The following is a 42,164-nucleotide window of genomic DNA, read 5'->3' as shown; positions in this document are numbered from 1 at the left end:
TTTTATGAAAAAATCAATTATTTTATTGATTATTGTATTATCATTTTCACTGATAGGATGTAGTAAAACTGAAGTAACAGATTCTGAAAATGAAATAGAAGTACTAATAGGATATATAGTTATAGAAGATAATAATTTGTATTTTGACCAGGTTGAGATTGTCAAAATAGAAGATAAAAAAAGAATGGAAGAGCTTGATTTAGATGAAAGCGATATGCCAAATGGATATGTGATTATAAATGAAAATCAAGAAAAAATAACTTATGAATTAGCAGATAAAGTAGATTATAAATTTACTGATATAAACCTTAATTTCATAGAAGAGTCAGAAGCAGAAGGGGATAGGATATATATTACAACAAAGAAAGATGAATTTTTTAAACATCTAGGTGAATATAATTTAAATAATATTCCACTTTCTGAACAAACAATACCTTATTTTATTAAAGTTCAAGACGGAAAAGTTATTGGCATTGAAGAAAAATTTAAATATACAATTTAATCGGCGTATTGCATAATATTTTATATTAAATGTTTTACTATGAATAATATTAATGTCTTATTTTTCCAAATAAGCAAATGACTAACTATCAAGTATAACCCTTCGCATCAAAATAATGAGATGAATAAATTTTAAAAATTCTGAAAAACATTAAATGTGACTACACAAGATAAATAACAACCTTAGAGAGAATTAATCAATAAACTAGTTCTCTCTAAATTTATATTTAAAACATAAAAATAGCTTTAAATACCAAACAAAAATTATAATTTTTACCCGACCCTGCATATGGGGAACATGCTATAATAATGACACGAGCAGAAGCTTCTGATAAATCAATAGGTTTGAAGTTTTATCCTAAAATATTATTGAAGCTATAATTACAAATGTTATTTGTCTAATGATATAATAGATCTATAGTTAAATAAATTAAGGGTGTTTATTATGATGACTTCTAGCGTTATTTAAATTAAAACAACAAAAGAAAAAATGATTCCAATATTAAAGAGTTACCCAGTAGATAAGGCAATATTAGTTGGTTCATCTGTAAAAGATAAAGCTATTTATGGCAGTGACATAGATTTATATATTGATACAAAAAAGTACTGAAAAAAATGAATGAAAACATTAAAAAATCCTACGCTAATGCCTTATTATCATTAGCTACTGGAAGATATATATTAAATGGTAGCCCCCTTGCTTTCGGCGAAGGGAAGGTAAAAGGAGGATTAAAAACATGATTAATTACAAGAAACCTAAACTTTGGGTGGCGTTAGTTTCGATTATTTTTTTAATAGTGGTTGCTATTGTCCTGATATCAAATTCTAATAAATCTATAGATAATACATCTCTAAATATAGCTGATTTTTATGGAGAATACACATTTGATGAAGTAGTATATATGCCCAAATCTCCTGCAATAAGTGAAGAACAATATCAAAATGACTTAAAAGCAATAACAGAAACTTTCACAGATGTAAAGTTTTCAATAGAAGAGAGTTATTTCTATGAAACTTCAGGAACGTTTGGAGAAAATCCATCAGAAGGTTTTGAATTTATCACCATAAAGGACTACGGTGATAAATATTATGATGATTTAGCCAGAGAAAATCTTGAGAATTTTGAGGGTTTGAGTTCTATATTTGACTATGATGACATTAAAAAAGAATTAGGTGTCAATGAAATCAAGCATTATACTATGTATGTAGAAGATGGGATTTTGTCAAATCCTATGTTTTATATAACAAAAGATAATATTTTTGTCGCCATGGAAACTATATCCTTTGGAGGAACAGAAGACGATTTAAAGGTATATACTCATTATTTATTGAAACTTAAAGAAAATTAACAATGGCTTCTATTTTGAAATATGATCTTTAAAATTAAATAATTTAATGAAGGAAATTATATAGCTTTAAGTTATATCGAAGATATTTTAGAGTGTTAGTTGGACATAATTCATAAAATGCGTCGTTAAATAGTTTGTAATTTAAAATATCCAGTTTGTCTTAATTCTAAATTAGTAAAGTTCAATACAAACATTACACAAAGAAGTAGGAAAGAAATGAAGGAAGAAAAAGTACCAGTTACTGAGTTGGATTTTCAAAAAAAACTAAATAGAAAGCAAAAAATTGGTACAGTTTCATCCGCTGTAATAGCGCTCTTGTGCATGTATGGGCTTTACATTATGTAATTGGAAATTTAGAGGGGGCATATTTGGAAAATATCGTTTTAGCAACACAAATCTTAGAGATTGGCCATTAATGCAGGTGCAAATTCTTTATTAACTTGAAATGAGGGATTTTATCATTAATTTCCAAGTGATATGGGAAAAAATTATAAAAGAATAACAGGATAGATTTTGTATTAGAAAAATATTTTGTACTGGCTTATAAATAGTAAGAAGGTAAAATAGTGGATAAAAGAAGTGAACAAGATAAAGAGAATAAAGGCAAAATAGAAGAATATAAAAAAATCCAATGATTAATTTTGCAGATTCAATAAATTGTTCGAAGGTAGGTGATTTAAGTAACTTAACAAAAGGAGGTTGCTTAAATAATATTATAACCACAGCTATAATCATTGGGATATTATTTTTTATTACTCGATCTTCCAATTAAGTTGAATTATAATAGCAAAGGTATATAAGGAAGTATTTCAGTAGATTTAATTCATATTTTCTCTCTTATTTGTGCATTAAAAGAGAGGAAATATAATTCCCTTACATTATACTTAATTATAAAGGAGGAAAGAGGATGGAATGGATAGAACGATTAAATAATGCCATAAATTATATTGAGGAGCATTTAGAAGATGAGATTAATTATGAACAGGTTGCAAAAATTGCGTGCTGCTCAACATATCATTTTCAGAGAATGTTTTCTTATATGGCAAATGTACCCCTTGCAGAATATATTCGCCGTAGACGCATGACAATAGCGGCTGTTGATTTACAAAATAATAATGAGAAGGTCATTGATATTGCTTTGAAATATGGGTATAATTCTCCCACCGCATTTAACCGTGCATTTCAGAGGATACATGGAATTACACCATCAGAGGCGAAAATAAAAGGTGCATTAATCAAAGCATTCCCTCCTATTAGCTTCAAAATAACAATTAAGGGAGATGTGGAGATGAATTATAAAATCGAACAGAAGGATAGCTTTAGAATCGTTGGAGTGGCACAATCTTTACACAAGGAAATTGAGAAAAACTTCGAGACTGTTCCTAAGATGTGGCAAAAAGCGGCAGAGAGTGGAACGGTAGAAAAACTGGTTTCTATGATGAACTTGGAACCTATGGGTGTACTTGGAGTAAGTGCATGTAATGAAGAAGAAGAGTGGAAATATTATATTGCTGTGGCAAGCGATAAACCTATGGATAAAGAGTTTGAGGAATATATTGTTCCTAAATCAACTTGGGCAATTTTTTATGGAGAAGGTGCTATGCCCCATTCCATACAAGAACTTGAAAAAAGAATTATAACTGAATGGCTTCCTACATCGGGCTATGAATATGCCAATGCACCTGATATTGAAGTGTATCTATCAGCAGATTCACAAAATGCAAAGTTTGAAGTATGGATTCCTATTGTAAAAAAATATAACCAATAGATATAAATATGAAAAAAATCATTATAAAGATAGAAAAAGGTTGCACTTTATATGTGGAGCTCTTTTCTATCTTTATCTAGAAATATATTTTACAAACACTGTGAATTTAGCTTAAAAAATCCATGGAGGAAGTAACGGGATTGGTTCATGATTTAAAGGAAATGGTAAACAAATTAAAGGGATTAATTGAAAAATGTGAAATCAGCTAACTTATAAAAAATATAAAGTTGAAATGTTCGGATATATAAAAAATATTGATGAAAAAAATACGGTTAAATATTCGTAAAACCTATTGACTTTAAAAAAATCATTTGTTATCATGTAGTTAGTAATTGGTATAAATTTTTTGAAAAAATATAATAATAACTCATATATATCTCGGAATATGGCTGAGGTGTTTCTACCAGGTAACCGTAAATTACCTGACTATGGGTGAAAGTGTATCTAGGGTTCCGAAGGTATTACCTTGACTGGTCCGAGTGGTACAAGTATTACTTAATGTAATACTACACCGAGGGGAGAAAAGCCCGGGCGGGTAGGTTTCACTTATGGTTCCTACTTGCTGGGGCTTTGTGCATTTTTTGAGTCCCTTGGTCCCATAGAAAAATATAGGAGGTATGACAGAATGGATTCATTTTTCAAACTTAAAGAACACAACACTGATGTAAAAACAGAAATTATGGCAGGGATTACCACATTTATGACTATGGCTTATATATTAGTGGTTAATCCATTGATGCTTTCCAGTGAAGGCGTTGGGATGGATTTTGGAGCAGTATTTACTGCTACAGCTTTATCCGCAGTTATAGCTACTTTGGTTATGGCTATTTATGCTAAATTGCCCTTTGCATTGGCACCAGGTATGGGTCTAAATGCATTTTTCGCATTTACTGTGGTTGCAGGTATGGGGTATTCTTGGGAGTTTGCCCTTACAGCGGTATTTTTAGAGGGAATTATATTTATAATACTTACATTTTTGAATGTTAGAGAAGCTATAATAAATTGTATACCAGTGAGCATAAAAAATGCTATCTCTGTAGGAATTGGATTATTTATAGCATTTATAGGATTAGTTAATGCAGGAGTTATACAAACTGGAGATGGAACTATATTGGCATTGGGAAATATTACTGAAGGAAAGGCACTTCTTGCGATTATAGGCCTTGTTATAACAGGTCTTTTAGTGGCTAAAAATATAAAGGGAGCATTGCTTATAGGTATAGTAGTGACTACTCTTATAGGTATTCCTATGGGCATAACAAAAGTACCTGCACAGGTGGCTAGTTTACCACCATCATTGAGTCCCATAATGTTTAAATTTCAATGGGATCAGATATTTTCCATGAAAATGTTGATCATATTATTTACATTTTTATTTGTAGATATGTTTGATACAGTTGGTACCCTTATAGGTGTATCAGCTAAAGCAGGATTATTAAATGAAAAGGGAGAAGTTCCCAATGCTAAGCAGGCCCTTTTTGCCGATTCCATAGGGACTACTGTGGGGGCATGTTTAGGAACAAGTACAGTTACTACTTATGTGGAAAGTGCAGCAGGGGTTGCAGAAGGTGGAAGGACAGGACTTACTGCATTATCCGCAGCAGGAATGTTTGGTATAGCGTTATTCTTTTCTCCATTATTTACTATGGTACCAGAGGCTGCTACTGCACCTGCATTGGTATTGGTGGGACTATTTATGATGTCTCCTATTAAAAATATAGATTTTGATGATTATACTGAGTCAATACCTGCATTTTTGACTATTATAATGATGCCCCTTGCATATAGTATAGCTGAAGGTATTGTTTTTGGGATGATTTCTTATGTATTACTTAAATTATTAACAGGTAAATTTAAAGAGGTATCACCATTGTCAGTTTTCTTGGCGATATTATTTGTAGCTAAATTCTTTATAGAATAAATATAAATCCAACTCAATTATAAAAGTCCGAGATAGATTATTCTATATTCGGGCTTTTATACTCTATCTCTTTTAAAAAAGGATAAATAATATAAAAGGAAGGTGTCTTTTATGTGTGGCAATGTTAGAAGGGCTTTTGTTGAAAAAAGGTTAGGTTATGATGTAGAGGCCGTTCATCTTTATAACGATTTTAAGGAAAATTTAAGTATTGATGGATTGGAATCTGTAAGGGTTATAAATAGGTATGATATGTCCAATATATCTGATAAAGATTATATGGAAGCCGTAAATACTATACTTTCTGAATCTACTATAGATAATGTATATTACGAAAATATAGATATAGATAATTCAGATAAAGTGTTTGCAGTGGAGTATTTGCCAGGACAATATGACCAGAGGGCAGACTGGGCAGCCCAATGTGTTCAGATACTTACCCAGGGTCCAGTACCCAAAGTACATGTGGCTAAGGTTATAGTATTAAAAGGCAATATATCTGAAGGTGAATTTGGAAAGATAAAGTCATATTATATAAATCCAGTGGATTCAAAGGAGGCTTTGCTAGATAAGCCAGATACTTTAGACTTCCAATATGATATACCAGAAGATGTGGATATAGTAGAAGGATTCACAGAGATGGATATGGATAAATTAATGGGATTAATAGATGTCTTTGGATTTGCTATGGATATAGAAGATTTGAAGTTCTGCCAAAGATATTTTAAAGATGAGGAAAATAGGGAGCCTTTTATAACAGAGCTAAAGGTAATAGACACTTATTGGTCAGATCATTGTAGACATACTACCTTTCAAACCAATATAGACAAGATTATATTTGAAGATGGAGAATATAATGAGGTAATAAGAAAAGCATATAATGAATATTTAGAATCTAGAAAATATTTGTACCAAGATAGGAAAAAAGATGTATGTCTCATGGATTTAGCCACCATAGCCATGAAGGAGTTAAGAAAAAAAGGAAAATTGGATGACTTAGAAGTATCTGATGAGATAAATGCAGCTAGTATTATGGTGGATGTGGATGTAAATGGAGAATATCAAAAATGGTTAATCATGTTTAAAAATGAAACACATAATCATCCCACAGAAATAGAACCCTTTGGAGGGGCGGCAACATGTCTAGGAGGTGCCATAAGGGACCCATTATCAGGCAGGTCATATGTATATCAGGCCATGAGAGTTACAGGGAGTGGAGACCCTAGAACACCTATAGAAGAGACATTGTCAGGGAAATTACCTCAACGAAGAATAACTATAGATGCAGCAAAGGGATATAGCTCATATGGTAATCAAATAGGATTGGCTACAGGGCAGGTAGCAGAGATATATCACAATGATTATATAGCTAAGAGGATGGAAATAGGAGCAGTAATAGCGGCTGCACCAAAGGAAAATGTGGTAAGGGAAAAGCCACAAAAGGGAGATATAATACTCCTAGTTGGTGGCAGAACAGGAAGAGACGGATGTGGAGGAGCTACAGGATCATCTAAGGAACATACTGAAGAATCTATATATACATGTGGAGCAGAGGTACAAAAAGGTAATCCTCCAACAGAGAGAAAAATCCAAAGGCTATTTAGAAATTCAAATTTAAGTAGACTAATAAAAAAATGTAATGATTTCGGTGCTGGAGGGGTATCGGTAGCTATAGGTGAATTGGCAGATAGTCTTGAAATAGATCTAGATAAGGTTACTAAGAAGTATGAAGGATTAGATGGAACAGAGCTTGCTATATCTGAATCTCAAGAGAGAATGGCGGTAGTTATAGACAATGATGATCTAGAAGAGTTTACTAAATATTGCAAAGAAGAAAATCTAGAATCCACAGTAGTTGCTAAGGTGACTGATAATAATAGATTGAAGATGAATTGGAGAGGAAATACCATATTGGATATTAGTAGGACATTTTTAGATACAAATGGTATTACTCAACATACTACTGCTGTAGTAACTGAACCTAGTAGAGAAAATTATATGGACAGATTACCTGAGCATATAAATTCAAAAGACAATATAGGCAAACAGTGGATGGATAATCTGAAGCATCTAAATGTGGCATGTCAAAAGGGATTGGTGGAGAGGTTTGATAGTAGTATAGGAGCAGGGTCTGTACTCATGCCCTTTGGTGGAAAATATCAATTGACTCCCACAGATGGTATGGTTGCAAAAGTGCCTATGACCATAGGAGAAACCAATACATGTACAATTATGACATATGGATTTGATCCTAATCTTTCTAAATGGAGCCCATTCCATGGAGGATTATATGCAGTAATTCATTCTATAGCCAAAATTGTAGCATTAGGTGGAGATTATAAGGGTATAAGGCTTACATTACAGGAATATTTTGAAAAGCTGGGCAAAGATCCTAAAAAATGGGGAAAACCATTGAGTGCATTGCTGGGAGCATTTTATGCTCAGAAGAATCTAGAGATACCAGCTATAGGAGGAAAGGATAGTATGTCAGGTACATTTAATGATTTACATGTCCCTCCCACATTGGTGAGTTTTGCTGTGAATGTATCTGATGCTAGAAATATTGTATCGCCAGAGTTCAAGGAATACCATAGTAAGGTGATATTGATTCCTGTATCTGTTGATGACTATGGAATGGTTGACTTTAAAAAATTAACTAAAGGATATGAGAGGATATATAAACTTATAAGTGAAAAAAGAATACTTTCAGCTTACACCGTAGGATTTGGAGGTATGGCAGCCGCATTAAGTAAAATGAGCTTTGGAAATAAAATAGGAATGAAATTTATTGAGAATATAGAAGACGTAGATCTTTTCAATCCTCATTATGGTGCAATAATATTAGAGGTCAAAGGGGAAGATAATCTAAATGAAATGTTACAAGGTGTAGAATACAGAGTATTGGGTGATACCATTGTTGATGCCGTTATAGAAATAAATAGAGAAAAAATAGATTTAAATAGTGCCATAGATAATTGGATTGAACCATTGAATGATATATTCCCCATAGAGGAAGAAAATAAAACTGATGTAGAAGAAGCCAATTTAGTAAGTACACGAAAGAATATTAAAAGTTCTTCAAATATAAAGATAGCAAAACCTAGGGTATTTGTACCAGTGTTTCCAGGAACAAATTGTGAATATGATACAGCTAGAGCATTTGAACGAGCAGGAGGAATACCAGAAACTTTTGTATTCAAAAATCTTTCATCTAAAGATATACAATATTCCATAGAGGAAATGGTTAAAGGTATAAGAAACAGTCAAATAATAGCTATACCTGGTGGATTTAGTGCAGGGGATGAACCTGATGGATCAGGGAAATTTATAGCTACAGTATTTAGGAATCCTAGGATAAGAGAAGAGATTATGGAATTTATAAAAAATAGAGATGGACTTATGTTGGGAATATGTAATGGATTTCAGGCATTGATAAAATTAGGATTGGTACCCTTTGGGGAGATAGTTGATTTAGACAAAGATTGTCCAACATTGACATTTAACAATATAGGGCGACATGTATCTACTATGGTACAAACTAAAATCACATCAAATTTATCTCCATGGTTCAATAATACAAAGGTGGGAGATATCCATACGATTGCGGTATCCCATGGAGAGGGAAGGTTTGTGGCCAATGAAGATATGTTGAAAAAACTTAGAGATAATGGGCAAATAGCTACCCAGTATGTTGAAGGCTCTAACCCCAATGGATCTGTCTATGGAATAGAGGGCATAACTAGCCCTGATGGAAGGATATTGGGTAAAATGGCCCACTCGGAAAGGATTGGAAGAGATATTGCTAAAAATGTACCGGGAAATAAAGACCAAAGGATATTTGAAGCAGGCGTAAGGTATTTTTATTAGTAAATAAAGGGAGGTTAAAAAATGAAGGTTGCTATAGTGATGGGAAGTGATTCAGATTTTCCAGTGGTGGAAAAGGGACTCAAGATATTAAAGGAATTTGGTGTAGATGCAGAGGTTAGGGTTATATCAGCCCATAGAACTCCAGACAAGGCCATGGAATTTGGAAAGAATGTTGAAAAAAGAGGGATAGAAGTAATAATAGCAGCTGCAGGAAAGGCGGCCCATTTGGGAGGAGTATTGGCAGCAGAGACTACACTGCCAGTGATTGGATTACCAATAAAGTCATCTACAATGGATGGATTAGACTCGCTATTGTCCATAGTACAAATGCCAAAGGGGATACCTGTGGCCACAGTAGCAATTAATGGAGCTGAAAACGCAGCACTTCTAGCAATAGAAATGTTGTCGTTAAAATATGATGAATTAAAGACAAAATTAAAGACATATAGAGAAGATATGGCAAAGGAAGTTGAGAAAAAAGATAGAGAGATACAGAAGAGAGTTAGTAGCCTGTAGTTCACAGTCGATAGTTGAAGGAAGCAATCCTACGCATTTTATCTTTTAGCTAAGAGCTAAGAACTAAGAGCTAAGAACTAAGAACTAAGAACTAAGAACTAAGAGCTAAGAACCAAGAACTAAAATAAAGGGAGGAAAAATTCATGGAAAAATTAGATATGTTATATGAAGGTAAGGCGAAAAAGGTATTTAAAACTAATGATGAAAAGAGATATATAGTTGAATATAAAGATGATGCAACGGCATTTAATGGAGAAAAGAAGGGCACAATAGTTGGGAAGGGCATAGTAAACAATAAGATGTCTGGATTATTATTTAAATTGCTAGAAGAAAAGGGCGTTAAAAATCACTTTGAAGAGATCATAAGTGACAAAGAGATGATAGTTAAAGCAGTAAAGATATTGCCATTAGAGGTTATAGTTAGAAATGTAGCAGCTGGTTCCCTTGCTAAGAGATTGGGACTTAAAGAGGGTACAATAATGAAGTCTACAGTATTGGAGTTTTCCTACAAAGATGATGATTTGGGAGATCCAATGATAAACGAATATCATATAAAGGCTATGGAGTTGGCTACTGATGAACAATTGGATATCATAAAGAAGTATGCATTTATGGTAAATGATACCTTGATGGAATTCTTTGGACAAAAAGGAATAAAACTTATAGATTTTAAACTAGAATTTGGTTTATTTGATGGAGAAGTTATATTGGCAGATGAGATATCACCAGATACTTGTAGGTTATGGGATGCAAAAACTAATGAAAAATTAGACAAGGATAGATTTAGAAGGGATATGGGCAATGTAGAAGAGGCATATCTTGAAGTGTTGGGCAGAATCCAATAGTTAGATATTTTATCCTTGGAAAGGGGTGTAAACATTGTTTGAAGAAATGGATAAATTAAAAGAAGAGTGCGGAGTGGTAGGGGTTTATGCTAATAAAGGGAATGTATCAAAGATGGTATATTATGGGCTCTATGCTCTTCAACACAGAGGACAGGAAAGTGCAGGTATTGCCGTAAGCGACCAAGGGAAAATATCCCATCATAAAGGGATGGGGCTTGCTCCAGAGGTATTCGAGGACAAGACATTAGATAGTCTAAGTGGAAATATAGGGATAGGCCATGTGCGATATTCTACATTTGGAGAGAGTCTCATAGAAAATGCCCAACCATTGGTAGTTAGATATAAAAGGGGAAATATAGCGTTGGCCCATAACGGTAGTTTAGTTAATTCTGAAGCATTAAGAGAGATAATGGAAGATGACGGGGTAGTATTTCAGACTACTATAGATACAGAAGTAATAGCCAATTTAATAGCTAGATACCACAATAAAGATATAATTAAATCTATAAAAAATACTATAGAAGTGTTAAAAGGTGCATATTCTTTGGTAATAGTGTCCGAAGACAAGCTTATAGGTGTAAGAGATTCTTTAGGATTAAGACCTCTTTGTTTAGGCAAGTTTGAGGATGGATATGTGTTGGCATCGGAAAGCTGTGCATTGGATACTATTGGTGCAGAGTTTGTAAGAGATGTAGACCCTGGCGAAATAGTAATAATAGACGAAAATGGTATAGAAACCATAAAGAGCGACAAATGGTGTAATAGAAAGATGTGTGTGTTTGAATATATATACTTTGCAAGACCTGATAGCACAATTGATGGAATAAATGTATATCTATCTAGGAGTGAAGCTGGAAAGATGTTAGCTAGAGAGGCACCAGTAGAGGCGGATGTGGTTATAGGTGTACCCGATAGTGGGACCCCTGCTGCTATAGGATATGCAGAAGAATCAGGTATTCCCTTTGGGATAGGACTTATTAAAAACAAGTATATAGGCAGGACATTCATACAGCCTACTCAAGCATTGAGGGAGCAGGGAGTTAAAATCAAATTGAATGTGTTGAAGGAAAATGTAGAAGGAAAAAGGGTAGTAATGGTAGATGATTCCATAGTAAGGGGAACAACTAGTAAAAGGATTGTGGATATGTTGAAAAAGGCAGGTGCTAAAGAAGTTCATGTAAGGGTAAGTTCACCTCCAGTAAAATATCCTTGTTATTTTGGCATAGATACACCCTATAGAGAGAACTTGGTTGCAGCTAATTATACTACAGATGAAATAAGGGATATGATAAATGCAGATACTTTACATTTTCTCACTATCAAAGGATTGTCAGAGGCAACAGGAGAAAAGAAGGGATACTGTAAGGCATGCTTCGATGGAAACTATCCCATGGAAGTACCTAGAGTAGAAGGTAATTAGTCCGTAGTTAGTAGTCAATAGTTAATAGTTAGTAGTTAGTAGTTAGTAGTTAGTAGTTAGTAGGGCATGGTAGAAATTCTGTGAATTTCAATTTCTTTAACTAAGAACTACGGACTACGAACTACGAACTATGGACTAAATAACAGGAGGTGTAATGATGAAGGATAAGGGAATAAGCTATAAAGATGCGGGAGTAGATGTAAAAGCAGGATATGAATCGGTTAAGTTGATGAAAAAGTATGTTAAAGAAACCTTTACTAAAGGAGTAATTTCTGATATAGGCGGTTTTGGAGGTATGTTTGCACTGGAGATGGGAAGCTATGATGAACCCATATTAGTTGCAGGAACTGATGGAGTTGGTACAAAGATTAAGATTGCATTTATGATGGATAAACATGATACTGTGGGACAAGATTGTGTGGCTATGTGTGTAAATGATGTACTGTGTCAAGGGGCTAAACCCCTATTTTTCTTAGATTATATTGCCACAGGAAAGTTGATTCCTGAAAAGGTATCAGAGATAGTGAAGGGTATATCATCAGGATGTAAAAAAGCAGGTGCAGCCCTCATCGGTGGAGAAACTGCTGAAATGCCTGGCATATATAGTGAAGGAGAATATGATTTAGCAGGATTTACAGTGGGAATAGTAGACAAGAAAAATCTAATAAATGGAAGTAATATATCAGAAGGAGATACCCTTATAGGGATACCATCTAGTGGACTCCATAGCAATGGATTCTCTTTAGTGAGAAAAGTATTATTTGATATAAATAATTATGATATAGATGAATATTTTGAAGAATTGGGTACCACATTGGGAGAGGCATTGATTGTGCCTACAAAAATATATATAAATCCTATATATGATGTAATAAAATCATTTAATATAAAGGGAGTAAGTCATATAACTGGGGGAGGTTTTTATGAAAACATACCTCGGATGTTACCAGATGGATATGGAGCAGATATAGATATGAGAGATGTACAAATCCCTAATATATTTGATTTCATAAAAAAGGCAGGAAATATAGATATAGATGAAATGTATTCCACATTTAATATGGGGATAGGTCTAGTTATGGCAGTAGATACCAGAGATGTGGACAATGTTATGGAATTTATCAAGGAAAGGGGCGAAGATGCCCATATTATAGGTAGAGTTATAAAGGATAAGGAAGGAATCGACATATGTCATCAGTAAATATAGGAGTACTAATATCAGGTGGTGGAACTAATCTACAATCTATAATAGATAATGTAGATACAGGCTATATAAATGGTAGCATTAAGGTGGTTATATCCAATAAAGAAAATGCCTATGGTTTAGTAAGGGCAGAAAAGAAAGGCATAGATAGCATATTTATAGATAAGAGTAAATATCAAAGTACAGAAGATATGGATAAGGCCATAATCAAAGAGCTTCAAGATAGAGATGTGGAGTTGGTAATATTAGCAGGGTATATAAATATTCTCAGTGAAGGATTTATAGAGTACTACCAAAACAGAATAATAAATATACACCCTTCCTTAATACCAAGTTTTTGTGGAAAGGGATTCTATGGCATTAGGGTTCATAGGGCAGTGGTAGATTATGGAGTTAAAGTCACAGGAGCTACAGTACATTTTGTAGACAAGGGGACAGATACAGGTGCCATAATACTACAAGATACAGCTTATATCTCTCCAAATGATACGCCAGAAGATGTACAACAAAAGGTCCTTAAGATAGAACATAGATTACTACCAAAGGCAGTGAAATTATATTGTGATGGAAAAATAAAGTTGGATGGAAGAAAGGTTATATTAGAATAAAGGAGTTGTATTAACATGAAAAGAAGGGCATTGGTAAGTGTTTATGATAAAACAGGTATAGTTGAATTTGTGAAGGAACTTGTAGCTATGGATTGGGAAATTGTATCTACAGGTGGTACAGCTAAGAAGCTTAAGGAAGCGGGTATAGAGACTATAGATGTATCAGATATAACAGAATTTCCAGAGTGCTTTGATGGCAGAGTAAAGACTTTGCATCCCAGGATACATGGAGGACTATTGGCATTAAGGGATAATAGTGAGCATATGGACACTATGGGCGATTTGAATATACAGCCTATAGATATGGTTATAAACAATCTGTACCCATTTAAGGAAACACTGTTAAATGAAAATTCTAAACATATGGATATAATAGAGAATATAGACATAGGTGGTCCATCTATGCTTAGAGCTGCAGCTAAAAACTATAAATTTGTTACAGTTGTTATAGATCCCAAAGACTATAATACGGTGATTGAGAAACTTAAAGCAGATGGAGATATAGATGAAAAGACTAAAACATATTTGGCTGCAAAGGTATTTCAGCATACCAGTACATATGATACATTGATTTCATCATACTTTAATGATATAGCAGGTATTGAATTTCCTGATTTTATATCTTTGACATATGAAAAAAGACAGGATTTAAGATATGGAGAAAATCCACATCAAAAAGCTGCATTTTATGAAGATATGATAGAAGTTCATGGGACCCTTTCTGATGCGGTACAATTCCATGGTAAAGAGTTGTCCTTCAATAATATAAATGATACCAATGGAGCATTGGAGATATTGAAGGAATATGATGATATTACGGTAGTAGCTGTAAAACATGCTAATCCCTGTGGGATAGGGAGTGGTAACTCTGTTAAAGAGGCATTTAAAAAGGCATATGAAGGAGATAAGATATCTATATTTGGAGGGATAGTAGCTTCAAATGAGGAAATAGACAAAGAAACTGCTAAAATGATAAATAAGATATTTATAGAGGTAGTAATAGCTCCTTCATATACAGATGAAGCACTTGACATATTAAAAGGTAAAAAGAATATAAGAATACTTAAATTGGACAATATAAAAAGAAAAAAATATGTTACTAGAGATATGAAGAAGGTATTGGGCGGTATATTAGTACAGGATAGAAACGAAGAATTACTTAAGGGTGATTTAAAAGTAGTTACTGATAGAAAGCCTAGTGATAAAGAGCTGGAAGATTTATTGTTCGGATGGAAAGCTGTAAAAAACACTAAATCCAATGGCATAGTATTGGCTAAGGATAAGGGGACAGTGGCAGTAGGTCCAGGACAGGTTAGTAGGATATGGGCATTGGAAAATGCAATAAAACAAGCTGGACAAAATACTAAAGGGGCAGTTATGGCATCGGACGCATTTTTCCCATTTCCCGATTGTGTGGAGGCAGCATTTAAAGCAGGAATTACTGCGATAATTCAGCCTGGAGGCTCCATAAGAGACCAAGAATCTATAGATGCAGCCAATAAATATGGTATAGCCATGGTATTTACAGGCATGAGACATTTTAAACATTAGAAGATAGTTAGTAGTAAGTAGTTCGTAGCCTATGGTAGAAATTTTATAAATTTCTTTATTAAAATAGAAATCCTACGGATTTCAACTACTAACTACTAACTACTAACTACTAACTACTAACTACTAACTACTAACTACTAACTACTAACTAGTTATTACTAACTGCATTTAAGGAAGGGTGATGAAATGAAGGTTTTGGTTGTGGGAAATGGTGCTAGGGAACATGCATTGGTTTGGAAGATAGCTCAAAGTAATAAAGTATCCAAGATATATTGTGCCCCTGGTAACGGTGGAATAAGTAATATAGCCCAATGCGTAAACATAAACCCTGGTGATGTGGATACATTGTTGGGATTTGCACTAAAAGAAGGAATTGACCTTACAGTGGTAGGCCCAGAATTACCTCTAGTAAATGGTATAGTAGATAAATTCAATGAAAAGGGACTTAATATATTTGGTCCCAATAAGAAAGCGTCCATGTTGGAAGGGAGCAAGACATTTTCTAAAAGATTTATGGAAAAATATGATATCCCAACTGCTAGATTTAAATCATATGACAATGCACAGGATGCAATAGGGGATTTGGATAATTTTGATTGCCCATTGGTAATAAAAGCCGATGGACTTGCAGCAGGTAAAGGTGTAGTAATATGTAATACTTATAAAGAAGCAGAAGATACAATTTTACAGATGATAGAAAAAAATAAATTTGGAGATGCAGGAAAAAATATTGTTATAGAGGAATTTTTAGAGGGAATAGAGGTATCTTTATTGTGTTTTGTAGATGGTAAAAATATAGTGCCTATGGAGAGTGCCAGAGATTATAAAAAGGCATTGGATGGAGATAAAGGATTAAACACTGGTGGTATGGGATGCTTTTCTCCTAATCCCATATTAAATGAAGGATTAACCAATAGAATAAACAAAGAGATACTCACTAAAATAATGACAGGATTTAATAGAGAAAATATTGAGTTTAAAGGGGTACTTTTTATAGGATTCATGATTACTGAAAAGGGACCTAAGATATTAGAATTCAATGTAAGGTTTGGTGATCCAGAGACAGAGGTAGTTATCCCTAGGCTTGAATCAGATATAATAGATATCTTTACTAAGGTTATAGATGGAAATATAAATTCCTCAGATATTAAGTGGTCAAATAAAAGGACCCTCTGTGTAATAGCTGCATCGGGAGGATATCCCGAGAGCTATGAAAAGGGCAAATTAGTATCAGGATTAGATAGTTTGGATGACGATATACTTGTATTTCATGGTGGGACAAAGAATATAGATAAAGACATATATACAAATGGAGGAAGGGTTTTAGCAGTAACAGCACTGGGGGAAAATCTATACGAGGCAAGGGAAAAGGCATATAAAAATATAAAAAAAGTAAAATTTCAAGGTATACAATATAGGAATGATATAGGAAAATTAGATTAGTAGTCATTTTACTAAAAAAGAGAGGCTAAAATTTTAGCCTCTCTTTTTTAGTAATTTATTTCATATCTTGGACATTGTTTATAACAGAATTGGTATAGAATCTCATGGTGTCTATGGCATCTACGTCTCTAATCATACTCCATGGAAAGACTAAACCGTTTATTTGATTTTCAAATTCAGCCTTTTTTTTACCTTTATATATGCTAAACTTTTCTTTATCTGCCATAACATTATCCTCCTATTGTTGTGGAAGTATAGTTAATAGCAAGTAATTAGTAGTAAATAATCATATATAAAACTCGATTAAAGACTATTAATTACGAACTAATAATATTCTTCCCCGATTTTGACACAGATATTATGTAAAAATAGTATATATTATTGAGATATATGTTAAAATAATAATATAAGGGAAGCAAAAGGAAGTCAGTAAAATAAGGTTTAAGGGGGCGATTTTTTGACATATGAGTCTAAGATTAAGGATAAGGTTATAGATGAGCTGTTTGAAGCTGTATTGAAATTGGAAAATATGGAAGAATGCTACAGATTTTTTGAGGATATTTGTACCATAAAGGAGATAGAGTCCATCGCCCAAAGATTGCAGGTGGCAAAACTTCTTAGACAGGACAAGACTTATAATTATATAGAAGATGAAACAGGAGTAAGTACGGCAACTATAAGTAGGATTAGTAGATACCTGAATTATGGAGCAAATGGATATAATATAATATTAGAGAGATTAGGGTATAGTGATAAAAAAGCAGATATAGAAGAGGAAAATGATTAGAATAACATGTAAATATATCGAAAATATGGAAAATGGGAGAGGGTAGAATTGTAATTCTATTTTCTCCCTTATTCCATGCCTTTAAAAAGTTTCATAAAATAAAACTTGATATTGTATGATAAAAAATATTCTATATTATTTAATTATAAAATATTGGGTATATATTTAAACGTGTTGAAGAAAAGGAGGAAGAAATATGTTTTTGAATAAAGGTCATTATGAAGAAATGATAGATAAAATAATTAATGGAGAATTAAATGAGGAAAATGTGAAAAAAAATGATAGAGTTGCTAAAAAGCTCATTGATTTAAATCGCCATTTTTCGTTAAATAAAGATGATGTTAAAAAGCTGATGAATTATGCCATAAGTATAGCTGTAGATATAAGTAAATTTGATGTAAATCTTAGGCACCAATCTTCTAGGGTAGTAGATAGTACAAATAATATCAATGAAATATCCCAAGTAATATATAGTACCTTTGAGGAAATAACTGCAAGCATGGATGTGGTAGAAAAAAATAGTGGTGAATTTGTAGATTCAATGAACAATATATCCCATAAAGCTAATGATATCAAAAAAGGAGTTATAGATAATAATGAAACTTTGGAGTATATAGAGCAGGATATAGTTGAGGTTAAATCTATTACAGAAAAAATGAGTAATAATGTAGGAGAGCTTATTGATGTGGCAGATAAGGTAAATAAAGCATTGGAGAGCATTAACGGCATAGCAGAACAGATAAATATGTTGGCATTAAATGCATCTATAGAAGCAGCTAGAGCAGGAGAACATGGAAGGGGATTCAATGTAGTAGCAGAGGAGATAAGAAAACTTTCTATAGATACTAAGGAATTGGTTGGTTCATTGGGAGGCCTTGTAGATAAAATAAATATAGCGTCATCTCATAGTTCAGAAAGTGTAAGCAAATCTGTAGAAGGTATATCTAAAATTAACGAAAGGATTGAACATATAGGAAAAAGCTTTGATGAGACTGAGAATTTTGTAAAAAAAATAGATGATGACATAAATAGTGTCAATGCATTTAGTCAAGAATTAAGTGCATCCATAGAACAGGTTTCAGCAGCGATGGAAGAGACTGTTACTACCACTGAAAAGATGAATAAAGTAGTAGAGAATTTATCGGATGTTTCATTGGAGATAGAGAATATAGCTGAAAACATGGATAAATTAGAGAAAAAGGTATCTAGATCTGCCAAAATAAGTGGAGAGATAGGTAGTACAGAGATGTGTAGGTTTACTAACGATGAGTTTATAAATGCAGTTAAGCCTTCTATACAGGCCCATAGGAAGTGGGTTAATGTACTTAGAGATATGGTCGATTATATGGATGTAAGACCGTTACAGACAGATAGTCATAAATGCTCATTTGGACATTTTTATCATTCAGTGGAACCTAAACATCCAGAAATCATAAAACCATGGAGGGAAATAGATGAATACCATGATACATTACATAATTTGGGTCATGAAGTAATAGAGAATATACAAGCAAATAATAAAAAAGCTGCTCAAGAAAACTTAGAGCAGGCAGTTGAAATTTCTGAAAATATTATATCTATTTTCGAAGATTTAGTAGATACCGCTGGGAAGTTAAAAGAAAGAGGAGAAATGGTATTTTAGATCTTTTTGACTACGGCTATAATTAATGAAGACAATATAATAAGGCTTCCTATTAGCCCTTTAAATAGTATGACCTCATTAAGTATAATATATGCCAATATAAGAGTAAATAGGGGTTCACCCAATAATATGACTCCAGCAGCCTCCGGAGTGGCTGTTTTCATAGCTTTAGTCTGAAGAAACATGGTCATTCCGGTACCAAATACCCCCATTACTATTATTGGAATAATACCTTCCCAAATTAATTTTAAATCTAATCCTTCAAGTATAGCAGCAAAAATAAGACTGACCATTGCCACGAAGCCAAGTTGGATCAAAGACAATTTATGATCATCCATATCTTTACCGAATTTTTCTAATATGAGCATATAAAAAGTATAGGATAGTGCACAGAGTATAGTGATAGAATCTCCCAAATTAAAAGAGCCACCATTAATTTCAGAAATTAGTCGAAGCCCTATAACAGAGAGTATAACCGTTGTAACAGTCCATTTAGAGGGAATTTTTTTATATATTATAGTCTGCATTATGGGTATAAACAATACAGAAAGTGCCGTAAGAAACCCTGATTTTGATGCACTGGTATATTTAAGACCCAATACATTTAATGCATAGGTAGTAAATATCAAAAGTCCCAATATGGTCCCTAGTTTTAAATCTTTTTTCTCTATAGTTTTTACCTTTTTAGGTGCCATAAGAAAAACGATTAGCCCTCCAAAAGCAAATCGTCCAACTAAAAGATGAAATACAGGGATATCACCTATATACATCTTTACTATTATTGTTCCTAAAGCCCATGTAAAAGAGGATAATAACAAATAAAAATAGGCAACTATTAATGTATTATCCTTTGAAATCTCCACAGTTTTATCCATAATATTCACCTTTTTATAATATAATAGTATTAAGATATATAGAAATACATCTTGTGTTACGGACTACATACGCACTGTTATCACAAGATTAATAATTCCTTATATACCCAAGAACTATTATATCATAAAAATCAATATATATATTAATCTTTTATAGCTTTTGAACCGTGACATTCTAACACTGGAAGCACAAACATAAAACCAACTCCAGGATGTTTAAAATAATCTAACTCTACTTTGAATTTTTCGATAACAGCATCTAACTTTTCCTTATCTTTAAATACACTTATTATTGTTTTGTTATAAGGTTTATTGTTTTCTACTAATCTTCTCAATCCTGAAAAAATCGGTATATCTAAGTCATGCTCAATTAATACCTTTCCCATACCTAGACTATCTATTATGGTAGCACCAGCACCTGCCTGATATAGATCTTCCATAAGTGCATCCAGTTTGTATACATCATTTAATATGAGAAATAAGCAGTACATTGTAAAACCTCCTTTAAGATTATATATTAGCTTCTTTGGCGTTCATTATAGCTTTTTTAGTAGCAATAGGTCCAATTATCTCAGTAAATATTGTAGTAGCTAATAATATAGTAATAACTATAGAACCCAATGGTGAACCACTAAATTCTCTACTTACTACAATGGCTAGTCCCACTGCAACACCTACTTGGGACAATAGACCAAATCCTATGTTTTTAGTTACAATATTAGGCGCTTTAGCTAATTTACCTCCCAACATTGCTCCTAGAATTTTTCCTGCTATTCTAAACAATAGATATGCCACTCCTATTATACCTATATGGGGCAATAGTCTTATATCTAATCTTGACCCTGCCAATATAAAAAATGAGGATATAATTGGTGGAGAAAATAATTCCAGTGATGAAAAAGCTCTTCTACTATTGGATGAAACATTGGCTACCATTATACCTAAACTCATAGCTGCCAAAAGAGGAGATAGGTTAAACATTCCACTTAATCCTACTAATAGAAGGATGGTTCCCACGGTAAATGGAAGCATTTCAGATTCTTTTCTAGATATCTTAATTAAATAAACCAATAGAATACCTAGAACAGCACCGCATACTATGGATAGAGCTATTTCCATTATTGGATGTACCAAGACCTTATATATGGTAACTACTTCATGTTTGATAAATACCTTTGCTATAGATGAAGCTATGGAATAAATCATAAGACATATTGCATCATCTATGGCCACAACACCTAAAAGAGTACTGGTTAAAGGCCCTTTAGCGCCATATTCCTTTAATACCATTACAGTAGCTGCGGGAGCAGTAGCAGAAGATACGGCTCCTAATATAAGGGCTGTAGATATATCTTGTTTAAGTACAAGCATTATTCCTGTTACCAAGATAAATGCTCCAAATGCTTCGCAAAATGCTATCAAGAAAATACTCTTTCCTAATTTACGAATTACAGGTAGTTTCAATTCACTACCTATGTTGAAGGCAATAATCCCAAGGGCAAGATCGCTTAAAAAAGACAAATTTTCTATTATGGTACTATCAAGGATATTTAATCCTGATATTCCCATTATAAGACCAGCGATAATATATCCTGCTACAGCAGGAACATTTAACTTATTTAATAATCTACCCAAAATAATACCTAAAATTAATGAAATTCCCAAACTTATAAATGGATTCATAAATAAACACCTCTCTTACAAAAAATTACAATTAAAAATAAGCCCATTGTTTATAATATTCCTTTAAATGTAATTAGTAAAATCTTATTTGAGGGTAATAGAAAGGATATATACCTATTTGAGACGATTATTATAAAATATCAAAATTTGTCGTAAAAACTGAAAAAATTAGAAGAACCAAAAAAACATTATTTAACCCCACGATTTATTGTCGTGGGGTTAAATAATATCTTACAATCAATATATCTTATTAAAATGGTCCGAAGTTAATCATATGAGCTATAAATACCAATATTCCAGCTACTACATATTCTATTAATAATAGTGGTAAAAACCATTTTGCCCATTTACTCCAAGGAACCTTGGCCAATGCAAGCCCAGCCATGAAGAATCCCGATGTAGGAGTAAATATGTTTGATATACCATCACCAAACTGATAAGCAAGAACAGCGGTTTGTCTGGTAACACCTACTAAATCAGAAAGGGGGGCCAATATAGGGATGGAAACTGCTGCTTGTCCACTTCCTGAAGGTACTATAAAGTTCAAGAAACATTGGAATACATACATACCTACGGCTGCAAATGCTGAAGGCAATTGGGATACTACTCCAGAAGTAGTGTATAATATAGTATCCAATATATGTCCCTCAGTAAGTACTACTAGTATGGCACGGGCAAAACCTACAACTAATGCACCACCAGCTAAATTAGCCATACCCTTTATTAATTCTTCAGCAAATCCATTGAAACCAAGTTTTCCCACAAGGGCAACAACTATTGCCATACCTAAAAATAGTGCAGATATCTCTTGTATATACCACCCATATTTAACTACTCCAAATACTAATAGTCCTATTGTGGCTGCAACAGTTAAAAGTACTAATTTATGATTACCTGTAAGGGGAGTTAAGTTATTTAGATCTAATACATCTTCCCTAGTTTTGTCAAACTCATACATTAAACTGCTTTTAGGGTTTTTCTTTACCTTACCAGCATACCAATATACAAAAGAAGTTGCTAAAGTTATCATGATAGCGTATACAACTAGTCTATAACCCATACCAGAAAATAGCGGAAGTTCAGCTATACCTTGTGCAACACCTACAGTAAAGGGATTCATAAATGCACCAGCAAATCCTGCACCAGCTCCAGCCAATACCATTCCAACTCCTGTAAGGGAGTCAAAACCTAGTCCTATTGCTAAGGTTACCATTATGGGAATAAAGGGCAAGGTTTCTTCTGCCATACCGAATATACCCCCACCTAAAGAAAATGCAAACATAATTATTGGAATTAGAGCTTTTTCTCTTCCAGCCATTGACTTAGTGATTTTTCCAAGAACGGCTTCTATAGCCCCTGTAGCTTCAACAACTGCAAAGGAACCACCTACTATAAATATGAAAAATATAATTTCTGCAGTTTCTGCCATGCCCTTTGGAACTGATTTTAGAAAACCAAATAGATTAACAGGGGTTTTCTCCATATACTGAAAAGAATCGGGATCAACAACGGTTCTGCCGCTGGCAGCTTCCATCATACTATATTCTCCAGCGGGAATTAGATAAGTAAGAACAGTACATATTGCAACAATACACAGTAGAATTACATATACATGGGGTACTTTAAATTTTTTCTTTTTGCCATTGGCAACATTAGAATTGTCACTCATATAAAAACCTCCTATAATTTATTATTACAAAAATCTATTGCTATAGTAGCATAGATTAATGTAGCAGGATAAATTTGAGTCTTATCTATAAACTCTTCAGAAGAATGGGCAGACTCCAAATCTCCAGGAGCAAATATTATTGTAGGAATATTTCCATAGCTACTGAGAAGCCCACCATCACTCCATGCGGGGAAAAATGTAAGTTTAGGCTGTTTAATATATATTTTATTTGTCAAGTTTTTAGTTATAGTGACTAATGGATGTTTTGTATCAGTTTCCAGTGCTTCATGTACATATCCTTTTCTCATAACACTTTCATCCATGATTTTCATTTCACATCTAAATTTAGGATCTTTTTTAGCCATTTCATCTATAACATCTTGATATTGTTTTAACACATCTTGATATTTTTCACCGGGAATCCATCTCCTATCAATCTTTAAGATACAATTTCCTGCTACGGTACTTGGTTGAGTGCCACCTTCTATGGTACCATAATTCATAGAAGATGTGCCTATAATGGAATGATTATTTGAATAAATCTCAGGGATAACATTTTCTTTAATATTTTGAATAAAATCAGAGGCCTTAGATATAGCATTTATACCTTCACTTTGTTTTCCACCGTGTACAGTCTTGCCTTTGAAATGGAATTCAATCCACTCTAGACCTCTATGGGCAACACATATATCCATATCTGAAGGTTCCCCTACTATAGCCCCATCTACACTCAAGCCTTCTTCTAGTAATGCTATAGTACCTTCGCTCCCTTCTTCTTCATCAATGACACCAGCAAAGATTAAGTCTCCATCAAGAACTATTTTTGACCTTTTTATCGCAATCATAGAAGCAATCATACAAGATAAAGGACCTTTCATGTCTACAGTTCCTCTACCATATAATTTATTGCCGTCTACTTTTAATGTACATGGATCTTTCATGTCATAAGGAGGAACGGTATCAATATGACCTGTGAGTAATAAAGATTTGCCATTACCTGTACCCTTAAGTTTAGCTATTACATTACATCGTCCTTCAGTTACAGGGATCACATTGGCAGATATACCTTCTTTTTCAAAAATACCTTTAATACATTGTGCTACCTTTGTCTCTTGATTTTCTATACCGGGATAGCTAGGGATTTCTACTAATTTTTTTATGATTTCTACAACCTCACTTTCCGATATAGATGATTTGATTCTTTCTAAATTTTCCATATCTAAAAACTACCTCCTTTGTTCATTGAACGAACCATAAGTGTATATAACGAACTGTGATTATATATTAACACAGTTTTCTGAAAAATGCAAAGGTTTTCACAAAGAAATATTAAAGGATTAAATAAAAAAATAGGTGTGTATACACACCTACTAAGAACTAAGAACTAGATTTTATCCCTCTATCTACCCATATAAATTATGGGATATATTTTGCTATTTGGTCAGCATATGAGCTCAATATTTCTTTGAATTTTTCAATTTTTTCTAGATAATAATCGTCTTTAAAAAAAGATACTGCTAGACAAGTAGTAACTTCGTTATTACAATTAAATATTGGTACTCCAACACCTATTGCATACTTGAAAGTTTCTTCGATACTTGTAACATATCCTTGCCTTTTTATTTTATCGTATTCTGCTAATATTTCTTCGGTTGTAGTCAATGTATTTATACATACTTTTTCAAATTTTTGTTTTTGGAGTAATTTTTTAACTTTATCTTCATCATAATATGCCATAAGACATTTGCCATAGCACCCTCTATTCATAGGATAGAAAATACCTGGTCTATAGTTCATTTTCAAGGGTTGGAAGAATTCGATTTCATATAAAGAGATCACTTTTTCATAGTCTCTTATGGCTAAACCTACAGATTCTTTAGTTTCTTCTGAAATTTTATTCAATATCTCTAGTATCTTGTTTTCGAAATTAAAATTATGTAGGTATACAGATCCTAAATTATATAGTTTAGGTCCAAGTCTATATGTCTTGTTTAAGTCATTTTTTATTACAAAATCATTTTGTATTAATATATCTAAATCTCTATGAACTGTGGTTCTATTTATGCCAAGTATCTTTGAGAGGTCTATAGCTTTATATTCAAAAGGTGGTTCACTTAGCTGATTAAGAATAATTAGGGCCTTTTCGATACTAGATAATTTATTATTGTCCATAATGAAATCTCTCCTTAAAATAAATAATTACTGATTGAATAATATCATTTTTACCATAAATAAACAAGAAGGTATATATGAAGCATAATTTAAGTAGGTAAAAATTAATATGTTATACTATAGTAATGAATAGTATAAAGGCTTTATATATTATTTATAAACATATAAGAAACAATAAAGAATAGGAGTTGGATATTATGAAAAATAAGAATAGAGAGATTTTATTCGAACTTCTTAAGGACATGGAAAATTTTGCTGACATGAAGAATATTAAGTATCCACCTATATATTTATTAGGTGGTTCAGGGTGTATTATTGCAGGATATTTAGATAGAGCTACAACAGATATTGATTTTATAGATATGGATTATGAAGCTACTATTGGCAAATTATTTAGAGTTTTAGATAGATTTGACATGCTAGATACATATTTGACAACAGTACCATTAGATTTTAAAAATAGAGTTATAAAAATAAAGGATTTTAAAAATATCTATGTTCTATCAAAAGAAGATATTATTGTAAGTAAAATAGGTAGGTACTCCGAAAAGGATATAGAGGATATTAGTATCTTAATAAAAAGTTCTGACAAAGAGTTAATAGCAAAACTTATTAATAGTGTAAAAAATAGAGAAGATATGAGTGAAAGGGTCAAGAAAGTTTTTATAAAAAACACACTATTATTTAAGGAGAGATTTTATGTATAAACAATTCTGTAAAAACTTCGAAAATTTTCTAAAAATAAATAAATCCCAGGGGTATCGATATAAAATAGCCAATGAAATCAAGGTACTTACTGATGTTGATACGTATTTAAAATTAAAAGAAAAAAAGCACAATAAATATAAAGAAATCTCTAATTTTATATTTGAAGTTTCTCAATATAAAAATCAATATCCTGATATAGATAAATTTATATGGGAATTATGGGGTTATGGATTTGATATAGAAAAATATGATGGTTTAAACACAAAATTAAATAATAAAATAGATGAAAAAGTAAAATTAATTGATTTATTACTAAGTACACATTATTGGACATAACTACCAACTACGTTCATATCATAGTCATTAAACTGGATCCCTGTTAAGGGATATTTCTTTTTGTTGGGATATTCTTTAATCCCTATTAACTTTAATATATAATAGTAGATAATGAATAAATAGGATTATGGGAGGAAGTAATTGATGAGTTTTTTAGATGGATTAAATGAAATGCAACAGGAGGCTGTTAGGGCCACTGAAGGGCCTTTGCTCATATTGGCAGGTGCTGGTAGTGGAAAGACTAGGGTGTTGACCCATAGGATAGCCTATCTTATAGAGGAAAATAATATATTACCTGAAAATATATTGGCAATAACTTTCACCAATAAGGCGGCTGGTGAGATGAAGGAAAGATTAGGTAATTTAATAGATTACAGAGTAGATGGTATGTGGGTGGGAACATTCCATTCCATATGTGTAAGGATATTGAGAAGAGATATAGAAAAATTAGGATATGGAAAGAATTTTGTCATATTTGATACCGATGATCAAATGACCCTTATTAAGGATTGTTTAAAAGAGAAAGATGTAAACCCAAAACTTTTTGACCCAAGGGCCACTTTAAGATTTATAGGTAGTCAGAAGGATATACTTGTAGATCCTGATACATATATAAAGGATAATTTTACTGATTTCAGGGAAAGGACCAAGGGAGAGCTTTATGAGTTATATCAGAAAAAACTGAAGGAAAATAATGCACTGGATTTTGATGACCTTATAGGTAAAACTATTGAGCTTTTTAAAAACAGTCCAGATGTACTAGATTTTTATCGAAGGAAATTTAGATATGTACTTGTGGATGAGTATCAAGATACCAATAGGGCTCAATACCAGTTGATTAGATTATTGTCCAGTAAATATAAAAATGTATGTGTAGTGGGAGATGCAGACCAATCCATATATGGATGGAGGGGTGCAGATATAAGAAATATATTAGATTTTGAAAGTGATTATTCTAATGCAAAGACTATAAAACTAGAACAGAACTATCGCTCTACTAAAAATATATTAAAGGCAGCTAATTGTGTAATAGAAAACAATTGTGAAAGAAAGGAAAAAAATCTTTGGACATCCAATGATGCAGGACATCCGATAAAGATTTATAATGCCGATAATGAACATGATGAAGGAAATTTTATAGCTAAAACTATAAAGAATATGATAGAGAAAAAAGATATGAGTTATTCGGACTTTGCCATACTATACAGAACCAATGCCCAATCTCGTGTACTAGAGGAGTCCATGCTTAAATTTAATATATCCTATAAGATAGTAGGGGGATTAAAGTTTTATGATAGGAAAGAAATAAAGGATATAGTTGCTTATTTAAGACTAATACAGAATCCATTAGATAATTATAGTTTAAAAAGAATAATAAATGTACCTAAGCGTGGAATAGGTAAAAGGACTGTAGAGAAGATAGAGGCATATAGTACTCAACGGGAAGAAAGTATGTATAGTCTTATATTAGATGCTCAAGATATACCGGGGCTTTCCCATAGGGCTATGACTTTGGTTAGCAATTTTGCCACAATGATAGGTAAGTTTATCGCAATGAAAGAATTAGTAGGCGTAAAGGCGTTGATAGAAGATATAATTAATTCTACTGGATATGTGGAGGAATTAGAAAGGGATGGCTCAGTGGAGGCCAGGACTAGGATTGAAAATATAAAGGAGTTTATATCAGTAGCTATAGATTTTGAAGAGAGAAGTGAAGAGAGTACTCTAGAGGATTTCTTAGCTAATATATCATTGCTTTCAGATGTGGATAAAACCGATGATGATAAACAGGATTCAGTTACTTTGATGACATTGCATAGTGCCAAGGGATTGGAGTTTCCAGTGGTGTTTTTAAGTGGAATGGAAGATGGGATATTTCCCATATCTAGGGCATTGACCAGTGAAGATGATATGGAAGAGGAACGAAGACTATGTTATGTGGGAGTTACTAGAGCGGAAAAGGTATTGTATTTGACTTATACAGATGTAAGGACCATATATGGTAAGACCACATACAATAGCATATCTAGATTTATAAATGAGATGCCTCAATCATTGATTGAAAGTTGTAGAGAAAAACATACCTCTAGTAAAAATGAAAATACAAAAGCAAAGGATTATTCTAAAAATAATAAAAAGAAATATTTCACTGGGTATACCTATGAAAATACAGGAAAAGATAAAAGGAATAGCCCTAAAGTTTTACCAGGATCAAAGGTAATGCATAAAAAATGGGGTATAGGCACTGTGGTACAAGTTAAAGATAAAAATGGAGATTCAGAAGTGTCCATAGCATTTGAGGGACAGGGAGTAAAGAATTTATTGTTGTCTATGGCACCTATAGAACTTTTGGATTAAAGGGGTGAGTATTATTGGATAAACTTTCAAGAATGGAAGAATTAGTAGCTAAATTAAATGAATTAAATTATTACTATTATACATTAGATGATCCTAAGGTTACTGATAGCGAGTATGATAAGTTGTATGATGAGCTTATTGAACTTGAAAATGAAACTAGTGAAATTTTACCCAATTCTCCTACTCAGCGTGTAGGAGGAGAAGTATTATCAAAATTCCAAAAGCATAGACATATAGCTCCATTATGGAGCTTAGGTAAATCCCAAAGTATTGAAGAATTAAAGAATTGGGATACTAGAGTAAAGAAGCTTATATCAGATTATAATAGATTAAATGATGATAAATTACCTAATCCCACATATGTAATGGAATATAAATTTGATGGACTAACAATAAATCTCACATATGATAATGGAAATCTAATTCAAGGGGCTACAAGGGGAAATGGAGAAATAGGAGAGGAGATATTACCCCAAATAAGGACTATAAAGAATATACCTTTGGACATTCCCTTTAAAGGAAAGATAGAGATACAGGGAGAGGGTCTTATGCCTCTATCTGCATTGGAAAAGTATAATGAAGATGCAGAGGAACCCCTTAAAAATGCTAGAAATGCAGCGGCAGGTGCATTAAGAAATCTAAATCCTAAGGTAACAGCAAGTCGTAATTTGATAGGATATTTTTATAATGTAGGTTATATAGAAGGAAAGGTGTTTTCTACTCATTTGGATATGATGGATTTTTTAAAGGAAAACAGGCTTCCTACAAATGATTATATAAAGACATTTAAAGATATGGATACTTTGGTGGAGGAAATTGAAAGAGTTCGGGAATATAGAAATGAACTAGATGTACTTACCGATGGCTTGGTAATAAAGATAAATGATATGAGGACTAGAGAAGTATTGGGTTATACTCAAAAATTCCCTAGATGGGCTATTGCCTATAAGTTTAAGGCAGAGGAAGTAACTACTAAACTTATAGGGGTGATTTGGAATGTTGGAAGGACAGGAAAGGTTACACCCAGCTCCATATTAGAACCTGTGGATATAGGAGGCGTTACAGTACAGAGGGCTACACTAAATAATTGGGATGATATACAGCGAAAAAATGTTGCCATAGGGAAAAAGGTATGGCTTAGAAGGTCAAATGATGTAATACCTGAGATAATGGGCGTAGTGGATGATGATACTGAAGAACATACTGAAATAGAAAAGCCTACCCATTGTCCTGCATGCGGTACTGAATTAATACAAGAAGGAGTCCATATATTCTGTCCAAACTCCATGTCGTGTAAGCCACAATTGGTATCGAGACTAGTCCATTTTGCCAGTAGAGATGCTATGAATATAGAAGGGTTCAGTGAAAAGACTGCAGAGCAATTGTTTGAAGAACTGGAATTGAAGGATATTCCTCAACTATATGAGTTGAAATTTGAAGAATTAATAGAACTAGATAGATTCGGGGAAAAGAAGGCCCAAAATTTACTAAATGCCATAGAGGATAGTAAAGACTGTACATTAAGTGCATTTATATATGCATTGGGAATTCCCAATGTGGGTAAGAAGACGGCCAATGATTTGGCTAATAGATTTAAATCTTTGAATAACTTGAAGAGGGCAAAGTTTGAAGAACTTATTGAAATACAGGATATAGGTAATATAGTGGCGGCTGAAATAGTAGAATTTTTCAGTGATGAAGTGATAATGAATAGTATAGATAAATTATTATCATTGGGAGTTAATCTTCATCATGAAGACGAGGATATAGATGAGGATACCGTATTTAGCGGGAAAACAGTAGTTATTACTGGTACTTTAGAAGGAATAAGTAGAAATGAAGCCAAAGAAGTAGTTATTAAAATGGGTGGAAAGGTAACGGGAAGTGTAAGTAAAAAAACAGATTATGTAATAGTTGGAGAAAATCCTGGCTCAAAGGTGGCCAAGGCTGAAAAGTTAGGTGTAGAAATAATGGATGGAGAAAGGTTTAATGAGATTATAGGCAGTTGATAGTGGTGTTTAGATGTTGTATTATTGTAGGGGAGAGTTAGTTCATATCAGTATACTAAGAACTAAGAGCTAAGAGCTAAGAACTAAGAACTAAAAGAAGGAGGGAAAATTATGTCTATAAGTAGTGATGATGTAAGGCATGTGGCTAAATTGGCAAGATTGGAATTTCATGATAATGAGATAGAGGATTTTACTGAAAAGTTTGATGCTATACTTAAATATGTTGAAAAATTAGAGGAAGTAAATACTGATGAGGTAGAGCCTACATATCATGTACATCCTATAAAGAATGTTATGAGGGAAGATGTGGCAGGAGAATCTTTAGACAGGAAAGATGCACTTAAAAATGCCCCTGAAGATGAGAATGGTTATTTTAAATTACCAAATATATTGGAATAATTTCTAGTGAGGTGAAAAGATTTGGATATATATAGATTGTCTATAAGTGAAATGGGGAATATGTTGAGAAATAAAGAAATATCCTCTGAAGAATTAGTTAGTAAATATCTTGATAGGCTAGAAGAGTTGGAAGATAAAGTGTCGAGTTTTATCACATTGAGGAATAGAGAAGAAATTGTCGAAGAAGCTAGGGAAATAGATAGGAAAATATCAAATGGTGAAGAGTTGCCACCATTAGCAGGTGTACCAGTGGCTATAAAGGACAATATTGCCACAAAGGGCATAAAGACTACTTGTGCATCAAAAATACTTGAAAATTTTGTACCACCATATGATGCTACAATAATAAAAAAATTAAAGGCCCAAGGGGCTATAATTGTTGGTAAGACTAATATGGATGAATTTGCCATGGGTTCATCTACTGAAAATTCTACATTTAAGACTACTAAAAATCCATGGGCTTTAGATAGGGTACCAGGTGGCTCCAGTGGTGGATCGGCAGCGGCAGTTGCAGCGGGCCAAATCCCCTATGCATTGGGTTCATCTACAGGTGGTTCCATAAGACAGCCTGCTTCTTTCTGTGGTATTGTAGGGCTTAAACCTACATATGGATTGATATCTAGATATGGACTAGTGGCATTTGCTTCATCTTTGGATCAAATAGGACCATTGACTAGAAACGTTGAAGATTGTGCCGTGGTACTAGACGCAATAACAGGACATGATGTTAAAGACAGCACATCTGTAGGTAAGGAAAAGGAAGACTATTTATCGTCTATAAAGGGCGATATAAAGGGTATGAAGATAGCATTGCCTAAAGAATATTTTGCACAAGGAATAAATGAAGAAATAAAGGCTAAGGTGTTGGAGGCAGTAAAGGTGTTGGAAGGATTAGGAGCAGAGGTAGAAGAGGTTTCATTGCCATATACTGACTATGGATTGGCAACATATTATATTATTGCCCCTGCAGAGGCCAGTTCAAACCTTGCAAGATTTGATGGAGTAAGGTATGGAAAGAGAGCGGAGGAGTTCCAAAGCATAGAAGAATTATTTATAAAGACTAGAAGTGAAGGTTTTGGAGAGGAAGTAAAAAGAAGAATTATGGTAGGTACTTATTGTTTGAGCTCTGGATATTACGATGCTTATTATAAAAGGGCCCAAAAGGTAAGGACATTAATAAAAAACGATTTTGAAAATGTCTTTAAAAAATATGATGTAATTGTAAGTCCTACATCTCCTATATTACCTTTTAAAGTAGGAGAAAAAGCCGATGATCCTATGTCTATGTACATGTCTGATGTGCTCACTGTATGCATAAACCTTGCAGGAATACCATCAGTATCTATTCCATGCGGCATGGTGAATGGCTTGCCTGTTGGTATGCAGATAATAGGAAATGTTTTTGATGAATCTAAGATATTAAAGGTAGCATATAATTATGAAAAAAATAGTGAATCCATAGGACTACCAGCAATAGGAGGTGAAGATAGTGAGTTATAAGACTATAGTGGGATTGGAGATACATTCAGAGTTAATGACTGAATCAAAGGTATTTTGTGATTGTAAAGTAGAATTTGGAGGAGATTCCAATACTAATTGTTGTCCTATATGCCTAGGACTTCCTGGAACTTTACCTGTATTAAACAAGAGGGTATTAGAATTTGGTATAAGGGCAGGGTTGGCATTTAATTGTAATATTGCAAAGGAGACTAAAATGGATAGGAAAAACTATTTTTATCCAGATTTAGTTAAAGGATATCAGATTTCTCAATATGATATGCCTCTATGTGAAAAGGGATATGTGGAAATAGATACAGAAGAAGGCACTAAAAAGGTTAGACTTATAAGGATACATATAGAAGAGGACACAGGTAAGTCTATACATTCCAATGATGGTGGCTCACTGCTTGATTATAATAGGAGTGGTGTACCACTTATAGAGATTGTTACAGAGCCTGATATAAATTCAGGAGAAGAGGCCCAGGCATTTTTAGAAAATCTAAAATCCATATTGAAATATATAGAGGTGTCTGATTGTAAAATGGAAGAAGGCTCTTTAAGATGTGATGTAAATGTAAATGTAATCGATGAAGATAAAGATATAAAGACTACAGTTACAGAGGTGAAGAATCTTAACTCTTTTAAGGCTGTAGCTAAGGCTATAGACTACGAAACCAATAGGCATATAGCATTACTAAAGGCAGGTAAGGATGCCATAAGAGAGACTAGAAGATGGGACGATATGAAAAATGAGACCATTGTTATGAGGGTAAAAGAAGGGGTTGCAGATTATAGATATTTTCCTGAACCCGATATAGTTGGAATGGAAATAGAGGATAATTGGATAAAAGAAATAAGGGACAATTTGCCAGAATTACCCCATATCAAGAAGGACAGGTTTGTTAGTGAATATGATATACCCGTATATGATGCCAAAGTTCTTACTGCTACTAAGGCATTGGCAGATTTTTATGAGGAGACAGTAAAATATTCTAAAGACCCTAAACAAGTGAGTAATTGGATAATGGGTGACGTATTGAGAAGGGTTAAAGATGAAGACATAGATATAGAGGATTTGAGATTTACTGCTAAAGATTTAGCTGATTTAATAAATCTAATAAATGAAGGAAAGATAAGTAATAATATAGGTAAAAAGGTATTGAGAACAATGTTTGAAGAAGGTAAGGATCCTAATACTGTAGTGAAAGAAAAGGGTCTTATTCAGATAAATGATGAAGATGAATTGAACAAAATAGTAGATGAAGTATTGGATAAAAATCCCCAGTCTATTGAGGACTATAATAATGGAAAAGATAGGGCATTGGGCTTCTTAGTAGGTCAAGTAATGAAAGCTACTAGGGGTAAGGCAAATCCTCAGATGGTAAATAAAATGCTAAGAGAAAAGATGAGTTAGGTTAGTGTTATTAGTTAGTGGCTAGTAGTTAATAGTTAGTAGTTTAATGATGAGAACCGTAGTTTTTTACTATCAACTACGAACTACGAACTACTAACTGTTTTTAATTATCAGATAAAACCTTAAAATAATCAATATTGTCGTAATCTGTATTGTCAATTTTAAATGGTGTTATGGAGACATAGTCATTGTCTAATGCCCATGAATCTGTATTTGTTTCATATTCTTTAATTAATTGACCATAAATTTTATATACATTTTTTATATTGTCATCTGCTAGATTTACTCTGTTTTTATAACGTCTTCTACCTAATCTGGTAATTTTTATACCTTTAATAGAAGAGATAGGCTTATTAGGGATATTTACATTTAAATATATACCTTCAGGTAGTGGATTTTTTTCTACAAAATCGACTATTTTTTTTATGAAAAATATTGCAGTTTCTTGCACAATATTGTCTTGACCATAATCCATAGAAAATGCTATTGCAGGTGTGGAAGAAAAGACTGATTCTATACATGCACCCAATGTGCCAGAAAGTCTAGTATCATCTCCTACATTTGGTTCATCATTTAATCCAGATATGACTAAATCTACATTTTTTACTAATTCATCTAACCCTATGATTACACAATCTGCAGGAGTACCATGTATTTTGTATGAAGACTTTTCACCTACATCCAGAGGATATTTTTCTACTCTAATGTAATTGTAAAATGTCACAGCACCACTTAATCCTGAACACTGAGTGTTTGGGGCTGCAACAAATATATTATGTTTTTTAGACAATTCACTAACTAATATTTTTATTCCCAAATGGTCTATGCCATCATCATTTGTAACTAAAATATTCATTATATCCTTCCTTTTTATATATTTATGTATAGTCCGTAGTCAATGATACAAGTAGAGAGCCCAAATCTTTATTATGATTTGGGTTCTCTGACTACGGACTATGAACTACTAACTACCAACTTGTTCTATCTTTTCTTTTAAAGAAACTGTCTTATCATCTAGATTATATATGGTATCTAAAAAGGATATCTTATAACTTGCAGGACCATTTACTCCCTTTGCAGCTATTTCTCCTGCTATACAATAAGACGTAACTCCATAGACAGCCCCTTTTAATGGATCACTTGATACAGCTAAAAAACAAGCTAAGGTACTACCCAGCATACATCCAGTTCCCACTACATTTCCCATAAATGGATGTCCATTGAATACTTTATATACAAATTTACCATCGGTAATAATATCTTCCTTACCAGATATAACTACAATTGTGTCATAATTTAATGCCAATTTCTTGCTAAGGGGAATGATATCTCTATATTCACCTATAGACTCTACACCTTTCATATTGCCTTCTTCACCTGCAAGGGTAACTATTTCACCTTGGTTACCTTTTATAGCTGATACATGTATCTCATTGAGAATCCGTTTTGCTGTTTTTGTTCTTAGTTTGGTGGCACCAACCCCTACAGGGTCTAGAATTACGGGAATGTTAAGTTGGTTGGCTTTTTTTCCAGCCCTTATCATGGCTTCTACTTGGTCGGGATGTAATATTCCTATATTGAGTAATAGTCCTTGAGACATAGAAACCATTTCTTCTACTTCTTCTTTATAATTTGCCATTACCGGAAGTCCACCCCAATATAATGTGATATTAGCTAAATCATTTGTGGTAACTTCATTGGTTATGTGATGAATTAGAGGTTTTTCTTTTCTGATTTTATAGATAAGATCATTCATTTTTATACTCCTTTGATTTTATGATTATTTCTTTTAAAAGTGCAGTTGACTTTTCTATATCTCTTGAAGAGGCGATGGCACTTATTACTGATATACAATCGGCTCCTGATGTTATAACTTTGCCTGCGTTATCATGATTTATGCCTCCTATTGCTATAATAGGTAGTCTGCCTTTTTCTTTTGCCATACGGAGCATGTTTAATCCTAGATTGGAATTTTCTTTTTTTACATCTTTGGAGTTGGTATCAAAAATAGCACCCACACCTATATAATCTGCACCTTTTTCTTGAGCTTCATATATTTCTTCTAAATTAGAAACAGAAACACCAATTATCTTGTCTTTACCCATAAGCTTTCTAACTACTTCAATGGGTAGATCCTCTTGACCAATATGTATACCATCGGCATCTAAGGCCATGGCCAAGTCTACATCATTGTTAACTATAAAGTCTACTCCTGCATCGTGGGCCAATTTTTTTATTGCTTTTCCAATTTCATATCTTTCACGCATATTTAAATTTTTGTCCCTTAGTTGTATTACATCTACCCCTCCTTTTATGGCTTCTTTTACTACTTCTATAGTGCTTTTAGATGAAAATTTTTCTTCTGTAACCAAATACACATGCCAATTTTTAATCATAAATATTCCCCCTAAATTTATAAATAGATGAAATTAAAGCGTAGTCCAAATGTAGGACTACGCTTCACTTAAAATAATTTTTAAATAAAACTCTTTCCTACGCTGGGATTAACCAGTTCAGGTTTAAAGGGTTGAGAAACACAATTTCTCTCTCAGCTTTAAAAAGCACCCCTAGAGTATATAATCTTATATTGATTTTAAAATATTCTATCATAAAGATATTTTAAAATCAAAAAAACTTCTAAATCATGTAAAAAAATACATGGTATATATTTACAAAGTGAATATTATTACAAAAATTTAAAAAATATGTTCTAACTATATAAACAACTGTGTGCGTATCTAAGAAGGCTACACTTTAGTAAATTAAAGACTTGAGGGAAATGTTACAAATATTTAAAGTTGAGAGAGTTAAAAATTCATTGAGTAAAAAAACATATTGTGCTAGTATTTTAATATAGCTTTTAAAGAGGAGAAGAACCTTCAAAATTGTCTTACAATTACAAGATTCAAAACCCACTCTTTCTTTTTAACCAATCCTAGTTATTTATTCAAAGAGCTGATTAAATATTAAAGTCTCAATAAAGTATTACAAAAAGAATTTATTTTAAAATTTTTATTTTATTTTAATTTATGTGAAAGGAGTGTATGTTATGGGTAGATTTTTAACCAAAAGACTTATTTCTATGATACTTACTTTATTTATAGTTATAACTATTACTTTCTTTTTAATGCATGCTATTCCTGGTGGACCATTTACTAGGGAGAAACCTTTACCACCAGCTGTAATTGAGGCTTTAGAGAAAAAGTATAAGATTGATCAGCCTGTATATATGCAGTATATTGATTATTTGAAGGGAGTTCTAACACTGGATTTTGGACCTTCATTCCAAAAACAAGGAGTTCAAGTTACAGACCTTATATGGAAGGGGTTACCTGTGTCGGCTAAGATTGGAGGATTGTCTGTATTGGGGATAATTATTTTAGGAATACCCCTGGGCATTATTTCTGCATTGAAACAAAATAAATGGCAGGATTATGTGGTTACAATTGTAGCAACATTGGGAGTTACAATTCCAAGTTTCGTAATGGCCACACTTATAATATATATATTTAGTTCCAAACTAGGAATATTACCTTCCCATGGATTAGAAGGCCCTAAATATTATATTGGACCTGTGATTGCGCTAGGTGGATTTTCATTGGCATTTGTTGCTAGATTGGTTAGGTCTTCTATGCTAGAAGTTATGAGACAGGATTATATAAGAACAGCAAGGGCGAAAGGGTTATCAGAGTTTGTAGTTATAGGTAAACATGCCCTTAAAAATGCATTAATACCAGTGGTTACTTACTTGGGACCTATGATTGCAGCAATACTTACTGGATCCTTTGTTGTTGAAAGGATATTTGCGATACCTGGAATGGGTAAATATTTTGTTGAAAGTGTTACAAACAGAGATTATACAGTAATAATGGGAGTAACAATATTCTACGCTGCATTTTTAATACTTATGATATTATTAGTAGATGTTATATATGTTCTAATAGACCCAAGAATCAAATTTGATGATTAAAGGAGGTTTAGTTCATGGCTGAGATTAAGGAAATACCAAAGGACTTGTGGCAGCGGGTTCCTAAGGAAGAAAAAGAAAAAGAAAAAATAGTAAGACCTAGTCTTACTTATTGGCAAGATGCATGGAGAAGGCTTAAGAAAAATAAACTGGCTATGATAGGATTAATTGCTGTTATAATTATTTTAATGATGGCTGTATTCGGTCCCATGTTTTCTAAATATGGATATGAAGAACAAAGGTTAGATATGGCAAATATACCTCATAGATTCCAAATATATAAAATCTCAGAGGATAAATTTGTATATATACACAATGAATATATGCTCTATGAAGTAAGTGGTAATGGAGAGCTTATAGCTAAATTAGATCCCGAAGAAGATAATATGGCTAAATTATATAGAACTTACAATATAGATGGGAAAGAGGTTGTTCTTGATTATAGTTTAGCAAGGGAAAGACTTAAAAATCCAGAGATAACTAAAGATTATGAATTAAAAGTAGATGGGAATGTTGTAGAACCTGCTAAGAAGGTCTTCAATAAGACATACTGGCTTGGTAGTGATTCTCATGGTAGAGATCTATTTGTGAGGGTACTTTACGGAGCTAGAATATCTTTGGCTGTTGCAGTAGTTGCTACATTGGTTAATTTCTTTATAGGAGTTTTTTATGGAGGAATATCAGGATATTTTGGTGGAAGAGTAGACAATATTATGATGCGTATTGTTGATATTATAAATACTGTACCATTGATACTATATGTAATTTTATTGATGGTTGTTATAGGACCGGGACTTAAAACTATAATTTTAACTATGGGTCTGGTATATTGGGTTAGGATGGCCCGTATAGTTAGGGGGCAAGTGCTGAGCCTAAAGGGACAGGAGTTTGTTTTGGCGGCTAGAACATTAGGTGCAAGTACATGGAGAATCCTTACTAGACATCTTATTCCAAATACATTGGGACCAGTTGTTGTTTCCCTTACTATGATGATACCTAACGCTATATTTACTGAATCATTTTTGAGTTTTATAGGACTTGGTGTATCGGCACCTATGGCGTCATGGGGTACATTGGCCAGTGATGCATTAGGTGGATTGAGATCATATGCATATCAGTTATTGGCACCATCTATTGCTATTTGTATAACTATGCTTGCATTTAACTTTTTAGGTGATGGTTTGAGAGACGCATTAGATCCAAGATTGCGTAAGTAGTTATTAGGAAAAGAGGTGAATAACTTTGTCAGATAAATTATTAGAGGTTAAAGATTTACAGACTTCATTTTATACCCATATGGGAGAAGTTCAAGCGGTAAGAGGAGTTGGATTTTCTTTAGATAAAGGAGAAGCATTGGGGATAGTTGGAGAATCAGGAAGTGGAAAGAGTGTAACTTCTCTATCTTTGATGAAACTTATAGATGATCCTGGAAAGATAAAGAATGGGAAAATAATATTTAAGGGTGAAGATTTAGTTGAAAAATCTCCTAAGAAAATGATGAATATAAGGGGTAATGAGATAGCAATGATATTTCAAGATCCTATGACATCATTGAACCCAGTTTATAAAGTTGGAAATCAAATTATGGAAGCCATAATGAGGCATCAGAAGCTAAATAAAAAGGAAGCCCGAAAAAAGGCTATTGAGATGCTAGAACTAGTTGGTATTCCCTCTCCGGAAGACAGGATAGATAACTATCCTCATGAATTCAGTGGAGGTATGAGACAGAGAGCAATGATAGCCATAGCACTGTCTTGTCAACCAGATTTGCTAATAGCAGATGAGCCCACGACTGCATTGGATGTTACGATTCAGGCTCAGATATTGGAACTTATGAAAGATTTAAAGGATAAGGTAAATACATCTATCATACTTATCACCCATGATTTGGGAGTAGTTGCTGATGTATGTTCCAGAATAGTGGTTATGTATGGTGGACTTATAATGGAAGAAGGGTCAGCAGAAGAAATATTCTACGATCCCAAACATCCATATACTATGGGATTATTAAAATCTATTCCAAGATTGGATTTAGGAGAGAGACAAAGACTTATACCTATAGCAGGATCTCCACCAGATTTATTGAAGCCTCCTACAGGCTGTCCATTTGCAGCTAGATGTCCCTATGCGATGGAGATATGTTTGAAGGAAAGACCACCTTATTTTGAAGTTGGAGAACGAAGAAGGACTATGTGTTGGTTATTACATGAAGATGCACCAAAAATTGAATTAGATACCGGTGTAAAAAGGGGGGCTAAATAGATGTCCTTAAATACAGATACTAAAAACGATATACTATTAGAAGTAAAAAATTTAAAAAAGTATTTTCCTGTTAGAAAGGGATTCTTAGGAAATAAGCTTAACTTTGTAAGGGCTGTAGATGATATAAGTTTTAGCATAAAAAAGGGAGAAACCTTTGGCCTTGTTGGAGAATCTGGTTGTGGTAAGTCTACTACAGGGAGAACTATAATAAGACTGTATGATGTTACTGATGGCGAGGTCATATTTGATGGGGCGGAATTAGGTAAAATGAGTCAGAGGGAATTATTGCCCTTTAGGAAAAAGATACAGATGATATTCCAAGACCCCTTTGCTTCACTAAATTCTAGAATGACTGTATCGGATATAGTTGGAGAGCCTTTAGATATACATGGATTGGCATCAGGTAAGGAGAGACAGGAGATAATATACTCTATATTAGAGAGAGTAGGTCTTACCAAAGACCATGCCAGTAGATATCCCCATGAGTTTTCGGGGGGACAAAGGCAACGTGTTGGTATAGCTAGGGCATTGGCTGTGGAACCTGAATTTATTATATGTGACGAACCTATATCGGCATTAGACGTATCTATACAGGCTCAGGTAGTAAATATGTTGGAAGATTTACAAAAAGAAATGGGATTGACATATTTATTTATTGCCCATGACTTATCTATGGTTAAACATATATCTGATAGAATAGGGGTTATGTATCTAGGTAAATTAGTAGAGGTGGCAAATAGTGATGAGCTTTATAAACGTCCAACTCATCCTTATACTCAGGCATTATTATCTGCTATACCTATACCAGATCCAGAGCTAATGGATACTAAACAGAGGGAAATATTAGAAGGAGATGTGCCAAGTCCTCTTAATCCTCCTTCAGGTTGTAGATTTAGAACAAGATGCAAAAATGCCATGCCTAAATGTGCTGAAGTAGAACCTCAAATGCAAGATATAGGTGGAGGACATATGGTGGCATGTCATTTAACGGATAGATAAATACTTGATTTAAAATGGGAAAAATATTGATGCATTAGAATAATTTGCATCTTATTTTTCTTAGAGTATAATTTTAGTAGGCAAAAAGGACAAAAAATAAAAAAGATGCCTTAAGGCATCTTTCATATACATGCATCATCCAATATAATAGTATCTGCGAAGAAAACTAGAAAGTTAGGTGATTACATGTATAAGATAAGTTTAAAGGAAATGGATATAAATTTCAAGGATTTAGAGAAAAGGATTTATGAATTTGTTTGCCGTCAGGCATGTGAAATAATCACAGAGCTACTTAATCAACTAGATGATGAGCTAATGAAAGAAAGAGATAAGAAGATATATAGAAATAAAGGTTTCAAGAAAACATGTATCAAGACAGTAATGGGTGAGATTG

Annotated in this window: 37 protein-coding genes and 2 riboswitches; of the genes, 27 read left to right on the top strand and 10 right to left on the bottom strand. The window is 33.2% G+C overall.

From position 1 onward, the window contains the following. The 13 genes from Q326_RS0109860 to purD form a co-directional block, all read left to right on the top strand. Positions 1-502: hypothetical protein (locus tag Q326_RS0109860; RefSeq protein ID WP_250160333.1), on the top strand; the 502-nt coding region annotated here is incomplete at its 5' end. A gap of 489 nt (positions 503-991) precedes the next feature. Continuing rightward, positions 992-1,111, top strand: coding sequence for a nucleotidyltransferase domain-containing protein (locus tag Q326_RS19190; RefSeq protein ID WP_156936292.1), 120 nt, complete (start codon positions 992-994; stop codon positions 1,109-1,111). Between the two features lie 127 nt (positions 1,112-1,238). Continuing rightward, positions 1,239-1,850 carry a hypothetical protein gene (locus Q326_RS0109850; RefSeq protein WP_026895239.1) on the top strand — a complete coding sequence of 204 codons (612 nt, stop codon included), beginning with the start codon at positions 1,239-1,241 and terminating at the stop codon, positions 1,848-1,850. Positions 1,851-2,757: 907 nt separating this feature from the next. Then, positions 2,758-3,618 (top strand): AraC family transcriptional regulator, encoded by an 861-nt coding sequence (locus Q326_RS0109840; RefSeq protein WP_026895238.1) that lies wholly within the window; start codon positions 2,758-2,760, stop codon positions 3,616-3,618. A 347-nt stretch (positions 3,619-3,965) separates the two neighbouring features. Next, positions 3,966-4,067, top strand: a riboswitch (purine riboswitch). Between the two features lie 176 nt (positions 4,068-4,243). Then, positions 4,244-5,539 carry an NCS2 family permease gene (locus tag Q326_RS0109835; RefSeq protein WP_026895237.1) on the top strand — a complete coding sequence of 432 codons (1,296 nt, stop codon included), beginning with the start codon at positions 4,244-4,246 and terminating at the stop codon, positions 5,537-5,539. A 111-nt stretch (positions 5,540-5,650) separates the two neighbouring features. Next, entirely contained in the window at positions 5,651-9,403 is a 3,753-nt protein-coding gene (locus tag Q326_RS0109830) for a phosphoribosylformylglycinamidine synthase (protein WP_026895236.1), read from the top strand. Between the two features lie 21 nt (positions 9,404-9,424). Continuing rightward, the gene (gene purE, locus Q326_RS0109825; protein WP_026895235.1) at positions 9,425-9,919 is read left to right on the top strand and encodes a 5-(carboxyamino)imidazole ribonucleotide mutase; all 495 of its coding nucleotides are present in this window, start codon (positions 9,425-9,427) and stop codon (positions 9,917-9,919) included. A 143-nt stretch (positions 9,920-10,062) separates the two neighbouring features. After that, a complete protein-coding gene (gene purC, locus Q326_RS0109820; RefSeq protein WP_026895234.1) occupies positions 10,063-10,764 on the top strand; it encodes a phosphoribosylaminoimidazolesuccinocarboxamide synthase in 702 nt (233 codons plus the stop codon). Between the two features lie 34 nt (positions 10,765-10,798). Further along, on the top strand, positions 10,799-12,184 hold the full coding sequence (gene purF, locus Q326_RS0109815; RefSeq protein ID WP_026895233.1) for an amidophosphoribosyltransferase: 1,386 nt from the start codon (positions 10,799-10,801) through the stop codon (positions 12,182-12,184). A gap of 157 nt (positions 12,185-12,341) precedes the next feature. After that, on the top strand, positions 12,342-13,385 hold the full coding sequence (gene purM, locus Q326_RS0109810; RefSeq protein ID WP_026895232.1) for a phosphoribosylformylglycinamidine cyclo-ligase: 1,044 nt from the start codon (positions 12,342-12,344) through the stop codon (positions 13,383-13,385). Further along, on the top strand, positions 13,373-13,996 hold the full coding sequence (purN, locus tag Q326_RS0109805) for a phosphoribosylglycinamide formyltransferase (protein ID WP_026895231.1): 624 nt from the start codon (positions 13,373-13,375) through the stop codon (positions 13,994-13,996). Before purM ends, purN begins: the two co-directional genes overlap by 13 nt. A gap of 15 nt (positions 13,997-14,011) precedes the next feature. After that, a complete protein-coding gene (gene purH / locus Q326_RS0109800; RefSeq protein ID WP_026895230.1) occupies positions 14,012-15,547 on the top strand; it encodes a bifunctional phosphoribosylaminoimidazolecarboxamide formyltransferase/IMP cyclohydrolase in 1,536 nt (511 codons plus the stop codon). A 186-nt stretch (positions 15,548-15,733) separates the two neighbouring features. Beyond that, entirely contained in the window at positions 15,734-16,990 is a 1,257-nt protein-coding gene (purD, locus tag Q326_RS0109795) for a phosphoribosylamine--glycine ligase (protein ID WP_026895229.1), read from the top strand. A 55-nt stretch (positions 16,991-17,045) separates the two neighbouring features. Here purD and Q326_RS18495 read toward each other — a convergent pair whose 3' ends face one another. Then, on the bottom strand, positions 17,046-17,216 hold the full coding sequence (locus Q326_RS18495) for a hypothetical protein (protein WP_156936291.1): 171 nt from the start codon (positions 17,214-17,216) through the stop codon (positions 17,046-17,048). A gap of 231 nt (positions 17,217-17,447) precedes the next feature. Between Q326_RS18495 and Q326_RS0109785 the strand changes: the two genes are divergently transcribed. Together Q326_RS0109785 and Q326_RS0109780 are read left to right on the top strand one after the other, a co-directional pair. After that, positions 17,448-17,777, top strand: a complete 330-nt coding sequence (locus Q326_RS0109785; protein ID WP_026895228.1) for a YerC/YecD family TrpR-related protein — start codon at positions 17,448-17,450, stop codon at positions 17,775-17,777. Between the two features lie 196 nt (positions 17,778-17,973). Then, entirely contained in the window at positions 17,974-19,419 is a 1,446-nt protein-coding gene (locus Q326_RS0109780) for a methyl-accepting chemotaxis protein (protein WP_026895227.1), read from the top strand. On the opposite strand, the gene Q326_RS0109775 is transcribed toward Q326_RS0109780, so the two are convergent. The 6 genes from Q326_RS0109775 to Q326_RS0109750 form a co-directional block, all read right to left on the bottom strand. Further along, positions 19,416-20,294, bottom strand: a complete 879-nt coding sequence (locus Q326_RS0109775; protein ID WP_026895226.1) for a DMT family transporter — start codon at positions 20,292-20,294, stop codon at positions 19,416-19,418. The genes Q326_RS0109780 and Q326_RS0109775 overlap by 4 nt on opposite strands. A gap of 143 nt (positions 20,295-20,437) precedes the next feature. Next, positions 20,438-20,785: a P-II family nitrogen regulator gene (locus Q326_RS0109770; protein ID WP_026895225.1), complete on the bottom strand. Its 348-nt coding sequence runs from the start codon at positions 20,783-20,785 to the stop codon at positions 20,438-20,440. Between the two features lie 19 nt (positions 20,786-20,804). Beyond that, positions 20,805-21,977 (bottom strand): cation:proton antiporter, encoded by a 1,173-nt coding sequence (locus Q326_RS0109765; protein WP_026895224.1) that lies wholly within the window; start codon positions 21,975-21,977, stop codon positions 20,805-20,807. Between the two features lie 250 nt (positions 21,978-22,227). Then, entirely contained in the window at positions 22,228-23,646 is a 1,419-nt protein-coding gene (locus tag Q326_RS0109760; protein WP_026895223.1) for a YfcC family protein, read from the bottom strand. A gap of 11 nt (positions 23,647-23,657) precedes the next feature. Beyond that, on the bottom strand, positions 23,658-24,863 hold the full coding sequence (locus Q326_RS0109755) for a M20 family metallopeptidase (protein WP_034601824.1): 1,206 nt from the start codon (positions 24,861-24,863) through the stop codon (positions 23,658-23,660). A gap of 199 nt (positions 24,864-25,062) precedes the next feature. Continuing rightward, positions 25,063-25,818 (bottom strand): IclR family transcriptional regulator, encoded by a 756-nt coding sequence (locus Q326_RS0109750; RefSeq protein WP_026895221.1) that lies wholly within the window; start codon positions 25,816-25,818, stop codon positions 25,063-25,065. 197 nt (positions 25,819-26,015) lie between these two features. Here Q326_RS0109750 and Q326_RS0109745 point away from each other — a divergent pair, with 197 nt between their 5' ends. From Q326_RS0109745 to gatB, 7 genes are all read left to right on the top strand, one after another. Continuing rightward, a complete protein-coding gene (locus tag Q326_RS0109745; RefSeq protein ID WP_026895220.1) occupies positions 26,016-26,525 on the top strand; it encodes a DUF6036 family nucleotidyltransferase in 510 nt (169 codons plus the stop codon). Next, entirely contained in the window at positions 26,518-26,862 is a 345-nt protein-coding gene (locus Q326_RS0109740) for a hypothetical protein (RefSeq protein ID WP_026895219.1), read from the top strand. Before Q326_RS0109745 ends, Q326_RS0109740 begins: the two co-directional genes overlap by 8 nt. A gap of 144 nt (positions 26,863-27,006) precedes the next feature. Next, on the top strand, positions 27,007-29,220 hold the full coding sequence (gene pcrA / locus Q326_RS0109735; protein ID WP_026895218.1) for a DNA helicase PcrA: 2,214 nt from the start codon (positions 27,007-27,009) through the stop codon (positions 29,218-29,220). A gap of 32 nt (positions 29,221-29,252) precedes the next feature. Next, on the top strand, positions 29,253-31,229 hold the full coding sequence (gene ligA, locus Q326_RS0109730; RefSeq protein WP_034601828.1) for an NAD-dependent DNA ligase LigA: 1,977 nt from the start codon (positions 29,253-29,255) through the stop codon (positions 31,227-31,229). Positions 31,230-31,340: 111 nt separating this feature from the next. Continuing rightward, positions 31,341-31,628, top strand: a complete 288-nt coding sequence (gatC, locus tag Q326_RS0109725; protein WP_026895216.1) for an Asp-tRNA(Asn)/Glu-tRNA(Gln) amidotransferase subunit GatC — start codon at positions 31,341-31,343, stop codon at positions 31,626-31,628. A 21-nt stretch (positions 31,629-31,649) separates the two neighbouring features. After that, a complete protein-coding gene (gatA, locus tag Q326_RS0109720) occupies positions 31,650-33,128 on the top strand; it encodes an Asp-tRNA(Asn)/Glu-tRNA(Gln) amidotransferase subunit GatA (protein WP_026895215.1) in 1,479 nt (492 codons plus the stop codon). Next, positions 33,118-34,542, top strand: coding sequence for an Asp-tRNA(Asn)/Glu-tRNA(Gln) amidotransferase subunit GatB (gene gatB, locus Q326_RS0109715; RefSeq protein ID WP_026895214.1), 1,425 nt, complete (start codon positions 33,118-33,120; stop codon positions 34,540-34,542). Before gatA ends, gatB begins: the two co-directional genes overlap by 11 nt. A gap of 103 nt (positions 34,543-34,645) precedes the next feature. On the opposite strand, the gene surE is transcribed toward gatB, so the two are convergent. The 3 genes from surE to thiE form a co-directional block, all read right to left on the bottom strand. Continuing rightward, positions 34,646-35,398 carry a 5'/3'-nucleotidase SurE gene (surE, locus tag Q326_RS0109710; RefSeq protein ID WP_026895213.1) on the bottom strand — a complete coding sequence of 251 codons (753 nt, stop codon included), beginning with the start codon at positions 35,396-35,398 and terminating at the stop codon, positions 34,646-34,648. Positions 35,399-35,506: 108 nt separating this feature from the next. Beyond that, entirely contained in the window at positions 35,507-36,298 is a 792-nt protein-coding gene (thiM, locus tag Q326_RS0109705; RefSeq protein ID WP_034601820.1) for a hydroxyethylthiazole kinase, read from the bottom strand. After that, positions 36,291-36,938, bottom strand: a complete 648-nt coding sequence (thiE, locus tag Q326_RS0109700) for a thiamine phosphate synthase (RefSeq protein WP_026895211.1) — start codon at positions 36,936-36,938, stop codon at positions 36,291-36,293. The genes thiM and thiE overlap by 8 nt, the downstream gene beginning before the upstream one ends. Positions 36,939-37,015: 77 nt before the next feature. Then, positions 37,016-37,121, bottom strand: a riboswitch (TPP riboswitch). 470 nt (positions 37,122-37,591) lie between these two features. Here thiE and Q326_RS0109695 point away from each other — a divergent pair. The 5 genes from Q326_RS0109695 to Q326_RS17085 all read left to right on the top strand — a co-directional run. Beyond that, entirely contained in the window at positions 37,592-38,512 is a 921-nt protein-coding gene (locus tag Q326_RS0109695) for an ABC transporter permease (protein ID WP_026895210.1), read from the top strand. A 14-nt stretch (positions 38,513-38,526) separates the two neighbouring features. Further along, positions 38,527-39,726: an ABC transporter permease gene (locus Q326_RS19080; RefSeq protein ID WP_026895209.1), complete on the top strand. Its 1,200-nt coding sequence runs from the start codon at positions 38,527-38,529 to the stop codon at positions 39,724-39,726. Between the two features lie 19 nt (positions 39,727-39,745). Further along, the gene (locus tag Q326_RS0109685) at positions 39,746-40,771 is read left to right on the top strand and encodes an ABC transporter ATP-binding protein (RefSeq protein WP_284071432.1); all 1,026 of its coding nucleotides are present in this window, start codon (positions 39,746-39,748) and stop codon (positions 40,769-40,771) included. Continuing rightward, the gene (locus Q326_RS0109680) at positions 40,772-41,770 is read left to right on the top strand and encodes an ABC transporter ATP-binding protein (RefSeq protein ID WP_026895207.1); all 999 of its coding nucleotides are present in this window, start codon (positions 40,772-40,774) and stop codon (positions 41,768-41,770) included. 186 nt (positions 41,771-41,956) lie between these two features. Continuing rightward, positions 41,957-42,164 (top strand): UPF0236 family transposase-like protein (locus tag Q326_RS17085; protein WP_034601817.1); only part of this gene is annotated, 208 nt, incomplete at its 3' end.

This window comes from Clostridiisalibacter paucivorans DSM 22131 (genome assembly GCF_000620125.1).
In the GTDB taxonomy this organism is placed as follows: Bacteria; Bacillota; Clostridia; order Tissierellales; family Clostridiisalibacteraceae; genus Clostridiisalibacter; species Clostridiisalibacter paucivorans.
The sequence above is the reverse complement of the archived record's forward strand: the minus strand, read 5'-3'. Positions and strand labels throughout refer to the sequence as shown.

Coding starts and splice junctions, on each gene's coding strand:
- Q326_RS0109830 (WP_026895236.1), top strand. CDS start 5,651: ATGTGTGGCAATGTTAGAAGGGCTTTTGTTGAAAAAAGGTTAGGTTAT.
- Q326_RS0109835 (WP_026895237.1), top strand. CDS start 4,244: ATGGATTCATTTTTCAAACTTAAAGAACACAACACTGATGTAAAAACA.
- Q326_RS0109680 (WP_026895207.1), top strand. CDS start 40,772: ATGTCCTTAAATACAGATACTAAAAACGATATACTATTAGAAGTAAAA.
- purC (WP_026895234.1), top strand. CDS start 10,063: ATGGAAAAATTAGATATGTTATATGAAGGTAAGGCGAAAAAGGTATTT.
- Q326_RS0109695 (WP_026895210.1), top strand. CDS start 37,592: ATGGGTAGATTTTTAACCAAAAGACTTATTTCTATGATACTTACTTTA.
- Q326_RS0109745 (WP_026895220.1), top strand. CDS start 26,016: ATGAAAAATAAGAATAGAGAGATTTTATTCGAACTTCTTAAGGACATG.
- Q326_RS0109770 (WP_026895225.1), bottom strand. CDS start 20,785: ATGTACTGCTTATTTCTCATATTAAATGATGTATACAAACTGGATGCA.
- Q326_RS0109750 (WP_026895221.1), bottom strand. CDS start 25,818: ATGGACAATAATAAATTATCTAGTATCGAAAAGGCCCTAATTATTCTT.
- Q326_RS19190 (WP_156936292.1), top strand. CDS start 992: ATGATTCCAATATTAAAGAGTTACCCAGTAGATAAGGCAATATTAGTT.
- Q326_RS0109760 (WP_026895223.1), bottom strand. CDS start 23,646: ATGAGTGACAATTCTAATGTTGCCAATGGCAAAAAGAAAAAATTTAAA.
- purH (WP_026895230.1), top strand. CDS start 14,012: ATGAAAAGAAGGGCATTGGTAAGTGTTTATGATAAAACAGGTATAGTT.
- purN (WP_026895231.1), top strand. CDS start 13,373: ATGTCATCAGTAAATATAGGAGTACTAATATCAGGTGGTGGAACTAAT.
- Q326_RS0109740 (WP_026895219.1), top strand. CDS start 26,518: ATGTATAAACAATTCTGTAAAAACTTCGAAAATTTTCTAAAAATAAAT.
- ligA (WP_034601828.1), top strand. CDS start 29,253: ATGGAAGAATTAGTAGCTAAATTAAATGAATTAAATTATTACTATTAT.
- Q326_RS18495 (WP_156936291.1), bottom strand. CDS start 17,216: ATGGCAGATAAAGAAAAGTTTAGCATATATAAAGGTAAAAAAAAGGCT.
- purM (WP_026895232.1), top strand. CDS start 12,342: ATGAAGGATAAGGGAATAAGCTATAAAGATGCGGGAGTAGATGTAAAA.
- Q326_RS0109775 (WP_026895226.1), bottom strand. CDS start 20,294: ATGGATAAAACTGTGGAGATTTCAAAGGATAATACATTAATAGTTGCC.
- Q326_RS0109840 (WP_026895238.1), top strand. CDS start 2,758: ATGGAATGGATAGAACGATTAAATAATGCCATAAATTATATTGAGGAG.
- gatC (WP_026895216.1), top strand. CDS start 31,341: ATGTCTATAAGTAGTGATGATGTAAGGCATGTGGCTAAATTGGCAAGA.
- pcrA (WP_026895218.1), top strand. CDS start 27,007: ATGAGTTTTTTAGATGGATTAAATGAAATGCAACAGGAGGCTGTTAGG.
- purE (WP_026895235.1), top strand. CDS start 9,425: ATGAAGGTTGCTATAGTGATGGGAAGTGATTCAGATTTTCCAGTGGTG.
- surE (WP_026895213.1), bottom strand. CDS start 35,398: ATGAATATTTTAGTTACAAATGATGATGGCATAGACCATTTGGGAATA.
- Q326_RS0109850 (WP_026895239.1), top strand. CDS start 1,239: ATGATTAATTACAAGAAACCTAAACTTTGGGTGGCGTTAGTTTCGATT.
- purD (WP_026895229.1), top strand. CDS start 15,734: ATGAAGGTTTTGGTTGTGGGAAATGGTGCTAGGGAACATGCATTGGTT.
- Q326_RS0109765 (WP_026895224.1), bottom strand. CDS start 21,977: ATGAATCCATTTATAAGTTTGGGAATTTCATTAATTTTAGGTATTATT.
- Q326_RS0109780 (WP_026895227.1), top strand. CDS start 17,974: ATGTTTTTGAATAAAGGTCATTATGAAGAAATGATAGATAAAATAATT.
- thiM (WP_034601820.1), bottom strand. CDS start 36,298: ATGAATGATCTTATCTATAAAATCAGAAAAGAAAAACCTCTAATTCAT.
- Q326_RS19080 (WP_026895209.1), top strand. CDS start 38,527: ATGGCTGAGATTAAGGAAATACCAAAGGACTTGTGGCAGCGGGTTCCT.
- Q326_RS0109755 (WP_034601824.1), bottom strand. CDS start 24,863: ATGGAAAATTTAGAAAGAATCAAATCATCTATATCGGAAAGTGAGGTT.
- thiE (WP_026895211.1), bottom strand. CDS start 36,938: ATGATTAAAAATTGGCATGTGTATTTGGTTACAGAAGAAAAATTTTCA.